Below are 57,671 nucleotides of genomic sequence, written 5' to 3'. Positions count from 1 at the left end.
CTCGACACGATCCGCGACCGTCTTCGCGAGCGTCCATACCGCGAATGGCTCAAGCGCCTGGAGGCCTGGTGCGCAAGCCCGCTGCCGGATGAGAGCCAGCTCACACACACCGAGCGTGCCCATCGGGCGAAAGCCCTGGCCTTCCTGTTCACCCTCACACGCGAGCGGCGCTATGCGGAGAATGCCGAAGCACTCCTGGCCAAGGTCCGGCCGCCTTCCCGCGGGGGCAAGTGGCGCGGGCTCGATGAGATCGTGGAGGCTACCGCGTCATACGCCGTCGCGTATGATCTCATGGCCAACTACTTGCGCGGGAATCAGATGCTGGAGACCAAGACCCGGCTCCTGCTGTACGACCTGGGCCGCGAGCTGTACACTTCACAGTACGTCTGGCCCAGCCCCGGCGGGGATACCCGCGCGATCCGCCAGTTCTCGGCGCTCGGGATCTGCGCCCTGGCCATCCGGGACTTCGATCCTCCGGGCAATGATCCCGGCCCAGCAGCCTGGTACCGCAGGGCGCGCAGCGAGATCCCCAAGGCCCTGCAGCGACAGGTCTGCCGCGACGGCTCCTATGCGGAGGGCCCCGGCCGACACTTCGAAGCGGCCAAGCTCTATCTCGCGTTCCTGATTGCTGACCGCATCGCCACGGGGGAGACCATCCTGGATGACCAGGGACTGCTTGCGTGCGAGTGGAGCGTGCGGATCCGCATGCCCAACGGCCTGAGGCCGAATCTGGACAGCTCCACCGTTACCCCCTCCATCAGTTACGCGATGACCGCGGCAACGGCGGATTCCGGCCTGTACCGCTGGGATGCGCAGGGCCCCGGGTTCGCCCGTGCGGTGCCCAATGACCAACTCCCCGAGGCTCTGTCGTGGTATGACATCACCAGGCCGGCCGTGCCGCCGTCCTGGCACCCAAGCGGATTGCTGGAAGCCTGCGGGGATGTGTTCATCCGCAGCGGCTGGGACTCGTCAGCGGTTTACCTGAGTCTCAGGGGCGAGCGCTCCAAGGCCCGTCTTGCAGGGGGCGTTTTCGAGCAACCCGATGGCACAAGCCTCACGCTCTGCAAGGGAGACGAAACGCTGGTAATGGACACGGGTTACGGGGGATGGCAGCGAAGACACGTGACCCGCAAGGGCGAGAGCCACAATCTGGTGCTCGTGGACGGACAGGGGCCACCCATCAAGACCGCTCTCGGCGCCGTGCTGTCCATCGGCGTCGATGTCGAGACGAGAGACGCTCTGTTCGACCGCAACGTGAGCGCTGTAAGGGTCGCCTGTTCCCATCACGACACCCAGTTCGAGCGGGCCCTGACCTTCGTCGCAGGCGAGGATGCAGTGGTGTTCGACCGCGCGGTGGCTGCCGAAGGCGAGCATGACTTTTCCTGGCTTATGCACCTGAACGCCGGCGGAGATACCGGCGGACTTTTAGACCTGCAGGAAGACCGGGCAGTGGTACATCGCCCGGGGGCTTCGCTACAACTGGTGCTTGCATCCACGGGCTCGAGTGGCTCTCCCCTCACCGCGAAAACCGACACACATTTCACCCGCGAGGACCAAGAACCGCTGAGCCACACCGTGGTCACGAAGACGGTCCACGACAGTCAGCGGGCCTGCTTCCTCTCGATCCTGTCGCCCAGGGACAGTGGCGACCGTTTCCCGGTGGTGGAGACGCGCTGCGGCCGGGGATGGCTGGGCGCGATCATCGACGGCCGCACGCGCGTCCTGTTCCGAACCAGCGGGTCAGCCCGGCTGGGAAGCGGCCCCGTCGCGACAGATGGTGTCGGGCTTCAGTGGGCTTCCGACTCTTCCGGCAGACCAAAGTATGTCCTCGCGCTGGGCGCGAAACACATCTGGGTCGGCGATCGCCCGGTCTGGTCCAGCGACACGCCGCAGGCCGTGGTCTGGCGCGCGCCGGACCACAAGACCGGCAGGGTCGCCGCCGGCCCCAACGCCTGACACTCTCGCTCAGAGCATCTCCCACTCACGCAGATCGTCCGAGAATGCCAGCCCGAATGTCGCCAGACCGTCAGGTCTGTCCAGACCGTGGAAGATCATGGCCCACTTGCCGCAGATCTCCCGCCAGTCGTCCACGAACAGTGCCGACTGGTTGTACGAGCACCACTGAGCCGGCGGCAGGCGAAGTTCATCCTCGGGCGTCACCGCGGGCCACAGGAAGGGCTCAGGGGCAACCACGCGGGCGAGCTTCTGTGGCGCCATGCCGACGCTCACGAAGAAGTGCCACTGATGCCCGTCATTGACCACCGCGCAATTCTCGATGCCCCCGTTGTGGTTGTACGCGCTGCCGTCGATGAAAGGTTTTTCGGGTGTGAGATTCTCCCACCGCTCCAGATCGCACGATGCATGAGCCCCGAAAGCGCGGTGGTCGGTCCCCTTCAGGAAGTTCACCCACGGGCAGTACCACAGGCCGTCGTGAAAGAACAGCCAGCCGTCGATCGGTCCGTGCTCCGCTCCCCAGCCTGGCCCCGTATCCGCGGGAATGATGTGCCTCGGCGCGCTCCAGTTCAGCAGGTCTCTGGATTCCATCAGCGCGATCTCGCTGGGCCACGGGTACGACTGCACCACTAGAACCCAGCGGTCCTGGAACCGGATCACATTGCCCGGCGAGGCATACCCCTTCGGTGTGATGATCCGCTCTGCGCTGAACTCCCGGAAGTCCGTGGTGGTGACCAGCCCAATGTCCCACGACGCATTGCCGCCCCAGTCGCCGATGTGCCGGGTGTAATACAGATAGCAGACGCCCTCATGCCAAATTGCCGCGGGGTCGCGGACACTCACGCCGGGCACTGCAAACACCGGGTTTTTCAGACCGTCGAACCCAAAGGGCATGTCCATACTCCCCACTTCGTGCGAAATCTCGCGACTGCCCGGGGTTTCCGTCCCCCGCACCGCCGAACCTCCTTGCAGGGAAGCGCCCGGGGCAGCGCGAAGTGAGTTGAAGCTTTCCGGGCCTTGCGCCCGGCGCATTCTGGAGGTGCCACTATGGACCAGGTCGGTATCGGCATCATCGGCTCCGGGTTTGTCGCGGAGATCCACGTGGAATCGATCAAGAAGATGCACAATGCCCGGGCGGTCGCGGTCGCTTCACCCACACCGGAACATGTCGAGGCCTTTGCCGCGAAGCACGCCATCGGCAAGCACTTCACCGACTACCGCGCCGTGCTCGATCTGCCCGAGGTCGACGTGGTGCTCATGTGCCTGCCCAATGACCTGCACTGCCGGGTCTGCTGCGACGCCGCACTCGCGAAGAAGCACGTCATCTGCGAGAAGCCTCTCTGTCCCACTCTCGCCGAAGCCGACCGGATGATCGACACCTGCCGCGAGCAGGGCGTCAAGCTCATGTACGCCGAGGAGCTCTGTTTCACCCCCAAGTACGTCCGCGCAAAGCAGCTCTGCGACTCCGGCGCCCTGGGGAAACTTTTCCGTATCAAGCAGTGCGAAAAGCACGACGGCCCGCACATGCCGTGGTTCTGGGATGTGGAGCGCTCCGGCGGCGGCGTCACTCTCGACATGGGCTGCCACGCCTTCGAGTACTTCCGCTGGATGTTGGGCAAGCCGCAAGTGAAGAGCGTCTGGGCGGACATGGGCACTTTCGTCCATGGCGACAGGACGAAGGGCGACGATGACTCGCTGATCGTGGTGGAGTTCGAGGGCGGCGCGCGCGGGGTCGCCGAGGAGTCCTGGGCGAAACCCGGGGGCATGGACGACCGCATCGAACTGTACGGTTCCGAGGGCGTGATTATATGCGACCTGCTCCACGGCAGCGCCTTCCAGACCTACAGCAAGCGGGGCTATGACTACGCTGTGGAGAAAGCGGGGAGCACGATGGGCTGGAGCTTCACCATGTACGAGGAAGCATGGAATTACGGCTTCCCGCAGGAGCTTGCGCATTTCGTGGACTGCGTGCTGAACGACACGGAGCCACTGGAGACGGGCGAGGACGGCCGGGCAGTGCTGGAGATCATCCTGGCGGCGTACGAAAGCGCCGGCACGGGTCGGAAGGTGACGTGGCCGTACAACGCGCCGCGTGACAAGACCCCGCATGAGGTGTGGGGGAGGTAAGGGTGACCAGCCCGATAGGGAGGCGATAGCCATGGACGACCGCCAGCAGGTGAAGGCGGATCTCAAGGTCGCATTGCGCAAGGCCGTCGAGGCCCTCACGGCGCATAGTTTCTTTGAGACCATATCCACCTGCATCCAGTGCGAGACCGACGGACCTGTGCTTGACCCTGACGGGCGGTGGACTCCGGGTAGGGTACCTGTACGGATCCCCTTCGCCAGGCGCAGCGCCAGCGGGGAACTCAACGTCCCCCAGGAGCTCTACACCACGATCTGCGCGGTCTGCGCAGAGCACGGAATCGGAGACATTCTGGGCCGATGGGAAGAGCAGGTCTGGGAGGAAAAGGACCTCAGACATTCCCGCGAGCACGAGTCGACGGCCCCGCAAGAGCACGTCGACTACTGGCGTTTTACCCGGTGGGGGGTGGACTCGTTCATCCACGAGTACGCAAGGAGCCTGGATGAGTGGCACTTCGACGAGGACGTCTTCGAGAACCTCTACCAAGAGTACGAGGCATTCCTTGGTGACGGGGGGTACCTGCGGCGAATCGTGGTCCCTCTGCGTTGTCTCGAGTGCGAGGTTGACGAGACAGCGCTCGATGAACGGACCTCGCTTGGTCGGCTGACCTCCGATGAAGTGGCCTCGTGGGAACCATCCCTTTGGAACGACCTGAACGCCTTCTGCAATGATCTGAACTACTACTTCGGGTCCGGCTGCGTGCTACGAATCCAGACGCCCTACGATTGGGACGGCGGATTGCACGGACAGGTTGTTCTCAGCAACATCGAGCGGTTCATCACCGCCTGTAGACTGCTGAGGCAGCCTGGCGTCCCGAAGTGGCTCCACTGGCTCGAAGTGCGTTCGCGATTTGAGAACGTCCGGACCTGCCTAGACCAGAACTCGTGGACGCGTCCTGTGTCACTGAATGCCCTTGGAAAGCCGAGGTTCAACAAGGAGGATTCAGGCAAAGAGACGACATTCCGCCTCACTAAAGACCTGTTGCCCGATCTGCTGGGCCTGTGGCAGCAACTCAAGGCCAACGAGGACGGGAAGCTGGCCATTGCTCTGCGGAGGTACAATGGGCTGGACGACAGGCGCTACTTGGAGGACAAGCTCATTGACATGGCCATCCTGCTTGAGAGCGCGCTGATCGATGGTAAGGGTGAGCTGAGTTTCCGCCTCGGCCTCCGAGCCGCGCGCCTGCTCAGCAGAGCTAGTGTTTTCGAGACACTCCGGAAGCTCTACGACTACCGGAGCGATGTGGTGCACGGCACCCAACCGGATCTCGCCACCGCCATCAACAAAAGGGACAAGTCGCAGGGACAGAGGGACGGCGAGGCTCTCGTCACCGAGGTCCAGGGCATCTGCACTGACGTGCTCGTCAAGCTGCTGGCGCGCACGCAGGAGAAGTCACTCAAGGAGGTACTCAAGAACCTCGACGACGAGGCCATCGAGGGCGTCCCGTTGACCTGAGCGCCATCCGCCGTGGGGCCCGGCGTTACTTCGCTCTCTCGCAGGATTTGCGGGGGAGGCAGGAACGCCGCTGGAGTCAGTGGCTCCCTTTGAACACCACAACGTCCTCCTCCAGCGTCTTGCCCAGGCGGTCTTTCGCGATCTCCAGGTCGTAATGCGCCTGCAGGTTGAGCCAGAAGGGTTCACTCGTGCCGAAGTACCGCGACAGGCGCAGGGCTGTGTCCGCGGTGATCGCCCGCTTGCCGTGGACGATTTCGTTGATGCGGCGCGGCGGGACCCCCGTGTCCTTCGCCAGGCGGTATTGGCTGATGCCAAGGGGCAGCAGGAACTCCTCCAGGAGGACCTCGCCCGGATGTACAGGCGGCGGCTTGGCCGGCGCTCCCCTCTGCGTCTCAATGGTAGTCCGTGATCTCGACATCGTATGCGTCACCGTCCCTCCAGGCGAAACAGATCCGCCACTGTTCATTGATGCGTATGCTCCACTGTCCGTCGCGGTCACCGATGAGCCGCTCCAGCCTGTTGCCGGGGGGCACCCGCAGGTCTGCCAGATCCGTCGCCGCGTGCAGGATCGCGAGCTTGCGCAGCGCGGGTCGATGGATCGCTGCCGGAATGCGACGCGGCCGTTCGCGCTTGAAGAGCCGCTCGGTCTCCCGGTCCCGAAAGCTGCGGATCATGTGTATGGATGATAACGCGATGCGTTAATAACGTCAAGCGTTATCATCCGCATCGCCGATCCGGCTTTCCCCCTCCCCTTACCACCCCGCCGCCTTCGCGCTATACTGAGGAGTGTTCACCAGGCTGAAGCTGGATCAGGAGACGACAATGAAGCAGCAGTGGTACCAGACGCTATTTGCGAATTACGCCCGACAGTATGATGAAGAGTGCTACACCCAGGGCACCCTGGGCGAGGTAGACTTCATCGAACAGGAACTGGAGCACGACCGCGCGAAGACCATCCTCGACATCGGCTGCGGTACAGGACGCCATGCCATTGAACTGGCGAAACGCGGCTATCAGGTGACTGGAGTGGACCTTTCCGAAGGGCAACTGGCGCGCGCCCGCGAGAAAGCTTCCCAGGCAGGGGTGTCCGTGGACTTCCGCCAGTGCGACGCGCGGGAACTCGACTTCATGGCCGCCTTCGATCTGGCGATCATGATCTGCGAGGGCGGCTTCTCGCTCATGGAAACCGACGCCATGAACTTCCGGATCCTGCAAGGCGCCTGCCGAGCGCTGAGGCCCGGCGGGAAGCTGGTGATGACCGCCCTGAATGCACTGTATGCGCTGGCGCGGACGATCCGGCAGACGGATGGACAGACCGTGGAAGGGCCCGGCCCCACCTCGCTGGACCTGGAAACCTTCCGCGCCTGCTCCGATTTCGAGTTCGCCGACGATGACGGGGTCACCCATGCTATCCACTGCAATGAGCGCTACTACGCTCCGTCCGAAATCCGGTGGCTGCTGGAAACGCTGGGGATGACCGAAATCGGCATCTACGCCTGCGAGCTGGGGCGTTTCAGCCGCGAGCGTGCGCCGGGCTTCGATGACATGGAGCTGCTGGTGATCGCCCGGTGAGTTGCGGACATCCGTCGGGCCCACAGGCAATTGTGGCCGTAGTGGTCTAGCCGGCTATGCCCGATGCGCAGGCGGTCGGGGACGCTCCCCCGTGGGTGGAGGTGGTGCGCATGCGCCGGACCTACTGCATCGCGAACCACTCCAGGAAACGCCGGGCGCAGTGGTCGAGGTTCGCCATCTCGCCACCACCGCGCAAGGGCGAACACATCTCGTAGGCCACCGTTCCGTCGAAGCCGCCGTCCCGCAAGCCCCGCAGGAAGTCGGCGTTGGCGAGGTCACCGTCGCCCATGGGCACGGCGCGCACAAGGTCCGGGCCCGCCGACTGGTAGTTGATGAGCGCCGGGTCATACTGGAACCGGGGCAGCCGCACATAATCGGCGAAGGTCGTGTGAACCGTGTGCGGGGCCAAGACCCGCGCGGTCTCGTACGCGGGCTCGCCCCGCAGGCACGGCGACCACGCGTCGAACATGAGCCGACAGTTGGCCCGATCAACGTCGCGCAGCAGTTCCACCAGCGCCTTGCTGTGCACCGCGATGTCATGGTGGTTCTGGATGCCGATGGTCACGCCATAGTCTGCGACAACATCGCAGCACTCGCGGATCGCGGCCACCGTGCGCACCCAGTTCGCCGCCACGGGCAGGTCGTCGCGCTCGTATGAGGTGAACACCCGCACCAGGCCGCAGTCCAGCGCCCGGGCCAATTGCGCCAGGTCCCGCACGTAGTTCACCTGCATTTCCACGAAGGGCACCTCGGAACTCTCCGCCCCACCGGCGAAGTTGGTGTACCCCGCGATACAGGCCACCTCCACCCCCGCCTGCCGGCAATGATCCGCGAGTGCTCCGGCGGATTCGGCATCATAGTCCAGCACGCTCAGGTGCGGGCGCTTGCCCATCAGCTCCACCGCCGGGTAGCCCAGTTCGGCGGCGTGGGTCACGAAATCCGCCAGCCCGAGAGACGCCTGACCCCAAAGCCCGGCGTAACTGACGGAAAAGAGCACGGGTTTCATGTTCGGGTATCCTCCTGCACTTTGGCGACGTCTACCGTATGACGGCCTTTGGCCGGGAGAGGTCACCGTCGCCGGTATGCGGAAAAGGTCACCGGTCGCGGCCGGTCTGTGTCCGCCAGTATTCCATGCGCGGGCCTGGCATACCTGCGGCAGCACCAGTTGGGGTGCGTCTCGGCACACAACGCCCGCATCCCGGGCCGGGTGACTGCGATGTACTTCCGCCTGACCAGCCTGTCCAGCCTCATTTTGCTCTCTGCGCTTGCCCCTTTCGCGGCGCTTGCGGATGACTTCGCACTGGTGCGAGAGGGCGAGCCTCAGGCTACTCTTGTCATCGACTCGCGGCGCTACCCGCTGAAGCAGGACATCACCAACCGGTGGGCCACCGAGGAGCGTACCATCGCCAATATCGTCGCGACGGTGGTGGAGTACGTCCGCAAGAGCACGGGCGCGGAACTGCCGGTAGTGGACCTCGCCGCCGGTGAGATCCCCGACGGCACCCTGGTGTTCATCGGCCGCGGGGAATACGTGGACCGGCAGATCGGGGCCGACCTGGACCGTCTCGATCCCTCAGGCTACATCATCCGAGCGGTGGACGGTCGGCATCTCGTCATCGCGGGCCCCACATCCGAAGGCACGGAGTTCGGCACCTACGAGTTCCTGGAGCGTTTCGTCGGGGTGCGCTGGCTTTTCCCCACCGAGATCGGCGAACACGTCCCGCGGACAGAGACTCTCGTGGTGCCCGCCAATGTGTATCTGCGCGACGAACCGGCTTTCATGCAGGTGCCCCTGCTTGCCTCAATGCCCACCCACCAGACCTGGGCGCGGCGCATGCGGTTCTGGACGCGACTCAACTTCCACCACAGTCTCGTGGACATGTTTCCACCCGCGAAATACGCGAAGACCCACCCGGAGTTCTTCCCGATCCCCAAGGCCGGGGCGACGCAGCGCTACCTGCCGAGCGACAATGACTACTCCTGGCAACCATGTTTCACCGCGCCGGGCCTGGTGGACGAAGCAGCGAGAATTATCACTGAGGCGCTGGACAGGAATCCTCGCATCCGTAGCTACTCCTTCGGAGTGAACGACAGCAACCTGTATTGCCAGTGCGAGAACTGCCGCGAGGAGTACATTCAGGGCGAGGAATTCCTCGGCATGGCGTGCTACTCCGACGTCTATTTCAAGTGGGTCAATGCAGTGGTGGATAAGGTCCTCGAGAAGCACCCTGACGCCTGGTTCGGGTGTCTCGCCTACAGCCACGTGGGCAAGCCGCCGGTGAAGGTGGATGTGCACCCGCGGGTGATCCCCTTTCTCACATACGACTCCATGCAACTTCTCGACCCTGAGCGCCGCCGGGATCATGAAGCTCTCGTGCAGGCCTGGGCCGCGAAATGCACCTTCCTGGGCCGCTATGACTACACCTACGGCGACCATCACGTGCCGCCGCGCATCTACCTCCACCACTGGGCCGATTGCGTCCGCTGGGCCCGGGATCACCAGGTCCGGGCGTGGTACGCCGAGACCTACCCGTTCTTCGGCGAGGCCCCGAAGTACTACGTGATGGCCAAGATCTGGTGGGACCCGGACCGCGACGTGGACGCGCTTCTCGAGGAGTGGTACCGCCTGGCATTCGGCAGGGCCGCTGCGCCGATGAAGGCCTACTTCGACCATTGGGAAGACTACTGGATCCGCCGCGTGCCCGAGAGCGACTACTTCCGGCGCTGCAGGAACGAGCAGTACCTCATGGGCAATCCGGGCTGGCTGGAGCGCCTGGACCTCAGCGACATCGAGAAGGCCGACGCCTGGATCGCCGACGCACAGCGCCTCGCGGACACCCCCGAGACCAGGGCACGCGTGGAGGTGATGGCGCGGTCCTGGCAATATTACCGCGGGGTCATCGCGACATACGTGGCCCGGGGGAAGTCGGAGGGCCGCCTGTCGGTTGAGCAGGCGCTGGCATTGCTCTCGGGCGGGGCCGCGAACCTCGCCCAGCCCCTGTGGTCGCTGTACCAGGAACTCATGAGGGACCCGGTGCTGGTATTCACCTGGAACAGCTCATATCCCTACGGCACCGCCGAACGCGCACCGTATCTGGACGCTGCCGAGACCTATCTCGACACCCTCGACGACACTCTTGCCGCGAAGTTTCGGGACCTGAGACAGACGCCGGGCACCGAGATGGCGCCGCTTGCAGCCACCCTCCTTGCGATCGGCGACGGCACTGCCCGAAACCTCGTGCCGAACCCGGGCTTCGAGGCCGAGAAGCCGCTGGATGGCTGGTGGGCCGGGATGCACTTCGGCACCGGCAAGTGCGGTGTCACCACTGAACAGCCTTACGAGGGCGCAAATGCGGTGGAGGTTACCGGAACTGCGGACGGCTACGGCGGCGTATTCCGGACGGACGTGCCGGCGAAGCCCGGGAAGCGCTACCTGTTCGTGTTGCGCGCCCGGTGGGAAGGCGAGCCCGGTGTGTCCACGGTCTGCCAGATGCTCACCCAGTTCCGCGATGCCGGGGGCCGCACACTGGCCGACACCCTTCGCAGCAACCGGTTCAAGTGCACCAGCGACTGGCGCGCGTTCACCCTCGAGACCCTCGAGGCGCCCGAGGGAACGTCCACCCTGCTGGTGCGCGTGGATGCCCTCTATCAGCCGAAGGAGGGCCACCGGGTGTTCTTTGACGCGCTGCAGGCGTACGAGATTGAGGCCGTCGAATAGGCGGCTCTGCCGCTGGAGGAGCGATTCGCCATGCGCAACACAGCCGTCGAGTTCGTCGCCCGTGGCGAGATGGGTTTTGCCGACATCGGCCCGGCACCCCAGCCCGGCCCAACACAGGTACTGCTGGAGACGTTGTTTTCGGGGATCACCAATGGCACCGAACGCCACGCACTCATGTGCGACTACGGCTACGGAGGCGGACAGTACCCGAGCCGTCACGGCTATCAGCATGTGTGCCGGGTCGCCGGCGCCGGTGAGGACGTCGAAACGCTGGCGGAGGGCGATCTCGTCTTCCTCGGCGACTATGTGGGCCACGTAGGCTGGCATATACGGGACGCCGTGGTCATGCCGCCCCTGCTGGTGAAGCTGCCGGGGGATGTCGACCCTGGCGATTGCGCCCTGCTCGGGGTCGCCGGGGTGGCCATGCGCGCCATCCGCCGCACCCGCGTCAGCGCCGGGCAGAAGGTGCTGGTGATCGGTCTCGGGCCCATCGGGATCTTCGCCGCCCAGTGCGCGAGGGCGGTGGGCGCGCATGTGACTGCGGCGGACATCGTGGACCGGCGTCTGGACGCGGCCAGAGTCACCGGAGCCCACCGCGTCGTGGATATGCGCGCGGCTGACGCCTGGGAGCAGGTTGAGTCTGGCCGCCACTATGACGTGATCTTCGACGGCGCGGGATATGAGCGCTTCTTCTTCGATGTCCACGAACATGGCCTGCTCGGCCACGGCGGCGCGATCGCGTCCATTTCCGTGCGGGGGGAGACTCTCTTCCCGTGGTCGATGCTGCACACCACTGAGGCCTCTATCGAAGTCTCCTGCCATTTCAGCGCGTCGGAGATTGACTGCCTGCTGCATCTGGTCCGCACCGGCGCGGTGCAAGTCCCACCGGTCGTCTCCCACCGAGTCAGCATCGACCAGGCCCCGGAGATATATGCCACCATGCGCGACGAGCCGAGGGCCCTGTACGGCGTCATCTTTGACTGGCGCTAAGAGACGCTGAGCTATTGCACGGAGGAACCACGATGACCGCACGCGCCTGCCGCTCTACCGTCCTGACGTTGCTCGCACTGCTCGCGGTCCAGTCGGCCTTCGCCTGGGGGCCGCACCCGGACATCGCGCGAGCGGCCCTGAATGTACTGCCGGAAGCCGAACAGTGCCGGGAGCGTTTCGGCAGCGAGTTCGACTCATTGACCAACTACTCATGGATGCCCGACCAGCAGGGGCAGGAACTGGGCCCATTCTATGCCGACGACTACCTGCTGATTCCGGCGTTCCCGAAGTACGCCTTCCACGCCATGCCGGGCGTCGCCGACACTTACGAGCCCTTCCTGCGCCGGGCGTTGCAGGCATTCCGCACCGAGACCCCCGCAAACGCCTGCCGCCAACTGGGGCCGCTGGTGCATTTCGTTGAAGACACCGGTGCGCCGCCCCATGCCTTGTATATCAGCGGACCCCTGCACGGCCCCATGGAAAACTGGGTCAACGCGAAGGCCATCAACATCGAGGGCTACCAGCCGGTTCTACTGGGCAATGATGACGAGGCGCTTCTCGCCGGCCTGCGTGCGCGCATGGACCAGCTGGTTGCCTATGTCATTCCCCGCGCGGAGAAGGCGAAACCCCTTTGCGAGCAGGGTGAGGCGGAGCGCCCCAACGTGGAACCAATTCTCCTTGAATGCGCCAATGAGTGCGCGCGGGCGCTGGCGGACGTGCTGCACTCCATCTTCACGCTGGTGCTGAACGAGAACCTGGAAGGTGCAGGGCTGGAAGGGAACGTGATCGCCGGAGAGTTCCATCTGGACAACCCGAAGCGGAACAACAAGGGCGCGCGAGTCGTGCTTCTGGATGCCGCCAAGTATGACCAGATCGCCGACCCGACCCAGGGACTGAGCGCCGCATTGACCGCGTACTCAACGGTCGCTTACTCGGTTGCGTCTATCCCGGAGGGCCTCGGGTGGCTGGGCGAGTACCGATTCCGAAACTTGCCAGAAGGGGTGTACCGCGTGCTTGCCTACCGCCCCGGGTCCACCTGGATCGTTTCAGATCCGTTCGTCCTGGCCAAAGGTCAAGTCGCCCGCGTGGACCTGGCGCTTGCCCCCACTGACCCGCCCGGTAACATTCTGCAGAACCCCACCGGGACCCTGTCGTACCTGGCGCCGGGCCCGGATCGCTGGCAACAGAGCGGCGGTCGCTGGTCAAGCCGTGGAGCCAGCCTTGACGAGGGCGTCACGTATCGCTGTGGCGCGGTCCTCAAGGACCCCGCGGCGAAGGTGAGCTTCCGCTTCGCGACCCCGGCGGGTGGGGAATCCGTGGCCCTGGCCGAGGGCACTGCACGGCCCGCCGAAGTGACCTACACTTGCGCATCCAGGGGCATGACGGTCAGTGCTGTGGTCGAGACCGCACGTCCGCTCACCGACGTGCTGGAGCGAGTGTGGGTTGTTCCTTTGGTGGCGCAGTGAGGTGCCGTCATCCCGGCAGGGCTCGCAGGTCGCTCACGCCAACATCACTACACCGCGGAGACAGCCATGCAACCTACTGACGGCGAACTGCGGGCCGCAGAGCAGTGGGCGAACCGGGTTATTGGGGTGGACCTCGCAGGCCTGATCTTCTCTTTGGTCAGCGAAGGCACCTCACTGGAACCGGCGTCCCGTGAGCAGGCCGCGGTGTCAGAGGGCGACCCTGTGCGCAGCGAGACCATCCGCTACCACGACCCGTCTTCCGGTCTGGGAGTAGAGGTGGAGGCCCGCATCCACTCGGTTGCCTCATCGAGGGGCTCGCCGCCGATCGGGATCAAGATGGGTCTGGAGATGGTTATTCCCGAACTCGGGCCGTTTTGGTTATAACCCGGATACAAGCGAAAACCCCAGAATCAGGGGATTCTGGGGCTCTCAGAGCGATTCCCTATAACCAAATGCGAAATGGTTGGGGAATGGATGTACTTGGTAGCGCGGGCAGGATTCGAACCTGCGACCTCAAGGTTATGAGCCTTGCGAGCTACCTGACTGCTCCACCGCGCGTCAACGAACGATATTTTACCCGTTCGGGTCATTTCTGTCAACCTTTCCGCCGAGTCCACGGGTTCCGTTCCGCTTCGCTCCACTCCACCCGTGGCTGTAGGTTGCCGCCCGCTTCGCGGGCTGTGAGGCAAAAGGCCCACCAGCGAGATTCCAGTACCCTCGGGCCGGCTGAACTCATACGGAACAGAGAGCGCCTGAGCTCGGTAAGTCCAGGCACCCTCGGGCTGGCAATAAATGACGCGCAGACTGCTGCAAGACAGAAACGCATCCGCAAGCCAAGCGGAACCATGAAGCTGCAGATCGAGGCCGGCAAGCCTCTGAGGCTCGGCTCCGACGGCGGCTACGGCGCCGGCGTATTGTCTGGGGGCACGGCCAAGGCGCGGGGCCTGTCGGGGCGCCAACATTACTGGGAAACCGACGGCATCTTCTGGCTGGCACTGTTACTTACAAGACGCCGCGACCTGCGGACGTCCAGATTCACCACCTGACCTTTCAAACCCCTCTCCACTTCTCACTGCCAAGACGGACAACGGTCAGGCCCACCGGGGGAGAAAGACGCGCCTGGGGCACGTGCCTAAGGCCAGGGGAAGAAAGGCGCCTGGGTGCGGAAGATGCAGGATATCAGGGTCCAGAACGCGGCCATGGTGAACTCGCCGAAAATCAAGCCCAGGAAGATGGGGCGGGCCTTGCGGTAGCCTGTGATGCCGCCGTAACGGGTAATCACCGACTTGATCATCCAGGCCAGGAGCATAGGGAACCAGAAGACCGTGGTGGTCCAGGCGGCGCTCAATGCATAGCCAAGGGGGTTCAGGGGCCACCAGACGAAGTTCCGGCGCAGGATGTTCAGGGCGATGGATACCGCAATGCCCACGGCGGTCCAGATGCCCGCGGACCAGGTGAAGCTCTCCTGGCCGGTCATGAACGGGGCGTGCTCTCGCCAGAACTGGGTGGGGATGGAGCGGTACGTGTAAGAGTACATCGTGATCCCGCCGTAACGGTACGGGAGCCAGATGTGGAAGATGAAGCCCACCACAACGGCCGCCAGAATCGCGAACACGAACACGGGCAGAAGGGTGCGGCGGCGCACATGCAGGGCATCCCCCAGCTTCTGGCCGTCCAGGAAGCCGGTGAGGACCATGCCGCGCAGATCGCGAGTGAAGATGCAGTCGGTGAAAGCCAGGGCGGTGAGGTTCCGTGGGCCGAGGGTGCGCTTGTTGGCGAAGATGCCGATGACATCCAGCGGAGTGAAGGAGCCCTCGGTCATGGGCATGCCGGCCTCGGCGGTGCTGCGGGCCATGATGATTGACTGGACGAAGAGGTAGATGCCGAACTCCACCACGGCCACCCAGACAGACATGCCGGCAGCGCCGCAGTAGGCGATGATCCCGGCGAAAGCCACTGCCAGGACGGCGAGAGCGGTGGAGTATGGCATCAACTCGTGGCTGTCATCCCCCGAACCCGCTCCGGTTGCGGACAGGAGCATGGTCTTGATGCGCGGCCACGAGGTGTACAGCATGTAGGCGACAATGCCGAAGTAGGCCCCCACGGTCTGGTAACCCACGAACAGCTTCACCCCGGCATGGGGCATGCCCGACATGGTGGCGCCCAGGGAGGAAGCGATCAGTTCCTGCACCCGCGCAAGAAGGAAGAAGGACCACAGGCTCAGGAGAATCTCGCTGGGCAGCAGGTAGAAGAAGCCCACGGCGGCCATGGAAAAAAACATGGTGAAGTAGCCGAGATCGCTCCACGGCTTGCCCTTGAGATACTGGTTGATGCCCACCTGCAATGTGATGGAGGGGACCGCGGGGTAGATGCGGTTCAGGCCATTGAGCCCGAAGATCACCAGCGGGACGGCGAAACCGAGCCACATGAGCTTATTGCGCAGGAAATCGCGGCTGCCCTCCTGGCTGATCATCTCCAGGGGCAACTGGACAAGTGGAAAAGAAAGAAGCTCGTTGTCGGCCCAGAGGCGCTGCAGGAAGGCTGCGAGCGCAAGATACGCAGCGTAGACCAGGCCCACGAGGCCGAGCCAGGCGAGAGTTGGAAGGATCCAGGGCCTCCAGGGGATCGCCGCGCCGGGGCGCAGGCCTTCGAAGAACCCCACGGATACCTCCTGCAGAGGGCCCTGCTCCACGTCCCAGGGGACCATCCACTGCTTGACGTGGGGGAAGAACAGTTCCTCCCACTTGCTGGCGGGGTCGGCGTAGTAGTTCAGGCCAACCTGGACGGGAATGAGGTCCTCCAGAAGCCCGCGGGAGGTGATCATTGAGGACATCAGGATCATGCAGTAGATGACCACAAGCTCGGGGCCGGTAAAGGGGAGGTTGGGCGAGATGCGGCCCAGGAGCTTGTTCAGGACGGTGAAGATGAACAGGATGGCGATGAGAACCGGCGGAAGCTGGAGGAAGCCGATCTGGATGGTCCCGGTGACGAGCTCGGCCCACGCGACAATGAAAGACGTGGCGATCAGTGCGATGATTCCCGCGACCACGGCGCGGGGAGTGACGGCCCGGCGGAAGAGCGGCGCGGCCGGGGATTCGGTTGTGAGCTGATGGGATTCTCGCATGGACAAAGCCCGCCGACGAAGAATGCCCGCTGCGGCAGAAACCGTCGCAGCGGGCGTGGACTGCAATATTAGCCGATTTGGGCGGCGAGGAGCAAGGGCGGGTCGTCAGGGGTTGAGCTCGCCGGAAGCAGGTATGAGCACAGGTCAAGGGTGTGCTCGCCGTCCAGAGCACGGGACCCGTGACACTCGCCGCGCACACCCCACGGCTGGTGAAAGAGCGTTGCGGCAACTCCCGCAGCACACTCCCATTGGGCACAGGCACCGGGTCGGGCGCGATTCGAACCCGGATGCCAGTCCCCAAATGGAACGGCGGTCAGGTGCGGCGCAGGAGATAGATGGACGGCTGCATGCCGCCGATGTTGATGAGGGTGCGGGAGAGGAGCTCCAGTTCGGGCAAGGCATCCAGGCAGTCGAACATCAGGCGGCGCTCCAGGGAGAGGACGACCAGCAAACCGCCGGACTTCAGGACCCGGACGGCTTCAGCCAGAAAGCGCGGATACAGGCGGCGGTCCTGGCGGTGGGAACCCACGCGCCGGCCCCACGGTGGGTTGGTGATGATGCGGTCAATGCTGGCATCAGCCAGGGGCAGATACTGGGCATCGGCGAGCAGCAGACACGCACCCGCACCGGACAGAGTCTGGCCCGCGGATGCGAGAGCCGGCGGCCACCGGTCGGAGCCAATGAGGGTGGCCTGGGGCAGGCCGGGAGCGCGTTCGGCAAGGATCGTTCCCGTGCCGCACATGGGGTCGAGGACAACCTGTCCAGGCTGGGGATCGCTGAGAAGACACATCGCCCGGGCGACGGTGGGGCGCAAGGAGGCCACGCCCGACACCGCGGAACGGTTGGCCATGGCGTCCGTGGAAAGGCGCAAACCGAAGCACGCGTGGTTATCCGCGAGTTGCACGCCGATCTCAACGTCCGGGTGCTTCAGATTGGCCTTCCAGCCATACCTCGCCACAACCCCCGCGCCGGCCTCCCCCGCAAGCTGCAGCGAGTTGAAAGAGTGGCTGCCCGAACGGGTGGCGGTTATGCGAAATGTGGGCGGAGCTGACGGCTGGTGGATACGGGCATGGTGATCCAGGGCCTCGGAGAGATCGAGAGAAGCCAGGTAGTCGTGGATCGTGATGAGGGCAGACTCGTCGGTGGCAAGACCCGACAGCTCTCCCAGATGGACGAACAGGTCTTCGGCTAATCGCAGCGAGAGAAGTCGTTCCGGGTCTCGGGGCAGGTCGAAGACGACCCGGTCCGGGAAGATGGCGGTGATCCGGGCGTCCGGCGCCAGGCCCAAAAGCTCTTCCCGGGCGATGTCTGACAGTCCGGGGATCGTGGTGATGTAGAAGGGGGTCATAGCGGCTCCAGGACCGGACAGATAGGGCGGGTAGCGGTCAGTCTGTCTCACCCTCGCCTGCATCTTCGCCGGCGGCGTCCCGGCGGGTCCAGGAGAGAACCGTGGCATTCAGTTCGGCGAGTGTGCCGTCCTGGATGGCCTGGCGAATGCGGGCCATCAGGCGCTTGTAGAAGCGGATGTTATGCAGGCTGAGCAGGCGCCAGGCGGTGGCTTCCTGGATGCGGAACAGGTGATGGAGCCATGCGCGGGAGTAACGGGTGCAGGCGGGGCAGTCGCAGTCCTCTTCCAGGGGTCGCGGGTCTTCGCGGAAGCGCGCGTTCTTGATCTTCAGGGTGCCTGATGAGGTAAGAAGGCTGCCGTGCCGGGCCATGCGGGTGGGCAGAACGCAGTCGAACATGTCTACCCCGCGCATGACGCAACTGACGATGTCCGCAGGAGTGCCCACGCCCATGACGTAGCGCGGAGAGTGCTCGGGCAGAAGGGGCTCGCAGACCTCGACGGCCTGCAGCATCTGCTGCTTGCTCTCCCCAACCGACAGGCCGCCCAGCGCGTAACCGTCGAAACCCATCTCCACGGTGCGCCGGGCGCTTTCCGCGCGCAGGTCCGGGTACAGGCCGCCCTGAACGATACCGAAGAGGGCCTGGTTCGGATTGGCGTGGGCGTCTTTGGTGCGCTGGGCCCAGCGGAGGGTGCGTTCCATGGAGCGCTCAATATAACCACGATCCGCCGGGTATGGCGCGCACTCGTCGAAGGCCATAGCGATGTCGCTGCCCAGGTTGTTCTGTATCGCGATGGACTGCTCTGCAGTGAGCATGAGCTTCGAGCCATCAAGATGCGACCGGAACCGGACTCCCTCCTCGATGATGTCTTTGGGCTGGGCGAGGGAGAAGACCTGGAAGCCGCCGCTGTCAGTCAGAATCCCGCCGGGCCATTGCATGAAGTCATGCAGCCCGCCGAGATTGTAGACGATCTCATCGCCCGGGCGCTGCCACAGGTGGTAGGCATTGCAGCAGAGCATCTGGACGCCAAGCTGCTCGATGTCTGCGGTGTCGCAGGCGCGGACCACGGCGAGACTGGCGCAGGGCATGAACAAAGGGGTGCGCACGGTGGCATGGGCCAGCCGAAGTTCGCCCAGGCGGGCGCGAGATGCATTGTCTTTTGCGAGAAGGGTGAAATGCATCGGGCACTCCGTGGCGGAAATCAGAGGATAAGCATACAGTCGCCGTAGCTGTAGAAGCGGTAGCCGCTCTGGACCGCGTGACTGTATGCGGATAGAATGCGCTCTCGCCCCGCAAATGCCGAGACCAACATCAGCAAGCTGGAGCGCGGGAGGTGGAAATTGGTGAGCAGGGCGTCGATGATCTGAAACTGATAGCCCGGGTAGATGAACAGGTTGGTGAGGCCTTTTCCGGGTGAAACACGGCCGGACGATGCCCAGCTCTCCAGGGCGCGAACCACCGTGGTGCCGACCGCGATGACCCGGCCGCCTTGGGCGCGAGTGGCATTGACCGCTTCTGCAGTCTGGTCGGGGATCGAGCACCACTCACTGTGGATCTCGTGCTCTTCCACAGTATCGACGCTGACCGGTTGAAAGGTACCCAGGCCAACGTGCAGGGTGACATGGGCGATGGCTGCGCCGGCCGATTCTACTGCGGCGAGGGTGGGGGCGTCGAAATGCAGTCCCGCGGTGGGTGCTGCAACGGCTCCCGGTTGGGCCGCATAGACCGTCTGGTATCGGGCACGATCCTCCGGGCGTGGCTCCGCGCGCTTGATGTACGGCGGCAGCGGAGTCTGGCCGACTTGGTCGAGAATGTCTTCGAGAGGCTCGTCGCAGGACAGCCGCAGGACCCGCAGGCCGCCCGGCAGCGCCTCCACGACACGGGCGTTCAGGCGGCCATCGCCGAACTCTGCGGTCTGTCCGGGTCTCATGCGGGCAGCCGGCCGGACCAGGGCTTCCCACAGGTCGGGTTCCAGGGGCCGCAGAAGCAGGGCCTCCACCCGGCCCCCGCTTGAGCGACGGCCGATAAGCCGGGCAGGAATGACCCGGGTGTCATTCAGAACCAGCAGATCGCCGGGGCGCAGGAACTCCGGCAGGTCGCGGAACGCCCTGTCGCTGGGCGGCTCGGAGCCGGTGCGTGCCAGAACGAGCATGCGCGATGCCGAGCGCTCAGGCAGGGGCTCCTGGGCGATGCTTTCGGGTGGAAGGTGGTAGTCGAAAAGACTGACGTCCATGGCCGATGTCGAATACCCGGGTAGGATGGATGCCATCCAGTGTAGCCCATCCGCGCGCTTGCGTACAGGAGGATATGGCCGCTGGGGTGCGTTTCCTTCCTCCCGCTTGCGGGAACAGATATCGCGTGGAGAAGCGTTTGTATTCAGGCCGGGGTAGACTCGCCCTCCGGCGACCGTAGGCGTTCCTAGAAGAGGAAAGGTCACGAGACATGAAGCGATCATTGCTCTCGTTGTACTGGGCCCTGCCCTTGCTCATTGTACTGCTCTGCTTGCCCTCCGGCTGCGGGAAGAAGCAGCCTGACCCCGAGACGGCACAGACTGAGCAGCCGGCGCCTGACGCCAAGTCGGATGCAGAAGAGACGCCGGAAGAGGATCCGATGGCGGAACAGAAAGAGGATCTTGCCAAGGCTCAGGCGGAGGCGGTCAAGAACGCGGGGAAGACTGCCGCAAGTGAGGATATCGACGAAGCGCTGGGCTCCATCGAGCAGCTCAAAGGCCTGCTGGCCACCGATGACCCCGATATGGCGGCGGATGTTGCCAAGATCCTTGTGGGCGTTGTGGCGGGGCAGAGCGGCGAAGATCCGCGAGTGCGCGCGGCGGCGGTGGAGGCTCTGTCGACCCAGGCCGACGCCTTTGCCGATGTGCTCATCGCAGCCTCCGGGGACGCGAACCCCATTGTCCGCGATGCGGCGATTCTGGCTCTGGGGCGAAGCGCCAAGGGCTCCCAGGGCGAGCGGCGCCTCAAGGAACTTCTGGCCAGCGCTGACCCAGACGTGCGTGATCTGGCGAAGCGGGCACTTTCCGCGGTTGGACGGGGCGGGGACGTTGGGGAAGTCGCGACACTCGTGGCGCAACTGGGCAAGCGTGAGAATGACCAGTCGGCGCAGGCGGCGATCAAGCTCAAGCTCATGGGCGAGGCCGCGCTGCCTGAACTCGAGCGAGCCGTCCGGTCAGGGCGAGATGGCCGGCAACGACACGCAGCGACCATGTGCGTCGCCCTGATCTGCGCGGGTACGAACCCTTCCCAGGAGAAATTTGCCAAGTCCGTGAAGTCGGTCAAGAAGGGTGAGCAGCGGGGCAATCCGTCGAATCTCAAGGGACTGCCGATACTAATCGATGCCCTCAAGGACCCGGAACCGATGGTGCGAGAGATCGCGGCACAGGGCCTTGGCTACCTGGGTTCCGAGAAAGCGGCTCGCCCGCTGGCGGAAGCGCTGAAAGATGAAGACGTCCACGTACGAAGGCGCGCCGCATCGGCCCTGATCACTACTCCCGCATCGTCCGTGGTGAAGGATGTTATCCAGACCGGACTATATGACAAAGACGAGACCGTCCGGCGTTTCGCTGTGGAGGCGTTGGGCTGCATCGGTGGCCCGGAGGTCGTGAAGGCGTTGATCGTGGCATCCAGGGACGAGTCCCCCGAAGTGCGCCGGCACGCCGCCGTACAACTGGGACGGACCAGTGGGCCGGAAGCCCTGGACGCACTTATCGCACTGTATGAGGATGCCAAGAAGCGCGAACTGGCTGCCGAGACATTGGAGGAGAAATCGCAGGAGCAGGATGTGCGCTGGGCAGCGGTGCAGGCCGTGGCCGACATGCGAGATCGGCGGAGCACGAAGATGCTCGTGGCAGCGCTGGATGACCCGGTGCCGCAGGTAGCGAACGCGGCTGAGACCGGCCTGCAGAAGCTGGGCATCGCCAAGCGCCGACTGCCCGGAGCGGACTAACGCGGCGAAGTCTTATGGGCTTGCGACGGGGACGGGCCTGAGAACAGGCCCGTCCCCGTTTTCTTTTTCCTCCCCAAAGGCGGACGGCTTTTTTCCCCACGCCCTCTTCTCCACCCTCGCGTTGCGGGACCGGAACCAGGGGAGAAGGGGCTACGGCACCGGGACGCACACCAGTTCCCCAGTCTTCGTGGCCAGGACTGATAAGGCCTCGGGGTCGCCGGGAACTGCGGCCAGATCCAGGACGGGCATCTCTCTCGGCAGTACGGCGAGCAGGGCGCCATCCGTGGGCTCCAGCGCCACCAGCTTCCCGTCGCGAGTGGCGGCCAGGAGCCGGTTGTTCGCCCCGGCCTTCGCAAGAGCGAGACCATCCACTTCAGAACCGAGGTCCCGGCGCCACAGAATGTTGCCAGACTGGTCGAGAGCGTAGACGTTGAAGCTCATCGAGGCGACCAGGAGCTCGTCCAGACCGTCGCCGTTGATATCACAGGCCTCGACTGCAGTGACCTCATCGCCGGTGTTGAACAGCCAGCGCAATTTCCCGTCCGGGTTGAGCACGTGGACGTTCCCGTCTGCTCCTCCGAAAATGGAGCACAGGCCGCCCGCGGCGTCGAGTTTCGCGGCAGCGGCGACGTTGGCATGGGGGCCACCCTTGGTCGAGTAGGAGAAGAGCCGCTTGCCGTCGGGCCTGACCACATGCCACCAGTAATACTCCGTGGCGCAGATCACCTCGTCCTTGCCGTCCCCATCAACATCCGCGGCTGCGCCGGCAGTGGAGCCGTGAACGCTCTCATAGCGCCAGATCTCCCTGCCGTCCCGGTCGATGGCATGGAAATGCCAGTTGTCGGACCCGGCAATGGCCACCTGCTCGCCATTGCCCGCGAGGTCGGCCGGAAAGACGCAGCGGATATGGCCGACGCGCTTGTAGTAGGGGGCCTGGAAGCGCCAGAGCTCCACTCCGTCCGGGGAGATGGCGGTGACCGCGCCGCCCATGCTGCCGGCGATAACGGTGGGGTTGCTGGGGCCCTCGAACTCCACGGTGGTGACGTCATTGACCTGGCCGCCGGTGTCCACCGACCAGAGCTTCGCACCCGATGCGTCGAAAGCGTAGACCGAGCCATCGGAGGAGCCGGCGATGATTTCGCTCGTTCCGTCACCGTTGAGATCCGCCAGTTTCAGCGCCCGGAAGGAGTGCACAGGAGCGGCGCGCTTGCGGAGGGTCTCATAGTCGATCTCCAGGCCGGGGCGGTTGCCGTAGACTTCGAGTTCGGCGAGGTAAATCGCGGTTCCCGGGCGCGGGGTGAGAGTGATGCGCAGGCGCTTCGCGGAGGCTGTCAGGCCTGGGAAGTCGTAGGTCTGTGGCCCGTAACCGGGAGCTCCCCAGTTGCCATGGTCATCGGTGTCCTGGACCTGGAGGACCGGCTGCAGGTCGGCTTCCTCGTCGGTTGCGGCGGCGAAGACATCGACCGCGCCGATCTGAAAGAGCTTCTTCCTGCTGGAAGAGGTGGCAAACCAGGCCTTGAGATTGACACGACTGATGTCATACACGTTGTCGAAGGTCATGTCGAGAGTGACAGGCTGGTCATCGCCCCACATGGTGCCGCCGGACGCGGTCAGCAGTTGGCCGTCGAAAAGGTTCGAGGGGCGATTCTCGCCCTGAACCCCGCTGAAGACATTGGCGGACAGAGGCTCGGGCGAGACTGTGAACTGCATCCCTGCATCTACGGCGGCGAAGGAGCCGGCGTTGTTGGTAATTATGTAGGAATCCAGGCGGTCGCGGTGGGACCACGCGACACGAAGTTCACCGGGCGCTCTCAGTTCGGAGGTCTCGGCCGCAGCAGCGGCTGGCGCCCGGGCGATGCGCGAGTTGATATATGCGGTGAGCGGCTGGTCCATCCCGTTGCCCACTCTGCGCTCCGTGGGCTGGCCGAGGATCCCCGCAGTCTTCACGCAGGGGTCGATCATGAGCGACATGCCGGTCATGAGATTGACCTCAGCGTCGATGCCTTCCGGGCGATCGAGGGTCATATCGTCGGACTGGACATGAGTGGCGCCCACGGTGAACAGACGTGAGGGGGTGAGCATGGCGATATCGGCCTGGATGTCCACACCGTCGATGATAGGGTAGTCTTCCCCGCCGCCGACGTGGACGATGGCAGGGTCGGATAGGCCGGTAACGGCGACAGTATTGTCACCCAGCCTCACGAGCCGGGCCGGGGATGGCTCTTCACCGGAAGCATGGAGCAGAGAGAAGAGGGTGATCTGTTGGCCCTCCCGGAGGGTGCAGTCTCGCACGCCCCGCAGGACACGGACCACCGGCTCCTTGATGAAGGGGTAGCCGGACCAGTTCTTCCCGTAATCGGGGTCATCATGTAGCAGAAGGTGGCAATCGGGCGTCATGGCGATGCGGGCATGCTGGCCATCCTGCTCTATGTCCAGACCATTTTCGGCGATTTCCACGGTTCCGATGGTATTCCAGACCACGCGGAAGCTGTAGTTGCCCGCCTGCCGGGCGACCATGCGATCCGCGACCAGGAAGTACCCGCCCTTGAGCCAGATGATGTTGCGGTGCCAGTCCACTCCAGAGTAGTCGAGGTAAGTAGTGGTCGTCGCGCCGAACTGGGGTAGCTCGGTGGAATGTTGCAGATGCACGAAATCCGGTATGGGCGCGGTTTGGCCGTCGCGGAGGATCAGGACGCCGTTGTGATACTTGGGCAGGGAGAGGATGTAGTCGGCGTCGGCGAGCCAGATGCGGCCGTTTTCGGTCCAGCGGGAGATGGAGTTGCCGTCAAGATGTTTGTGTCCGCCGTTGCTGAGGCCGTCGAGAAGAAGATACTGATCGTCGGGGTCGAACCCGTTACGGAAGACCACCTTGTCTGCGGCACTCTCCCGGGGCAGACGCGCGGGACCGCCCCAGCTCTCAAAATAGAAGGGATCAACGGGCCAAACGCGGGTGCCCACGAGGTCATTCGGCTGCTTCCCTTCAAGGGAGACGGCGAATTGGCCCAGGGCATAGCGGCCGCTAAGGGCGGTCTTCTTGTCCAGAACCCACGCCCAGCGGGGATCGCGGTAGTACCAGATGGCGCCGGCCAGGAAGGGCATCTCGCTCCACCAGCCGGTGAAGGCCCCGGTGTCGCCGTAGGTAACAGAGTAGCCGAGGTTATCCATGGACAGCACGGCATAGTCGGCGCAGCGGCGCGCGTTACCGTTTTCGAAGAACGTGAAGTCGGGCTTCGAAAGGGCGTAGCGCATCAGGTGATACAGGGTCAGCCACTGATAGCCGTTGCAGTCCTCGTGGGGCTTGAATGCCTCTGCCTGGAACTCGAAGGCGGCAGCGGCGATGTCCAGCCAGGCATTGGCTTCGGCGGCGTGGTAGTACTTGCGGAAGTACTCACCCGCGTACAGCAGGCCCAGGGCGGGGAAGGTCTGATGGTTATGGCGGACGTGGGTGCTGCCGACAACGCTGTTCGCAGAAGGGACACCCTCGTCGGAGACCCACTGGAAGAGAATGCGGGCGACATCGAGGCGGTCCTGATCGGTGAGTGCCGGGCTTTCCTCGACCTGGTCCCACATGGGCAGCACCGCGTGAATCTGGAAGTCCGAATCCATTCCCCACGGGCCGCCGAAAGTGGTGGGCTTCGTGTCCCAGTGGGATTTCGCGCGGCGCACGAGCCAGACGAAGGCGGTGGCGTAGGCGTCTTTGCGACTCTCGGCGTATAGCTGCCCGACGGAGGCAATCTGGCCGAAGAGACCGGTGTGGGCTCCCTCTTCGAGTGCCTTTTCGGCCCGCTGCTTCTGACTCTCCAGGTAGTTGTCGGCGGGACTCTCGGTGAGTCGCGACTGCAGGCGTTCGCGAGCCGCTCCGGCTAGCTTCACCTGGAAGACCGGTGGGACCACACCGCTGTCAGGGATGGCCGCGATCAGGGCCGCGATCCCTTGACGGGCCCCGGCGATAGTGCTCGCTCCGACCAGCAGAACGTTCTTGCCGGTCCCCCAGGGGTCATGAATGGACTGGGTCACAAAACCGTCCGGACCGGGGTAGTAGTCATCGGCGTATGTGTAACCATGGGAATACAGGTAGAGCAGGCGCGGGTTGTTGGAGACCGCGCCGAGCGCGATGACCTGGGAGGCTTCAAGGTCCTCGGGCTGAACAGCGGCGGCGGGCTTCAGGGGAAAGTCGACCCCGAGCTTGTCACGCAAAGAACCGCGCAGTTCGGCGGCCAGCGCGGCCCAGTCGTCGCCGTCCGGGTACAGGATGAATGCGTTGGGCTGGTTGTCTTTGAGGAGCGGCGTGTCGAGGTACAGCGGCTTGGGCTCTTTCACTTCCAGGAAGGCACGCATGTTGCTTTTCACCAGCCGGACGTTGTCGATGAAAATGTTGAAAGGAGCGTCCTTGGCGGAAGTGCCGATGATGAACTCCAGGCGGGTGATCTCGTCGCGATTGGGGCTCTCAGCGACAGCGTTCTCCCAGGAGAAGCCAGCCATGGAGATACCCGGCTGGAGTTGGATGGTGACCTTTTCATTGTCGCGAAGAGGTGCGTTCCAGTTACTCCAGCTAAGAGCGTTCTTGTTGGCGGTGTCATACCCCCGAGCATAGAGCGCACGGGTATTGGCGGCCTGGGTGGTCCAAACGTCGAACACCAGGGCATGCCCGGTGACATCAATGGGCTCGGGCAGCTTCACCGAGACGCCCGCGTAGGTATTGCCCCGGGGTTCGGGGACGGACTTGCTGGCCAGACTCAGGCTGGATTTTCCCTGTGAGATGAACTGAGGGTCCGTGTTGAGAGAAAGGGCGATGTCACGGCCTTTTTCGGCGAAGGTGATCGAGAGGCCTTCGTCGGTTTCGAAGCCGGTAACCAGGATCGACTCCTGGGCACCGGCCGAAATGCAGAGAAGAAGGGCCAAGGAAAGCATGGGGGTAGGCAGGGCGGCAGGGCGACGCATGGCGACGTACCTCGAAGGCAAGATGACCCGACAGAAGGGTATTCGCCGGGAGGGGAAGACCTTCCTTGGCAGAACATGGCGAGAGAGGACAGCCCGGCAGCGTGCCACACCAGGCCCCGCCTGGGATGCTCCATGGATAGAGCACTGATTCGAGGAAGCAGTGGCACCCGTCGCTGACCGGACAGGGACGCCGAGAGGTCGATAGGAAGATGCGCGGAATAACAGGCATGGGCGCGGAGAGGACGAATTATGGCTGGTGACTCCGGATGAATGTGATCGTGATAGTGTCGGACACGTGCCGAAAGGATCACCTTGGCTGCTATGGAAATGAGTGGATGCACACGGAGAACCTGGACGCCCTTGCGGCTGAATCGGTGATCTTCGAAAACTGCCTGCTGGGGTCGTTCCCGACCCTCCCTCACAGGGCAGACTGCTTCCTGGGGCGCTACGGGTTTCCGTTCTACGGCTGGGGACCGATGCCGAAGGACATCCCGTCGCTGGCGGAAGTGCTGACAAAGAACGGTTATGTGACCCAGATTATCCACGATACGCCGCATATCGCCAGCCGGGACCACTTCTACCATCGGGGCTTTCAGGGGCAGCACTGGAACCGGGGGCAGGAAGGGGACTGCTGCTTCACGCGGGCCAATGATGAGCCGGGCCTGCAGATGGAGTGGTCCGCGGACAAAGACCGATACGACGAGCGGGAGTTCCGCAACCACACGTTGCAGCGACTGGATCATCCGGGGGAAATGGGGCATCATTCCGCGCGCACGGCCCTGGATGTGTGCCGGTGGCTGGAGACCAATTACAGGGCGGATCGGTTCTTCCTGTGGGTGGATATGTTCGACCCCCACGAGCCGTGGGATGCTCCCGACTGGTTCACCCAACTATACTTCCCCGGCGAGCCCAATGGCGAGAAGGTCCGACACCCCCGGTACGACACTACGGAGTACCTCAACGAGGATGAACTGAACTGGCTGCACGCGGCATACTGTGGCGAGTTGACGCTAGTGGACAAGTGGATCGGGGCAATCGTGACGAAGGTGCGGGAACTGGGCCTGCTGGAGGACACGGCAATCATCTTCACGTCCGACCACGGCTTCTACCTCGGGGAGCATGGGCGTACCGGGAAGAGCGCCACGGGTGGGCCACCGTGGCCAATGTACCGGGAGATCGTGGATGAGCCACTGCTGATTAGACTGCCTGACGGACCGCGCGGGGTGAGAGTGGACCCGCTTGTGCAGGCGGTGGATCTGCGGCCGACAATCCTGGATCTGTGCGGGGTAGAAGACGAGGCGCGCGGGCACGGGAAAAGCCTGGGGCCGATCCTCGACGGGCAGAAGGTGCGACTGCGGGAGATCGCCATATCCGCGGCGCGGACCCACGACCGGCAGAGGCCAGGAGCGCGGGCGACGATCACCCATGAGGACGGCTGGGCGCTGATCCTGGGCACTCCGGAACAGGAACCCGAACTATACAACCTGAACCAGGACCCGCGGCAGGAGAAGAACGTCTGTGAGGACAACCGCGTGATGGCGCTGGAGATTGCGGCGATGTTCCGGGCAGCGATGAGTTTCATCGGCGCGGGTGAAGAGATCACGCGGCAGTGGGTGCTTTGAGGGGATAGACAAGGGCGAACGCCCAGACAGAGAACTGCGCAAAGGCCGCGCCCAGCATGGCCCGGAGCCCCAAGCTCATGGACCAGGCCGTGATCGCCGCGAAAACCGAGACCGAGAAGGAGCGCGTGCGGCTATCTTGGGTGGGCATATTGGATCGCATGGCGGACACCCGCCGCAAGTGTCACGAGCTGCGTGCGAAGCCCAGGACAGCTCCCATGACCGAAAGAGCGCGCAGGATCGCGGCCAGGTGGACGGTCCGCGCGTCTTTGGCGAAAGTCGGCACGAGTGTCGAGACACACCCGGCGAGGGCCGGCATCAGGCGGCTGGGCATGCGGGACAAATCTTGATGGTAAGCGCGAATTGCCCCGCGCAAGCGGACCTACTCGCGATCCCCTGCCCCTGACGCGGCCACCCCTGCCACCTGGGCAGTGTGCCTGCACAGCCACCGGCCCGGGCAGTGGTCACAGGCGACCTCACGGCGGGAGAAGTCGCCCTGCCAGATGCCTCGGACCGCAACCCTCGCCGAATCCAGAGCGCTATCCATCAGGTCCGTCACCGGCCCCAGGTCCGGCGTCTGGATACCGTCTCGGGACAGATAGACCAGCCGCGCGCTCTCCGGGACCACACCCCTCGCTTGCAGGACCGCGTGGCAATAAAGACCAAGCTGAACCCGGTACTGCCTGTCCTTTGCCATGTCTTCGCGACCGGTCTTGTAATCCAGCAGGTGGAGTTTCCCGTCCTCGGTCTCCACCAGCGCGTCGATTTTCCCTTCCACCACCACCTGTAGACCGTCGACATCGATCAGGGTAGTCAGGCCCACTTCGGACCGCAGGCGGCTGCTGGAAGTGAACAGCGCCTTGTACAGGTCGTGATCCAGGAACTGCTGAACCTGCCGGCGGATAACCTGGCGCTCTTCGGCTGCGCGCTTATCGAGAAGTGTGTCCATGTAGAGCATGTCGGCATCGGGGGGCACGAGGCGGTCCAGCTCCGGGAGCCCCTCGGTGCCCACGAGCTGCAGGACCCGGTGCACCACGGTGCCCAGCTCCACGGAGTTCAGGCGCGAGGAATCAGATCCGCTGCCGAAGGCCGGCGCACCGGCAGGCAGCCCCAGTCTCGTCTGCAACTCGTACAGCCGCGGGCAGTGGCAGTACTGGGACAGTTCCGTCGCTGTGAAGTGCGCCTGGCCTGTGGCTGCCGGAGAGATGGCGGCGATGCGCCGCGCGAGGGTCCTCGTATCGGGAACCTTCGCGGTTGGCTGCGCAGACGGGGAGGCCTCGTACGTTGCCTCGCCGGCCGCGAGGCCCTCGACCTTTATGAGTGACCCATTGTCCCAGCGGCGGAGGGTCTCCTGTGGCGGGTTCCCCGCGTCCATCCAAAGGCAGCCCGGCAGCGCCTCATTGATCCAACCGAGAGGGCCTTTCTCGGCGTCCTTGGACATGCCGCCATCCTTATTCACGAACGCCACCCCCGACAGGATCAGCAGGTCCTGGGCGCGGGTTGCGGCCACATAGAAAAGCCGGCGGTTTTCGGCGTCTTCTTCGGCCTTATTGCGGTTGTCGATCTGCCTTCCAAGCGCCGGCCAGTAGCTGTCGCCGTTTTCCTGCTTTCTCAGGCGAGTGGTCTTCACCACAAGGCCGAAGTCCCGGTGGTGGCGGTACGGCAGTGAAAAGCCGCCGCCCGGCTTGCGGCACAGATCCGGCACAACCACCACCGGCCACTGGAGCCCTTTGGCGGAGTGGTAGGTGATGAGCTTGATGCAGTCGCCCGCCTCCTCTTCGATAGGCGCCTGTCCCTCACGCACCTCGTCGGTGGTCATCCGCCGGATGTGCTCCACGAAGTCCCTCAGGCTCCCCCGACCCTGGGTCTTCTGTCCGGCCTCGAACTCCCCGGCAAGCTCCACCAGCTTGCGCACATTGGAGACCATCTGGCGGCCGCCGAACTGTCCCGCGAGCACCGCCGTGAACCCCGTGCGGTCCACAATGCGCTGCACCAGAGCCGAGAGCGGCAGACGGTTCTTGTGGTCATGGAAGTCCTGGAGAATCTTGAACGCACGGATGACAAGTTCTTTCTGGTCCGGGTCGACCAACTGCTCCGGTCCGGGTTCCCCGCTCTCTCTCGAACCGATCGCCGCCGTGCGAAGGCGGTTCATCCATGATCCGACGCGTATCTGCCCCAGCCGATACAGGGTCTCGTCGGACAAACCGAACATGGGCGAGCGCAGGGCGCCCACCAGGGCGATGTCATCCAGCTCATTCTCGATGGCCCGCAGGACATTGGCAACATCCTGAACTTCCTGGGCGGCGAAGAACCCGCGCCCCACCACGAGATAATAGGGCAAGCCCGCATCCCGCAATGCTTGCTCGTACAAGGCCACGTCCTTCATGGCTCGGAACAGAATCGCGATGTCCCCCGGCCTGATCGGCTCCCACGGCGCATCTTCGCCCTTCTCGTGTTGCACCCGGAAGTCGCCGGACTGCAGCAGTTCCACCAGCCTGCCCGCAATCCACCTGGCTTCCCGGGTACGGAGGGATGTGGTGTCGATCTCCTCCCCCTCGTCACTGTCGTTCCCCGCTGATTCCCCGCGGGAGCCTTTTTGCTCGGTGAGCAGGTGAATCTCCAGCGGCGTCTGGTCCGCAGGATTGCCCCGGACCGCCTGCATCTTCGCATAGGTGGCCTCCCAGAGATTTTCGGCCTCCTCACCCATTACGGCCGGGTGCGCGAACAGCTCATTGAAGACACCGATGAGTCCCTGGGTCGAGCGGAAGTTGCGGGTCAGCTCATCCACCCGCGATGCTCCACTGAGCATCTCCCGGCGGGTCGCGTTGAAGACCGTGACGTCGGCATTACGAAAGCGATAGATGGACTGTTTCGCATCGCCCACCACGAACAGGCGCACGCCCTTTTCGGGCAATGCGACGGGGTTCGCGGGGTCATAGGGCTCCCCGGTGACGAGGGGCCAGAGCACCTGTTTCTGGAGGGTGTTCGTGTCCTGGAACTCGTCGATCATCACATGCCGAAGGCCCCGGCGAGTGCGTTCGAGCGCCTCTGGGTGCTCCTGCCAGAGCCACCGCGTGCGCTCCATGAGGTCCTCGAAATCCAGCGCGGAGGCTTCGTCCTTTGCCTGCGCATACGCTCCGATGGCCGCCTTCACCTCGGCCACCAGGGCGCAAGTTAGCCTGGCGCAGGCGCGGTCGTCCTCTGTCTGTGACTGGAGTGTTTCGATCTCCGCGGCGGTCGTCTGCAGAAGGCCTTCCTTGTTCAGAAACAGTCGCAGCGCCGCTCTCATCTCCGCCAGTGCCGTGCCCCAGACTCCCGCCGCTCCCGCATTGCCAACGGCCCCGACTGCCCGGGTGCTTTCGGCCAGAGCAACGACCGCTTGCGCGATGGCCTCGGGACCTGCCTCCAGGGTCCAGTTGAGAAGACCGCTCTTGTCGATGCACTGTGCCACTGCGATGCGTTTGCGTTCCAGTGCATCGGTCGCCGGCTTTTGGGGCTCCTGCTTCGCGGTCACGATCGCCATCGCGTCGACCCACTCATCGCTTTCGAGCATCCCGTGGAGCCGCTCTGCGAGGTACTGGCGCCCGAGCTCCTGCCAATGTCCTAGCAACGCTTCCTCCGTGTCGTAGCGCGTGTCGGCCAGCACGGCCTCCACCTGTACCCGGTCCTGTACCAGTTTCGTGATATGGCTGACCGCCTCGTCATACCCCAGCGCCACCACGAGACTGTCTGCTGTTGGCTCCTTGCCCAGGCGAGAAAGCAGCGTCCGCCGAACCACGTCATCCAACAGGATGCGTGAATCAATCTCGTCCAGCACGGCAAAGTCCGGGTCGAGGCCCGCCGCCAGAGAGTTCTCCCGCAACAGCCGGGCGCACAGCGCGTGGATGGTGCTGATGGGTGCGGTCTCAATCTCGTGTAAGAGCCCCTCCCAGTCATCTGCCGAAAGGTCTCGGGCATCGCGCGCTTCGACCGCCTTTTCCCGACACTTCTCCCGCAGCCTGGCTTTCATCTCGGCCGCGGCCTTATCGGTGAACGTGACCGCCACCAGTTGGGAGGGCCGCAGTCCCGCCCGGAGCAGCTCGAAGTAATGCCCCACAAGCACCGTGGTCTTCCCCGCGCCCGCGCCTGCTCCGAGGAACTGGTGCCTGTCGGTGTTCGCCATGATCTCCTGCCGCAGGGCGTTGGTGTCCATTTCCGGCGTCACTTGCGGAGTGCGCTCGATCATCACTGCTCCCTCCCCGGTGTGGATGAAGTGCCTATCAACGAACCCGCTCGACATATGCTGCGGAAGTCGCAGTAGCGGCAGGGCCGCAGGGACTCGTTGGGGACAGGCGCGAATCTGCCCGCGCGGATGTCCGCGACGTACTGCGCAATCTTCCTCTTCGCCTCTTCCACGATCTCGTCCAGCATACGCGCCGTTTCCTCACCGGCTTTGCCCATCACCACGCTGGTCCAACCCACGGGACGCGTGACCCGGTAGTACCCCCACAGGTGGCAGTCATCCGTCTCATTCGGATACAGCTGTCTCACGGCCAGCGCGTAGACGGGAAGCTGCAGGTCGGCCCCTGCGCGTACGAGGTTCGCCGATACACCTGTGCCGGTCTTGTAGTCCCAGATCACCCAGTAGCGCCTGCCCTCGTACTCAGTCAGGTCCACCCGGTCGATGCGGCCTCGCAGCTTCACCGGTTCGCAGTCCGGGGGCGTAACCACAAACTCCCCGTTCTTGCCGAAAACCGCCTCCACTGCCCTCACTTGCCGTGGTGGCGACCACGTCCGCCTCCTGCCCTGTTCCCCGGCATTGCGTTCGGCCTCGAACTCCAGCAGGGCGAGAAGGTCCTCCTCCAGCCGTTCCATCGCCCGCGCCCAGACCTGGGCCGCGCCGCGTGCCAGGGAATCCAGTTCGCTGCCCACAGCCGCGACGCATTGGGACAGCGCGGCTTTCGCTGTGCACAGGTTCTCCGCCGTGATCGGCTTGCAGTCATCATTCCCGATGGTCCGCGGGCCGAAAAACCTGGCCAGGATGCGGTGCGCGACAAGCCCCAGATCGCGCCGGTCGATGGCCTCCATCGGTTCCGTGGGGGCCTCCAGGCCCAGCACTCTCTCCAGGAAGAAGCGCATTGGGCACCCTGCATAGGTGTTGAGCTGGCTCACCGAATACGTGTGTTCGGGGCCGTAGCGTTCGTCCAGCTCGGTAAGAATCGCCTGATCTTTGAGGACCCCGCAGAAAGGCCCGTCACCCTGGGAACGCAAGGCCTCGACCAGCGCGAGCCTCCGGACCTGCGCAAGGGCCGGTAGTTCGTCGGGCGGCACGATGTTTTCGGCGAAGTTGATCAGGCCCTGGAGACTGGCTCCTGCGTGCGGCCGCTGGATCGCTTCCAGGAGCTCAGGGTAGTTGGCGACTTCGTCCGGCCCGGCGATGACTTCGGACTGCCGCCGGGTGGTGATTATCCTTGCCGCCAACTCCGAATCACCGGCAAGTTTCCAGTGTCGGAGGACCTCGTCTACGTACGACGACCGCAGCACCGGGGCACCATTGGCTTCGGAGAGCGGATAGGACAGCCAGACCTCTCCTTCGGCAGCCGCCAGCGCCGCGTAGAGCAGGTGCTCGTCATCATGCCGGTCTCCCAGGCGCGGGCGAAGGCCGGGCAGGTCCTGCTGCAGTCTCTCGCGTTCCGCATCCCCGTAGAACACATCCTGCCGGGGGCGCGCCGGGAACAACCCGTCGCGCAGGCCGGGAACGAACACGGTGTCGAAACGCTCGAGCGCCGCCTGGGAGGCCTCAAGCACCTGCACCCCGCAGCGCCGGTGGCGATTGCCGGGCAAGCGTGCAGACCCGCAGGCGTCGCGGATGCACGCGGCGAACTGGGCCACACCCACCTCGCCTGTGATCCGGAGCACTTCCGGGGCTTCCGTGATCTCCCTCAGGATCGTCGACAAGCCATCGAGCCCCTGCAAATCCAAAGCCACGCGACTTGCATCGCCTTTTTCGGCTGAATCAATGATGCCCAGGGCCTTGATGATCTCCCCGAAGGCCAGCGACGCGCCAGACAGAGATTTGGCAGTGGCCAGCGGCCGCAGCAGATCGTCCAGGGCATCCACCAGATTCACCGCTCTCTCGACCTGCTCGAGTGCCGCGTCGAGGGCTCCAAGGGTGCGCAACCGGTCGCCGTCTTCATCCTCCAGCACCCGCAGCTGATCTTCGCTTTCCGGGACGATGCCCAGGGCATCTTCGAGTGCGCGCCGGCGTCTCCGTTCCTCCCCCAACCGGTGACCAAGGCGGTTGAGCGCCGCCTTCCACTGCCTGGCCGGGGTGTCGTCATCCCCACCGCCGACAATCCCGGCCTCCATGGCCAGACGCTCCAATCGCTGCGCCCGCACCTTCCCGTACTTGCTGTCTTTCGGACTGACATAGCCGTTGTTCAGGAGCTTGATCACGTCCTGGCGCCGCCACCTGCCAACTACCACATCCAGGATGTCCAGCGCCGCCTGTACCGCCGGGACTGAAGACAGCCGCGGTCCCCGCGCGAAATCCGCGGGGACGCCGTACCACTCGAGAGCCTGGTGAAGGGCCGTATCGTAGCCCGTATCCCAGGAGCGCAGCACAATCGCGATGCGATTGGGTGGCAGGTCTGGATTTTCGGCCAGTTGCAGCTTGATGCGGCGCGCGATCTCTCGACACTCGCCCACCGTCCCGCCGGCGACTTCCAGCACCTTCACCGTTCCGTCAGCCTGGGCAAGCCCGGCAGGGTCGAGGGAGAAGACGCGCGCGCGCAGGTGGTCCAGGTCCGTTGCGGGTTCAGGCTCGGAGAGGGTGTCCGGGCGCATCTCAGCATGCATGGCATCGGCCAGCCAGTTGCGGGTTGCCGCCGCGCGCGGCGTCATCTGCTCCCGGCAAGGATCCAGCCACAGCCGCAATTCGATGCGCTCCAGCCAGTTCCCCAGTTCCTCCAGCATCCGGGTCTGGGTGGTGGTGAACTCCTGGAACCCGTCCAGCAGGAGCACCCGCAAATCCTCCAGCGGCCGCCGCTTGCCATTCTCCAGCAGGTCAAGTGCGTTCCAGAAGAGGCCCGGCTCGTCATACAGGGCCAGTTCCTGCAGGCGGTCCTGGTAACGCGCGAAAACCAGCGAGACGGCCTGGTTCGCGGGGTGGCCTGGAACGGCCTTCGACACCAGTTCGGGCAGATCATCGGAGGACACCCCGCCGCGCTTCAGCTCATCGAGGAGGTTGCAGATTGCGCCGATGGTGCCTTTGCACGTGTGAGTGGCCCGCAGGTATTCCAGCTCCGGCTCCTGCGCCAGTTCCGCCAGAACATCCGCCACAAGCAGTTCCCGCTGGGTCGCCGTGAGCTGCCGCGATGAGGTGTGGTTTGCCACTAGCAGCGCGTCCGCAAGTTGTGGGAAGGTCATGATGCGCGGGTCCAGGAGAGCCCCGGCATTGCTTCCGGATACCACAAGCCTCCGGGCGATCTCAGCGGCCGCCTGGGTCGGCGTGAGGAGAGCGACACCGTCGCTCCCGAGACGCGCGGCTTCGGCCCGGTATGTCTCAACCAGGCCCCCTTCGAGACCGCTGCGTGTTGTCAAATGGACGATCCACTGTGCGGGCATGTACTCCTCCCATTCCGGCAGGAATCGGTCCTGCAGGAGTATATAGTGCGAGCAAAGGCGGTGCGTGACAGGCCTGGCGATCTTTCTGTTCAGGGAAACACCGGCCGTGGTATCGCAAGCCGGCGCGAGCGGACCCGCTGGAGGCGCCCGGCAGGTTCCGCGGCGACTGCCTGCCCCCGGGCAAACCCTCGCCGGAACGCACGGTCACGTCGTTCGCCTTCCGTCCGCGCTCAACGTCAATGCCTGTCCTCTACGGCCACCGGGTACACCGGCGCGATCCAGTTGTGGGGGTCTCGTCGTGACCTTCCGCGCACTACACACGATACTGAACATTTCCCGCTCCACTTTCTGATTGCCTTCCGGGGAGGGAGGACAGCACCCAGGGCGAAGTGATCGGGGCTGTCTCAGGTCCAAGGCCGAAGGGATGAGTGTCCGTGCGACTTCAGCAGGTTGTCAGCAACAAAGCAGCGATTGGGGAACTCTGGGCGGGTATCCCGGGAGTGGAATTGACGCCCGGCGGCCGCCTGTTCGTGGTGTGGTTCTCGGGCGGCGACAAGGAGCCCCATCCCGACAACCGGCTGTATATGGTCACCAGCGACGACAGCGGGCGGACCTTCTCAGTGCCCGCGATCATTGCCTCTCCCCGGGACGGCTTCCGCGCCTTCGACCCGACCCTCTGGCTCGCTCCCAATGGTGTGCTCTGGCTCATCTTCAATCGGGGCAATAAGGATGCCGCCGAACACGGGGTCTTCGCTATGACCTGCGCGGCGCCCGATGCTGCTGACCCGGTCTGGAGTGAGGAGTTCCGGGTGGGCTACGAGGCGCCCTTCAGTTTCCGCATGAACAAGCCCACGGTCCTTTCAACGGGCGAGTGGCTCATGCCGGTGACCCATGCCTCACGCACCGTTTCCGACTGGTTCGCCGGGCCCGGACAGTTGCAGGGCGTGGGCATCTCCACCGACGAAGGCCGCACCTGGACACTGCATGGAGCGGTCGAAGCCCCAAACTGGGCGCTGGAGAACATGATCGTCGAGCGTTCCGACGGCGCATTGGTCATGTATATCCGCACAGGCGCGGGAGTGATCTGGCAGAGCCTGTCGGAAGATCGCGGCCGCACCTGGGGGGCCGGCGAGCCAACGGGCATTCCCAACCCCGGGTCGCGATTCTTTGTCCGCAGGCTGCCTGATGGAGACTGGCTGCTCATCAATAGCCCGGACCCGACGAAGCGCACGGGAATCGTCGCCTGCGTGTCTTCCGATGAGGGCGCGACCTGGCAGCAGATGATCGTGCTGGACCCGCGAGACAGTGTGAGCTATCCCGACGCGGCCTTCTCCAGCGACGGCACCATCTACGCGGTTCACGACCGGGACCGCGGCGGTGCGGGGGAAATCCTGCTCAGCGTCTTCACCCGCGAGGACCTGCATTGACCTGCGCGCGCGCAATCCGCGCGCTCTCGAGGGAGCGATTTGCGATGATCACGCGCCGCGAGAACCTGTTGCGGGTCCTGCGTCACGAGACCCCGCACTGGCTGCCGGTCACCGGGCATTGTGACCCGTACAACCGCCCGAGCAGCGAAGAGATGGACCCGGAGCTTGCCCGGGCGCTGGGGGATGTGCACTGGGGCGGCGAGGCGACCGTCATCTTCTCCCGCGCCCTCGGACTCGATATCTGCGACTGGTTCGGCATGCCGGTGCGTATCACCCGCCGTAAGGTGGAGGTGGAACAAGAGACCGACGGCGACATCACGCGGCGCATCTGGCACACTCCCGAGGGCGATCTGCGCGAGACCATCCGGGTCTGCCGCGACACCACCGGCGCGGTATCCAGCAACTGGACCGAGCATCCCGTCAAGGGGCCGGCGGACCTGCCGGCACTCGCCGCCATCTTCGACGATGAGCTGATCGAGCCTGACCCGGAGGGCATTGAGCGAACCCGGAAGCGGCGGGAACTCATCGCCGATGACGGCCTGCTTCTGGGCCCCATGGAGGGCACCCCGCTGGGGATGATGTTCCGCGTTTACTCGGGTGTGGCGACGCTGGCCTACCTGTGGGCCGATGCCCGCGAGGACCTGCTGGCTCTGTTCGCGTCGATGGAGCGCAACTACCTGAAGCGCCTGGCCGTGGGGGTGCGGTCCGACGTGGATGTTGTCGTCACCGTTGATGACACCTCGACCACCGCGATCTCTCCGGCGATGTTCGAGACCTGCAACATCGACCTCACCAACACCCGGGCGGAAGCCGCGCATGATGCGGGCAAGTTTTACTTCCACCACTCCTGCGGGCTGATCCGCGACCTGCTGCCCCTGTATCGGCAGACGCGCATGGACGCGGTGCATGCCTTCACCATCCCGCCTCTGGGAAATGTGACGGTGGGCGAAGGCCGCCGGGCGCTGGGCGACCGGATCACCATCATGGCGGGGGTCCAGCAGCTTGCAGAACCCATGGACGACCTCGAGGCAACGCGGGCCGGCATCCACGCGATGATCCGCGAGGCTGAGCCATGGGACCATTTCATCCTGAGCGTGGCGGGCTATCCGCACCGGACCATGAAACAGACGCGGTTCGTGGTGGACTGCTGTCGGGAACTGGGCGGAGACAGGCGATAGGGACGAAGACTATAGGACAAATTGAGTCAAAATTGAGTACGGATTCGACAGGACCTCGGTACAATAGTCAGTAGCCACCCGTCGTGCGGCACCACGAAGGGACTGGTTATCGCTTGGATTCGTCACTGGCGACGACCGTTTCGTGCTGACGACGGAAGGGGTGATCACCAAGGATGGGGGGAATCCGTGGGGGCTGGAGCGCCGTATCTCGAGACGGAAGGCGGTGATCACGATCATCACTAGATCTGCAACAAGCATTGCTGTAGTCGTGCTTGTCCTCTGCGCAGCGCCGGCGATGGCGTATTTTGCGCAGTACACGGGCTCCCTGACCAGTGCCGGCGGCGGTCTCGTTGGTGGTGGCGGGTGGGAAACGGGGAGCAGCTTCGGCTGGACGGTCACCCAGGAGAATCAGGGCGGCATCTGGCAGTATGATTACAGTCTGACGGTGCCCCGCAAGGACGCCAGCCATTTCATCGTCGAGCTTACCAGTGACCTCAAGCCAGACGAGATCGCCCTGCTGAACCTCAAGTACTGGGATGGAACCGTTTGGAAGAGCTGGACGCCGACGGAAATGGAAATCCGCACGTTCTACTCCAACGAATCGTGCAACCCTGGCATGCCCGAGTACCCAGACGGGTCCCTTTCCCATATATATGGCATCAAGCTCGATCTGCCGGATGTCCCCGCTACGAACCTGCAATGGTCCTTCCAGAGTCGGCGCAACCCCGTCTGGGGGGACTTCTACGCGAAGGATGGCAGGAGCGGGGAGCCGTTCGCCTATCTGTACAATGTAGGGTTCCTGGACCCCGATCCTAACCCGAGTAGTCCGGATGGGCTTCCGGTATCGGGCAATCAGGATCCGCCGGGTAAGGGCAAGATCCTTCGGCCCGACGGTGGGGGCAACGACGGAGAAGAGATAACGCCCGAACTGTCGCCCGGAGCACTGCTTCTTCTGGGGGCTGTGCCGGTGGGCATCGCATGGCGTCGCCGCAAGCGGTGCGACAACTGAGGCCCACAGCAGGACAGATCGAGGCAAGCGCAGTGAAGCGATACGCCGCCCAGTTTGGGCGGCGTATCGCTTTGTCTTCGAAGACGACCGGCTGAGGCACGACCCCTACGGAGCCGCGTGATTCATGTGAGACTGCACCAGGTACATCTCGGTGATGGTGATCAGCCCGTTGAGGTTCAGGTCATACCGGCAATTGTCGCTGGTGACTGTCTGGTTCAGCTTGCTCTGCATGACATACATGTCCGTGATGGTCACGCGTGAACTGCCATTGACGTCGCCGATGCACACCTTGAGGATACAGTCACGGTCGCCGGACAAGGCGAGGCCGGTGTCCCGGCCGGTGATGGTGTCGGAGAGGGTGATCGTGTAGGTGTCGTCATCCGGCAAGGCCGGGTTGAACTCGATCCACAGGATGTCGTTGTCGCCACTCAGCGTAACCCCCGCGACGTTTGCCGAAAGGTTCCCGCTATTGACGCCGACCACCGAGATGTTCGCCGGGGCAACCGCAGTCAGCGGGGCACTGAAGCTCAAGCGCAGCATAGCAAGACGGCAGGTGCGCGGTTCCACATAGCCGTCGGTGCAGGGGGTGATGACCTGGCCCACCCCATTACTGTGGGTTGCCACTACGGCCCATTGCGTGATGCTTGGTGGCTCCCCGAGCACCTCGAAGCCGTTGGCCAATTGCCCCGACTTGCCATCATCATTGGTGACCACCACGTTCCACAAGCCGAGTGCTGCACCTGTCAGATCGAAGGAGCAGGTGATCTGGGTGGCGCTGTCCACCACCACGCTTGTTCCGGCTATGTCCGCCTGCCCCGTTCTCGTGAGCTTCGTGGTTGCTCCTGTTCGGAAAGCCGTGCCGCCGATGGTCACATTCACCGGACCGGTGTTGGGGCCGTTGTCCGGCGAGGTCTCGATCACGGTTGGAGCGGGGTACTCCACGGTGAAACCGTCGGTCAGGGTCCCGGTCTGGTTGTCGTCATTGGTGACGACCACGCTCCAGGGACCAACGGCGGCTCCGGTGATGTCGAAGCTGCAGGTGATCTCGGTATCGCTGACCACCGTCACGTTGCTACCGTTGATGTCTGTCTGGCCGCTGCGGGTCAGCTTCGTGGTCGCTCCCGCGCGGAAGCCGGTTCCCGTGATGGTGACACTGACCGGCCCGGTGTTGGTCCCGGAATCCGGGGAGATTGCAGTCACCGTTGGCGGCGGCACGATGTCGACGAAAGCTTTGATGCAGAAGTTCGCGGTGCTGTTGTAGGTGGTGAGGTCCGTCCAGGTCGTGCCGTTGGTACTGCAGTAACTCTGTCCAGCGGAGGCGGACGCAGCACTTGTGGCGCCGACGATTCTCGACTCAAGAGGTATCGGGCGAGCATAGGACGGATTCGTGAACTGGATGCAAATGGAGAACTTGTCGCCTGTATGCAAGGACACTGGCGTGGACAGGACCGCATGGTGAAGGCCCGCGTACGTGCACGATCCGCTGGCGGTGGCTACCAGCGTTCCGCCCGTGTACGGTCCGCTGGTCGGGTTCTTGTAGACACGCGCCGAATAGCTTGCACCTCCCTGCGTGGTGTAGAAACCAATGCCTTTCAGGGTATGCTCACCGGATGCAGTGAAGAGATTGGCTGCCCAGCCGCTGTAGTTGCTCCCCCCCCAGCCGAAGTCACCGACCCACCCCAGCGGGTCGTAGGAGTATTGGTAGTCGTAGTTGGTAGCGGGTTCGGTCTCCGGGAACTGGGCGATGACGGTCTTGGCAAACCGTGCGTCCTCGTAAGATACCCAGAAGTAGCCCGAGAGACCCCAACTCGTGCCCCAACTGTTCCGCACCAGCCACGCGCCGTCCGACTTCGGCTGTGTCCCTGCCTTGAAGTTTGACTTGGAGTAGGCATCATCCCAGCCAACGATGCACACTGCGTGGTCTGTTGAGGTTGCCGTGGGGTGGTAATAAGCAGCTGTGGCCGGGTTATAGTAGGCGTCGTCATGCAGGTAGTTGGCGTAGACGCCGCCGTGGGCCATGACTTCATTCTTGATAATGGCCGGGTCGGCGGGAAGCCACCAGACCTCATGTACATGGGCCCGGGGTTCCAATCCGGGTGGTGAAGTGCCACCGGAACTGCCGTAGGGGTCGTCGGACTCCCACACCGGCCCTCCCCAGCGGCCCAGGTACGCCGCGGACATCCAGGGGTGTCCGCCCTCACAAGGGCCGTAATCCCAGCCGTGGGTATTCTTTAGATGGTCCTCGGAGAAGTCAGACGTGTCAGTGGGGCGGATACAACTCTCGAGGGAACCGTACGTGGCGAAGGCCCAGCAGGACCCGCAGCTTCCCTGGTTCCGGACCGGCGGCACTTTCTCGCTGATGGCCCGCAGGTCATAACTGGCAGGTGCGCCGTCAAGGGCCCTGAGTACGGAAGGGCCCGCGATGTATTCGCGGTTCACCGGTGGCGGGATATCGCCCTTGCCGTGCCCGCTGCCGCTGCCCACGGGCCTCAGGCCACCGGCCTTCTTCGCAGCGATGAATGCCTTGAACTCGGGGCTCAAGGGGGCGGAAGATGGCTTGGCAAGCGCAGTGCTACAGATCGACAGGAGCGCGAAAGCGACGAGGGCGACAAGGGCAATCCAAGGTCGCTGGGTCTGGCGGTCCAACGCGGAAACCTCCTCAGTCCAGGCGTGTCCCCCCGCGTTGCCGGAAACGCCCCCCTGGCTCCCAGCCCAGCCACGACGCTGTATCAAATATCCCCTCCCGCGACTATATTCTGCCTGTGCTGTGTCTCAAAGTCAACTGATGGAACGATATTGGGCGGAGATGATCTCATTCGTGGCGTCAGTGATGCCCGGGACTCGGTCACTCCAGAAAGATCTCCCCCGCATGAGCAACCAGCCAGTTCTGGGCGCCCGTGCCCACCCAGGTTATCCAGGGGGTCGGGCCGCCGGTCTTGCGCACACCGATATTGAACCGGATGGTCTGCTTCGTGCCGGGCCTGATGCCGAGGGCATCCAGCGACACGCACCATTCGCCGGACCACCAGCCTTCGCCCACCTGAGCCGCGAATTGCGTGGCTCTGCCCAGACGCTCGGCTTCGGCTGTGGGTATTCCCGCGTGGTCAGTGCTCTGAAAGAGCCCGGAGGCGAAGCCCTGCAGGACGAAGGTCAGGCCAGGCTTCTCGTCGCGGAGAACCTCGATGCACACTTCCGCGCCATCGTCTCCACCCCAGCGGCTTCCCAGCGAGAGAGGCGCCTGCGGGTTCACCTCATTGAGCAGTCCGACATACAGACTGGTCCCGTCGTGGACCAACCAGGCGCGGCTCACGGGCCTCTTGCCGGTGTCGCCGGATGGGTCTTCTTGCAGGAGCATGGCTTTCGCCGGGTCCAAGCCCAGCCACTCGCCGGGCTCCAGTTTTCCGTCCACCTGAATCGGTTCTTTGACGCGCGCGACCGGGTACCGGGGGACTTTGCGCTCCACGCGGACCGGCTGGTGGGGGTGCTCGCGAGCCCCGGGTGCTTCCACGATTGGCCACGTCGCCCGCAGGTGGCTCTCGTACGGGCCGATCTTGTCCTGCGGTATCTGCTCGAAGCCCATCTTCAGTGCCGGTGACTCTGGGCGAAGGGTGAAGTCGCCGTTCTCCGGGTCAACGAACAGCGGATCGGCGACTACGGAGTTGAGATCGAGGCCGTGATCGCGCATTCTATCCAGACTGCTGTCGGGCTTGCCGGACCAGTGCCAGAGCACGTTGTTGTCATGAGTTGTGGTGTCCCAGTCCAGACCGCTGACGGCGTACAGCCGTGAGCCCGGGCGGCCGTAGCTGATGATGTTGCGCTGGAAGGTGTTGTAGGACTGGGTGGAGTCGGCCACCGCATCCCGGTGTCGAGCGAGGGCCGGGTAAAGGTGAGAAAACGGCCAGTCAAGCACCTTCTGAAGCATGTCCGGGAGCATCCTGTGGGACGTGGGCCATTCCTGGTAGCGCATCTGCTCTTGGGCGCAGTCGTAGATGATGTTGTTCTCGATCAGGTTGTCTCGGCCGCTGTGGACGTCAATCCCTGCAAGGAAGGACCGGGCCACGATGTTCCCGTACACGTGCTGGCCGCTGCTCCAGTCGTCCAGGTAGATTCCGAAGGTGAAGAACGGCGAATGCCACTGTGTGCCCCCGTGCCTTCCATAACCCAGAGTGTCGTGGATATAGTTGTAGCGGACCACGTGGCCCCGGTTAGTCCAGTCGCGTCCCAGGCAGTAAGTGGCGCCGCTGTCCTGGGTCTCCAGGTTCATGTGGCGCAGGTGGTTGTACTCGATCACGTGGTCGTTCCCGTTATAGGAGATGGCGATGCGCGGGGTGTCGTGGATGAGGTTGTGGCGGACCCAGTTGCGCACGCCGCTGACGGACACCGCACTGGAAGTCTTCGAGAAGCAGCCAATATGGTGGATGTAGTTGTTGTCCACCACGTTGTTGTCCGGGGCGGTGGGATTGCGGTTGCCTGAGTGTATCGCCACCCCGGAGCTTCCCACTTCGTAGATGTCATTGCCGGCAACCAGACATTCCTTTGTAGCGGAAAGGGTAACCCCCCCGCCGCCTGCGTTGCGGATGGTGGAAGCGGTGATGCTGCAGCGGCGAGCGTTGGTCATGGTTACCGCGGTGCCATCGCAGCCTTCGAAGGTGAACCCGCGCAGCTCAATGTCCTGCACCCAGTCCGCCTGGTCCGGGGTTTTTGCGATGCTCACGATGGTGCTCAAAACCGGCGCCGAGACGCGCTTGGACAGATCCCCCGGTGGCCAGAAATAGAGGATCGAGCGCTCGGCATCGAGATACCACTCTCCGGGGGCGTCCAGCTCCTCCTTCAGGCCCTGCACGAAGTATCGATCACCTTTGTTGACGGCGTAGGAGGTCTCCCCGGCCAGGGTAATGACACCCGCCTCATGGTCTACGCTCTTGATGCCCACGATGTTATTCCAATAGTTCACACCCGGGAATATCCAGACTTGTCCGTCTGTGGGACGCTCCCAGTGTTTGAAGGTGCCAGGCTCGAACCGGAACTGGGTCTTGCTGCCCTCGCCGACCCGGTCGGCCGCGTACAGGAACCCGCCGGCATAGGGATTGTCTGGATCATAGTTGGGGTATCGCGCGAGGTGCTGCCGCTTGCCGTTGTAGAAGAGTTGCCCGAACTTGAGGCCCTTGCGCCCGATGGATGCAAGGTCCAGGGACATGACCTCGCCCTGGGACCTGACGAAGCCCGTGAGTGACGCCCCTCCGATGAGGATCGGCGTCTCGCCCTCGGCGGCCACATAGCGCACAGGAGCACCCTCGACGCCGGAATCCCGAGCATCGAGAGTGAAGGTCTGCTCCAGGAAGTACTCGCCGCCGCGCACATAGACAGTCGCCCCGGCCGAGCTCTGCCCCCGGGCTCTCATGGCGCGCAGTTCATCCCGGGCGCGCTCGAGTGTCGCAAATGGTCCATCCTGCCCGCCGGCTGCGGGATCAGCCAAGGTGCCGGACCACCCGTCATTCCCCTGAGTTGAGACATACAGCACCGGCGCGTCGGCCCACGCGATGCAACCTGCAAGTGCTGCCGCGAGCAGTGTGCACAAAGGTGTCAGCACTGTTCCTGTCATCTCCAGTCCCTCCATGGACAGGCGCACTCAGCGCGCCAGTCTTGCGGTGATCGTGATCTTGCCGCAGTCTCCAGGCAGCGTGACCCACTCTCCCTCGATCGCAACCCACGTCGGGCCGGTAGTGTCCACGAGGTCCAGCGAGCGTCCCGCTGGAGTACGCAGGCGCACCTTGATCAGCTCCGGCGGATTGCGTCGCGGGGCATCCAGGTGGACGGTGATGGCGTCCTGCCCGCCTTCAAAGACCACGCTCATTTCGCCGAAATGAGTCATCGCGCGTTCCACACCACAGCGCCGCCCCGGCTCGAGCCAGCTCTTCGGGACAGCCTGCCCCACGATGAGGGCGTCGCCCTCTTCGCGCACGAACAGGTACCGCAGCCAGCCGCAGGCATTGGCCTCGTCGGGACTCTTGTAGTGGTCGCCGCGCCAGTCGCCCAGTTCGGGCAGCGCGTGCTCTGCGGCCATGCGTGTGTCGGGGTAGTAGTTGGCGGCCAGGGCGTTGAAGGCGCTGCGCAGTGCGTGCTTCACATCATCGCGGTACAGGTACGGCTCGACCTGAAACAGCAGGCAGGCCTGCATGGAGAAACCGCCCCAGTCGAACCAGTGCCGGGCGTAGTCTTCGATGCAGTACCCATACTGCCGGCTCAGGTACAGATTGTCCTCGTAGTCGTTGATGATCCACCGGGCCTCGCGGCTGCAGGGGTCGAGGATGCCGGTGATCAGCAGGTGAATAGCGCCTTCCAGCGTCTCACAGATCCAGCCGAAACTGCGTCCCCGGCGGTAAACGTGAGAGGGAAAATGCGGCACGTAAGTTCCATTGCGCAGACGCACCACCGGTGAGCGTTCCGCGGCCCGGGTGAAGCAGGTAATGATCGCCTGCCGGTACTCATCGGCCTTCGCCTGGAGCCGCCCGGCTTCCGGGTGGTTGATCTGCGCCAGCCCCCAAGCTGCGGCGTTCAGCCCGCGCCACGTGTAGCAGTTCGTGCTGAGCCAGGGCCACCAGTCGGTGATGTCCTCGAGGTTTCCCGGCGGCAGCAGACCGGCCTCCGGGCTGTCGGCAGGAAGTTCACGCTCGCGCTCATTGATGATCCAGTCCGCCGCCGCCAACACTTTCGCGGCAATGGATCGCAGCCATTCCCGGTCGCGGGTGAAGCGGAAATGCTCGATCAGGCACCACAGAATCCAGCCGTGGTGCTGGTTGTAGCCGATGTGTTCGTACCCCGCTGCCCCCCAGAGCACACCCTCCTGCGACCGGAAATCGCCGGGAAGCGGGACCGTGCCCTGGTAGTGCAGGAAGCCCTCGAGACACTCCCGCGCCTCCTCATGGATGCCGCGTCGGTCGAGGTCCGTGATCATCATGCAGGACTCGTTCGCGAAGGCCAGGTAGTTGAAGGAGCCCGCCCGGGCGAAACGCCGGCGCGAGTTGGGCTCCAGTTCGGAGTTGATGAGCGAGTGCATCGCAACAGATGTGAAGAACTCGTTCAGGTCTTCCTCGGGCGTGACCAGCTTCATCTGCTCGCTGAGGACCCGCCGCCAGTAGTCGCCCACCGCCTTGTGCTCGCGATCGAAATCCAACGCCTGCAACTGCTCCATCTCATCGGGCGTCGGCCGGACATACGGCACGGTGAGGATGACTTTGTGGTTCTCGCTGTCGGTCAGGGTGACTGAATACTCGATCCCCTCATTGCCCTCTACCAGTTCGCCCCGGCCCCGGATGTCGATCAGAGCGCGGACCTTGTCACCCGTGCGGATCAGGCCCTGGTCATCAATCGACAACTTCTCCGGCGCCCCGCATGATTCAAAGCGCAGAGGAAGCCGGAACGTGCCCGATCCCGCGAAGGTGAACCCCAGCATGCACACGCCTCCTGCATCCGCAGCGGGGGCGGGGCCTTCCGGGTCAGCGCCCGCGAGAATCGTGGCGAAGCCCACCTGCTCGATGGTCCCCCCCGGCGTCTCCCAGGTCGTAATCCCGATGGGCAGGATCCCGTCTTCGATGGTACGCGACGTGCTCTCGGGAGGCAGGCCGAAGCTAAGGTGCAGATCTGCGCAATCCGCTTCCAGTCGCTCGCTGTCTGCTCCGCGGCACTTGAGGAGCACCTCGTTGTTCGTCCGGTATCTCAGCGAACCGTCGGGGTTCAGTGCGAACTTGTGCCGGCTGCCGTCGGGCGCAAGAGGCAGGGGGAGCCTGCTGCGCTTGGGCACCATGTTTTCCCACGCGCGCCGCCATGACTGTTCCGGCAGGTGCTCCACCATCTCGTAGATCCCCGGACGGGCATCGAGCGCGGCCTCAGAACACACGCCCGCGTAGTCGCGTTCGTCCTCACCCGCGACCACGCAGAGACCGTAGTCGGCGATCCAGACCGGCCCCGCAGCCACATCATCCAGGGCCACGGTGACCACTTGCGGGCCAAGGATCGTGAGCAGCGTCTTGTCGAAGGAGTGCGGGTCGCGGTTCGCAGCGCACCACAGGCTGACCACGTGCTTGTCCGGAGCAATCTGGTCGGTGCTCTCGATGTGGCCGTTGAAGGCCTCCAACTTCAGACTGTCACAGGGCACGGCGCTGAGAACGGTAATGACGCGGCGCTCCCAACGCGAATCCGTCAGTGCGCTCAGGCTGACCGGCGCTTCATCGCAGGCGAGCCGCAGCTTCATGGTTGTGCGGAAGGTGGCGTCGAAGCCGGCCACATCCGGGAACTCGGTGGCACAGACCGGTCGGAAGGTGAAGGTCGCGGCGTTCCCCTCCACGGTCATCTCTGCATCCGCGGTGCGCCATTCGCCATTGAACCAGTCACCCAGTTGCCACCAACCCGCCGCCCCGCGCCCTTCCACGTGGTCCTTGGGCAGGCGCACCTGAGGCCACTTACAGCGCCAGTACTGGACTTCGAGACCTTCCGGTACCGCTCCGTCGAAAACGGCGATCACGCGGTGAATCTCCCGCGGGTCATCCCAGATAAGGCCCATGCCACCGGACAAGGGTCGGGCGAAAGGGGCTGCGTCGAAAGCCTGGCCGGCGACCGGCCGCGTGGTCTCGTTCATAGGGTCTCCTTGACGCTCCAGGTTACGGCCCAGCGCAGTTCATCCCGCGGGGCCACCATCATTGCATTGCCATTGGCCGCAGCATCTTGGAGCGAGCATTCCGGCGTGAGCATCCACTCCAGGCCGAACTCCTCTCGCTCCAGGCCGGGCTCAGGCGGATACGCGCCCGGGTTGTACCACAGGCCGAGAGATGGCCGTTCGACGCCCTCGATGGCCAGAGTCCACCGCGCGCCATCCAGCCCGACCGTCACCACCGGGGCCGCGCAATGGTCCAGCACGAGCATTACCGCCTGCCCCTCAAGCTCCCGCAGGAAGGGCCAGACATCCGCCGACTGTACGCCCGTATCCCCGGTAGCGCGCTCTTGCGGCCACTCCCAGCGAATGTGCCGACACGTGGGCAAATCGAGGTAGCGCACATTCCCCGGCGGCGCCAGCGCGTGCCCGGCCCAGCTCATTGCCAGCGGCCGGCTTCCCGTATTCGCCACGGTGAAGTCGAAGCGCAACGCACCTGCATCGCAGGACAAGACGCGCGCGAAGGACCACTCACCGCCCGAGTCTGCCACAGTTCCCCGCAGCGCATCCTGGCCCGCGTCAATCTCCCACGGCAGCCAGCACACTTCGCCGTGGTCGCGCACGGTGCGGTCCCGTCCCGGCCAGAGCGAGACCTCCAGCGATGGCCAGCAGTCGTCATAGCCGAACACCGGCCGCGTCTCGTACTCGCCCCATTTCGGGTCCGGCGGGGTGAATGTGCCGCCCGGCATGTGAGGCCCGGTCAGCAGACTGTGCCCGCGCCAGCAGACACGAGTGAGACGCCCGCCGTCCAGGTCGCACTCGACTTCCCAATCGCCTTGGCGCCAGAGAGTGAGCATCTCAGCTGCCGAACTCCGCGATAATTCGCGCCAGGTGGGTCTTGCGCCCGGCGTCCAGCTCGGGGAACGGCCTTGCCGCGAGCTCGCGCGCTTTCTCGCGGGCCAATGCAACTGCATCCGGCGCACCCGCGGCCTGCCAGCTTGCGAAGGGTCCGCGCACCGCCACGTTCGGGACGTGGTACTCGTCGGAACGCAGGTGCGCGAGGGTGTGTTCGGTGGTCAGGTAGGTGGGTCCCTGGGGGCCGATCTGCTCGATGAGGTCCCGCGCGATGGTCTCCTCACTGACCTCAACTCCCCGTGCAAGCCGTCGCGAGAGCGCCGAGATCTCCTCGTCCATCACCAGTTGCTCGTGGCTGCAGGTCATGCCGGTTGCGAACATTCCGCAATTCACGATGAGGTCATTGCCCGCGGCCACCGAACAGAAAGTGCTCAGCGTTTTCTCCCACGCATTTTGCTCGTCGTGGGCATGATTGTCGGAATTGGGCGCTGTGGTGTGGCAGGGCAGTCCGTAGAAACGGGCAAGCTGCGCGCCGGCGATGCGGCAGATCGAGGTCTCCACCGAACCCACCAGCGCCGCGCCGGTTCTCATGTCGGTGGTCGTCCACGAGTTGGCGTAGAGCACCTTGTGGCCGGGCTTCAGCATCTGGACCATGGCAAGCCCGGACAGGCATTCGGCGTTGTTCACCGTGAGCAGCCCGGCGAGAGTGAAGGGCGCCGAGACCCCGGCGTTGGGCTCGGGGAGGATCGCCAGGGGGACTCCGGTGGTGACCGTATCCATGATGGCCTCGAGCACCCCCGGCTCCCAGACCAGGGGGCTGGTGGGCGAGAGCTGGCTGATGCCGTAGACCTGACTATGGAAGTCGCCTTCGAAAGCCGCGCGCAGCAGTTCGATGCATGCGCGGTTCACGTCGGCGCGGTCGGTGGAGAAGAACACGGGCTTGGCGCTGTTTTCGATGACCGCGCGCACACCATACAGCAAGGTCGCGCGCTGGCTGGGGACATCCTGGGGCATGACCGGGATGCCGATCATGTCGATGTGCTTCAGGTGCTGGCAGATTCGGGAGAAGATCGCCACGTCTTCGCATGTGGACTTGCGGGTGACGCCGGAATCCGAGTCCACCCAGAAGACTGCATTGTGACCTGCGGCGATCCTCGGGGTGCCGTCGCCGAGGACGAATACCGGCCGACCGTCGCGGCCACAGACTTCGAACTGCGCCGGGACCTTCGCGATTTCATCCTCGATGGCTGCTCGCGGGAAACGCACCACCTGTGTCTCCGCATCTACCGGCAGGCCGCGGTCACGCAGAAACTCGAGCATGCGCGGGCTGCCGATCTTCACACCCGCGTGTTCGAGGATATGCACGCTCGCCTCATGAATATCATGGAGCTCGGAATCAGACAGTACTCGCATGAGCTCAAGTTTCATGCTCCATGCGCCTCCCGGTAGCCGCGTAAGGATCGCCCGGCGATGTTCCGGAATGTTTTCGCCGGACGCGCCTGTTCGCCTGCATGGATGATGCGCTACGGCAGGAGTCGATCCGTCCGGGAAGGAGACCGATGGCAACTGCAGTGCACGCCTGAAGGCCCGGCTCCTGCCCCAACAAGATCGCGTGCCGACAGCCCTCGCGCTGGCAGGCCGGGCTCTTGCGCGCGTACCGGCAGCCGGCAAAGTCCAAGCCGAATGAAGGTCGGTCCAGCTGCTGGAAAGCGCCGTCCGGGCGTGTCCACACCCTGGCGCGGTTCCCCAGAAGAGCCGTATATCCAAGGGCTGTCGGCCGGCAGTTCACGGGTCCGGAACCTTCACCGGTTTTCGGCGGTGTACTTGCCCGTTACGAGGAGCTGCTCTTCATGGTCCACGTCACTGCGGGTCGGGAAGGCTGCCGAACCAGCGCCTCAGTCGGTCCCGGCCTGGTTTTGCAGACTCACTTTCCCGACCACCAGCACGCCGGTCTCGCCGGGTCGGAAGCGGCGCTCCAGGTTATCGATCTGCAGCCGGTTCTCGCCGTCGCGCCACAGGTCGCCGATGCGGAAACGGAACACCGGGCTGTAATCCAGCGTGTCGTACTTCCGACCGGAAGGCTCATTGATATGGAAGTCGTTGTCGTACTTCACTCGCCACGCCTGGGGCTTGGGCTCAAAGGAGGCCAGGCGCGAGTATCCCCCGTGATGAGGGGTCTGGATGAACTCCGGGCGGTCCAGGGCGCGATCGGGCTCGAGCACCGTGTCATTGAAGGTCAGGCGCATCACGGGCAGGATGCCGTTCTCCATGTCCATGTGAACCCGCACCAGCAGCTCCAGCACATCCGCTTCCTGCCGGGGGAGGACGAGCACGGTGCTGGTGTCCTGGGGCACCCGAAAGCCGTCGCGCATGGCGGCCGAGAGCTCTTCGGCCGAGGTGATGACCCGGTCCTGCGCCTCGATCTCCGCCAGTCTGTCCGCGAGGAAGATCGCGAAGGCATCCCAGACAGCGCGAGCCTTCTCGGTGCTGGAGGCGTCTCGCGCTGCGCGTGCTGCCGTGAGTGAGGATGCCAGCGACCGCCTGTCAGCTCCTTCGCTCTCGTACTTGAGCGCGATGCCAAGGAATGCCCGCGCATCCTCTTGTGACCCGAACCACTCTGCGAGCGACTCCGCGGCGTAGTCGTCCAGGGATGCATGCGGGTGGTCCAGGAAGTAGCTCCAGGCGTCGTAGAACAGCCGCATGCTGAAGATGCTCGCCGGGTCCTCGCCATACGTGGCCAGGCCCAGGAACCCCGCATCCGCCGCGCGCGCACAGATGTCCTGAATCTGCCGCAGGAAGAACCGATCCACCGAGTGGGTGCTCTTGTTGCCCCAGTGCAGGTACCCGGTGTTCCGCGCTGTGGGTGGGCGCATACCCGGCGGCCACTTCTCATCACTGCCCATTCCCGTAAGCGTCCACTGGCAGATAATGTCCTCGGGGATCAGCGCTACCCAGGAGGGTGCTTTCGCCGCCATCTCGGGGGTGAAAGCGGTGTACGTCGCATAACTCACCCAGGCATCCGGGGCGATTTCGTGGGCCAGTTTCGCCACCGGCGCCGTGGAAATGGCCATGTCTTTGAAGTGGTCCGGCGCATCGCCGGGGATCTGGGCCCGAGCACGCTTGCAGTCGGGGCAGTGGCAGACGAAGAAGTCGCCGATTTCGAAGTTGATGCCGCCGATCCTGAAGTTCTCGAAGAGCCAGCGGCAGCCGTCCTTCAGCCACTGGACGTTCTCCGGTTTCGTGGGGCACAGGGCGTTGTGCGGCCGGCCGTCGGCATTTACCGCGCGCAGTTCAGGATGCGCGCGTAACCAGGTGGTGATGTTGTACTTGTGGTTGCCCTCGAAGTAGTAGCCCTCGTAGCCGCTGGTGCCTACGCCAGGGACGATGCGGATGCCCCTCGCGGCGGCGTACTCGCAGAGCTCCTTCGCTGCCTGCTCGCCGCCGTGACCGTCGCGCAGGAAGCCCCAGATGATGATGGCATTGAATCTGGTGTGATCAGCGGCGTAGTCCACCAGCGCCTTGTAGTCTTCGAGGTACTCCCCCGCGGGTTTCGGGTACTTCCCCCCGCCGCCCATGAGAATACCGCCGGGCGTCCTGCCGGACCAGTCCATCCGCCAGTCCCAGGTCCACAGATAACGCTGCTCGAAGCCCTGTGAGGTGTCGGCAAATGCAGTTGTAGATAGCACAACACAAAGGACCATCATAGCCATGGCAACGGCCGGTGTATCAGGGCCGACAACGTCCAGGCGCATCGGTGTCACTCCTTCAACCAGCTACGCTTGGGTGCTTCCCTCCCGATTTCCCCATTGCGCGGCAGTATGCCTTCGACAGGGCATCGGCAACGAGCCGCTGTGTCTGGCGCGGGAAGTCGTGCAGGCCGAAAGCATGGAAGATCAGTTCGGGCTTCCGGCGCGGGGAGGCGTACTCATACGCCGTCCACCAGAGCGTTCCGGCCACCGGAGGCTGCTCCTCCAGGGCGGCGAAGGTCTCGCTGAACACCCACCGCTGCCATTCCCCCGCGAGGTCCAGCGCGGGCTGCATGAACCGCGCGAATCCATACAGGGGCAATCCGGACGTGGTGACGGCCTGTCCATCCAGCTTCACCGTGGGCACGAACTCAGCGGCGATGCTGTGCGATGCGCAGAGCAGGACCGCGAAGGCGATTGCAGCAGCGGAGGCCACTGGCATGACGTCACGCTCCTTCGGTCACACTCGCGCAGCTACAATGCTCCCGCCAGCGCCAGGAACATTAGCAGCATGTCGGCATCGGTTGCATCAAGGTCCCCGTCCTGATCCTGGTCGGCGGCGCGGTCCCAGTTTGGATCAGCACTGTAGTGGAGACGCCACGCGCGAATGAAGGCCGCAAGATCCCCGGCATCCACGACGTGATCCCGATTCACATCACCAGGAACCGGCGCGCGGATCTCGAAGGCTGCAGCCAGCGTAGCGGACAGGTCGTCGCGGTTGGTGACGACCACGTCCCACAGTCCAAGCGCGCTACCCCTCAGGTCAATCTTGCACAGGATGCGAGTGGGTTCGGCCACTCTCGCGTCCATGGCAACGATGTCCGGCTGACCGGCAAGACGGAGCACGACGGTAGCATCAGCCTGGAAGCCCTGGCCGACTACCTCCACGTCATAGTCAGCATCCGTGGTGAGGCCATGGCTCGGAGCGATTCCGGTGACCTGCGGCGGTGGGAAGGTGACCCGGAATCCGCCCGGGAGCGTGCCGGTCGTGTCGTTGGGGTTGCTTACCATCACGTCCCAGGGGCCAATGAGCACGCCGGTCAGGTCGAAGGTGCAGGTGATCTCCTGCGGGCTGACCACCACGACATCGGTGCCCGGGATGCCCGGCTGTCCTGACTTGCCCAGGGATACTCCCGCGCCTGGCATGAAATCGGTACCCTTCAGGCTGGTGATTGCCACAGGCGCGACGTTGATGCCGGAAGAGGGAGTGATGCCGGTGATCGTCGGGTCTGGGAGCAAGGTCATCGAGGCCTGAATCGTGTTGCCGTACGCCCCCATGTTGACACGGTTCCCATTGGGGAGAGGCTCGTCGGCGTAGGAAGCGCTGGGGTCGCCGCTGTCGATGCAAGGGCTGTGCACCGAGTCGTACACCCATCCTCCCTGTGTCCAGCGCCCTCCTCTGGACTTCAGGTGGTAGTCCCCGTGGGAGGGATCGGCGAAGAGTGGGTCCTGGCCGATGGTGTCCACTCCACGGAAGACCAGGCCGGAGTAGTCGCCACCGGAGTTCCCGTACACGTCGCAGTGGGACAGATAGGCGGCCGCCGAGGGATCCGCGACGATGCCGCCGCCGATGGATGAGAAGGCCACGATGCTGTTGGTGATATGCGGCAGCGCGATATTGGGGCCTGCCGTAACCCTGCAGACGATCGCGCCTCCGCCGGCAACAGCCCCGTTACCGGAGAAGGTGCAGTTGATGATGTCGGGCGATGTGCCGTTACACAGGATTCCGCCACCTCGACCCCCGGCACGGTTGACAATTATCAGGCTGTTACGGATCTTCACGCCGAGGCCCAAGATGCCCGCATTGCAGAAGATCCCCGCTCCGTCGGCGCTGGTGGCGTTCCCGCTGATGGTATTGCCCACCAGGATGGTGTCCTCAGCCCTGACCAGTGCCGGGTTGGCAATGTACATACCCCCACCGTTGACGGCCATGTTTGCAGTGATCCTGTTGTCGGAGATGACAGACTCCTGGTCTGTCCAGACCCCACCCCCGTTGCCCGTGGCCGTGTTGAGGTTGATGAGATTCTGGCTGATGACGGGGTCTCCCCCCTGGCAATGGATCCCGGCGCCGTCTGTCGCGCTGTTGCTGTCGATCGTGTTCTCGCCGATCCATGCCGCGCCGTTGGTGCAGAAGACGCCGCCCCCAAGTTGGGCGGCGTTGCCCATGACCTCGTTGTCTCGAACGATCGGGCTGCCGGTCACGTACAGGCCGCCGCCCTGGCCGAGGGAGGAGTTCAGCTCGATCCGGTTCCCCACAATGCTCCCGCCAATCCCAGACCAGTAGACGCCGCCTCCCAAGCTGGCCCCGTGGTTGTCTGTTATCCGGTTCTCCTCGAGCGTGACATCACCCGCGCAGAAGACCCCGGCCCCCAGCGTGTTGGCCTGATTGTGGTGGATGTGGTTGTGGCGAATGGTGGGGCTAGCGAGCGGGCCGCAATAGATGCCGCCGCCGGCGCGAGCGCCGATGCCACCGGGATAGAAGATCGGGGTGCCCTCACCGCCCGTGATTGTGAAACCCTCAAGCACGGCGTCGGAGCCCTCTGCGCCATTGAAGGTGACCACCGAAGTGACCCCGGCGCCGCTGATGACAGTCTTCGCCACTACCTCGGGGTCTTCGGGATCAGTACTCTGCACCGTGATGGTCTTGCCCTTGAAGTTGATGCTCTCGTTGTAGGTTCCGGTTGCCACCAAGACGCGGTCGCCGTCGGAAGCTGCGTCAATGCCCTCCTGAATGGTGTTGATGCTGCGTGAGGGCACGCGGATCGTCGCAGCGTGCGCCTGGGAGACTACCAGTCCGAGCGCGAGCGCGAGAAACCAGGGCCTGCACGGGTGGAGCATGGCCGCACCTCCTGCAAGGAACCTGCAACGGTTGGCGCCGCGAAATGCGCGATGTTATGATTCGCCGCGTCGGCAGGACGCTCCCTCTTCCGGGAGAAGCCATTTCGTCGGGGGCTGTCCGGGCGCCCACCCGTGGATGGACGCAGGGCTCCCCGCAGGCTGCGCGGAATTACCCCCCATGACTACCCCACTGCTTGCTTGCCTGCTGTGTCCGCTAGCGCTGGCTGATACCCCACAGCCGATGGAAAACAAGGAACTGGTGGTCCTGATTGACTCCTTTGATGATGGCGCCGGCCGCTGGCGCCCTCAGGGCGAAGGGCTGAAGGTGGACGTCATCGAGGTCGATGGCAACCGGATGGTGCGGCTGGACAACTCCGCCGGGACAACCCAGGCCTTTCTCGGCACAACCGCGGGCGACCGGGGAGAACTGCTGCGCTTCTCGCTTGATGCGAAGACCGCTGACGGCGAGCCGGGACAAGTGGGCCTGCACCGGTTCGCCGGGGGTATCCACTGGGTCACAATCGGCGGCGAGTGGCAGAGCGTCGGCCATGAGATGCGCGGCCACGAAACCGGCGCCGGCTGGTATGTGGTGGTGCCGGCCGGGAAGGTGATCCTGATCGATAACGTGCGTCTGGAACGGGTGGTCCTGACCGATGCAATGAGGCGCGAGAGACTGGCGCAGATCCGGCGCGAGTCTGAGGCCACCGCGCTCGCCGAGTACCGCGAACTGGGCTGCAATATGCCCGGACCGGCGACTTCGCTGACTGTGAATGGAGACCTGCCCGTGGGCCTTTATACGGTCCGGCCCACGTCGGGGCGCGAGATGACGCTGGATCAGATACTGGCGGAACTCGCGGCCGCCGGCTTCAATTTCGTCCACAATTCGGACTTCGAAGACTGGCCCGAACATGCCGCGAACTACGCGCAGATCAATAGCGACGAGACCGCCCGCAGGTACCTGGACACCGCGCAGGCCAACGGGCTGAAGGTGCTCATGGGCTTCGATCGCATGATGGTGGTGAAGAGCAACCTTGAGGGGCTGCGCAGCCGCGCGCGTGCGCTGTCCGGCCACCCGGCACTGTGGGGATGGTACCTGATCGATGAGCCCAACCTGCACGGCGCCACGCCGGAGGCGGTCCGCTCGGCCTATGTCACCTTGCGGGAAGCTGCGCCGGCGGTTCCCGTCACCGCCTGCCTGTGCACACCGCAGAGTTTTGCCGACTACGCGCCGGGCGTGGATGTGATCATCACCGACGTGTACCCGGTATCAACCCACAGTCTGTTCGCTCTGGCGCCCCACCTTGAGCGCGCTCTGAAAGTCACGGGGGGGCGCAAGCCGGTCTGGGCGGCGATCCAGGTGCACAACAACGACCTGCACCAGGTGCGTTGGGGCGGTCTGGGCGGCATCCTGACCGAACCCCGGCGACCCACTCCCGATGAGGTACGTTGTATGACCTACCTGGCCATTGCCCACGGAGCTTCGGGCATCTTTTTCTATGCCTATGATGCCTGGGTATACGGTCAACTGCACGAGGATGAGACGCTCTATCGCGGGGTGCAAAGTATTGCCCGCGAACTGCGTGACCGCAGTCCCTCTCTGGTGGCGGATACGTTGGCGAAGGGCACTATCCCAACCGGAACCGGCCGCCTCGTCAGCTACATCGTGCGCGGCAAGGCAGGCGGGCCGGCGCTCCTGGTTGCGGTGAATGCCTTCGACGAACCCTCGGGCACTGTGCTGTTGCCCGGTGGGACAGGAGCCGCGATTGCGGCCGACCTCGCGCCTCACGAGGTCCTCCTGCGCGAAATCACATGGCCGGAGGACTGAGCATCGTCGCCTCCCGGGCCGGGTCGGCACTGCGGTACGGCTGGACAGGTCTGTACTCGCTCTGGTGGGACGTTCCTCCACGACCTCCCCACAGTTCCTGGAGCCGTGGACGGAACGGTGTTGAACTGTCAACGCAAAGTAGAAATGTCCGGTTTTGTGCAAAGTAGAAATGTCCTACTGCCGTTGGGGTCGGGAGTCTCCTTTGTAGGGTTTCTTCCACGGGTGGTCTGCCTTCGGGGTGACGGCTGTGCCT

Annotated in this window: 36 protein-coding genes and 1 tRNA gene (1 of these 37 running past the window's edge); 15 read left to right on the top strand and 22 right to left on the bottom strand. The window is 64.2% G+C overall.

Annotated elements, in window-relative coordinates; translation table 11 throughout:
• On the top strand, positions 1 to 1,956 hold the 3' portion of the coding sequence (locus HPY44_20400) for a heparinase II/III family protein (protein NSW58376.1). The gene continues 186 nt to the left of window position 1, outside the view; the window shows 1,956 of its 2,142 coding nt (coding positions 187–2,142); its start codon lies beyond the left edge, outside the window; the stop codon is at positions 1,954 to 1,956.
• 9 nt (positions 1,957 to 1,965) lie between these two features.
• Here HPY44_20400 and HPY44_20395 read toward each other — a convergent pair whose 3' ends face one another.
• Positions 1,966 to 2,907, bottom strand: coding sequence for a hypothetical protein (locus tag HPY44_20395; GenBank protein NSW58375.1), 942 nt, complete (start codon positions 2,905 to 2,907; stop codon positions 1,966 to 1,968).
• Between the two features lie 93 nt (positions 2,908 to 3,000).
• On the opposite strand from HPY44_20395, the gene HPY44_20390 reads away from it, so the two are divergent.
• A complete protein-coding gene (locus tag HPY44_20390) occupies positions 3,001 to 4,080 on the top strand; it encodes a Gfo/Idh/MocA family oxidoreductase (GenBank protein ID NSW58374.1) in 1,080 nt (359 codons plus the stop codon).
• A gap of 31 nt (positions 4,081 to 4,111) precedes the next feature.
• On the top strand, positions 4,112 to 5,551 hold the full coding sequence (locus HPY44_20385) for a hypothetical protein (GenBank protein ID NSW58373.1): 1,440 nt from the start codon (positions 4,112 to 4,114) through the stop codon (positions 5,549 to 5,551).
• Positions 5,552 to 5,627: 76 nt separating this feature from the next.
• Here the strand turns inward: HPY44_20385 and HPY44_20380 are convergent, their stop codons facing one another.
• A complete protein-coding gene (locus tag HPY44_20380; GenBank protein NSW58372.1) occupies positions 5,628 to 6,017 on the bottom strand; it encodes a HigA family addiction module antidote protein in 390 nt (129 codons plus the stop codon).
• Positions 5,944 to 6,225 carry a type II toxin-antitoxin system RelE/ParE family toxin gene (locus tag HPY44_20375; GenBank protein ID NSW58371.1) on the bottom strand — a complete coding sequence of 94 codons (282 nt, stop codon included), beginning with the start codon at positions 6,223 to 6,225 and terminating at the stop codon, positions 5,944 to 5,946. Before HPY44_20375 ends, HPY44_20380 begins: the two co-directional genes overlap by 74 nt.
• A gap of 148 nt (positions 6,226 to 6,373) precedes the next feature.
• On the opposite strand from HPY44_20375, the gene HPY44_20370 reads away from it, so the two are divergent.
• Complete coding sequence (locus tag HPY44_20370; GenBank protein NSW58370.1) at positions 6,374 to 7,123, top strand: class I SAM-dependent methyltransferase; 750 nt, start codon at positions 6,374 to 6,376, stop codon at positions 7,121 to 7,123.
• Between the two features lie 121 nt (positions 7,124 to 7,244).
• On the opposite strand, the gene HPY44_20365 is transcribed toward HPY44_20370, so the two are convergent.
• Positions 7,245 to 8,129, bottom strand: coding sequence for a sugar phosphate isomerase/epimerase (locus HPY44_20365; protein ID NSW58369.1), 885 nt, complete (start codon positions 8,127 to 8,129; stop codon positions 7,245 to 7,247).
• A 210-nt stretch (positions 8,130 to 8,339) separates the two neighbouring features.
• On the opposite strand from HPY44_20365, the gene HPY44_20360 reads away from it, so the two are divergent.
• The 4 genes from HPY44_20360 (at position 8,340) to HPY44_20345 (ending at position 13,681) form a co-directional block, all read left to right on the top strand.
• Entirely contained in the window at positions 8,340 to 10,841 is a 2,502-nt protein-coding gene (locus HPY44_20360; protein ID NSW58368.1) for a DUF4838 domain-containing protein, read from the top strand.
• A 30-nt stretch (positions 10,842 to 10,871) separates the two neighbouring features.
• Complete coding sequence (locus tag HPY44_20355) at positions 10,872 to 11,831, top strand: zinc-binding dehydrogenase (GenBank protein ID NSW58367.1); 960 nt, start codon at positions 10,872 to 10,874, stop codon at positions 11,829 to 11,831.
• Between the two features lie 32 nt (positions 11,832 to 11,863).
• The gene (locus HPY44_20350; protein ID NSW58366.1) at positions 11,864 to 13,297 is read left to right on the top strand and encodes a carboxypeptidase regulatory-like domain-containing protein; all 1,434 of its coding nucleotides are present in this window, start codon (positions 11,864 to 11,866) and stop codon (positions 13,295 to 13,297) included.
• A gap of 66 nt (positions 13,298 to 13,363) precedes the next feature.
• The gene (locus tag HPY44_20345; protein ID NSW58365.1) at positions 13,364 to 13,681 is read left to right on the top strand and encodes a hypothetical protein; all 318 of its coding nucleotides are present in this window, start codon (positions 13,364 to 13,366) and stop codon (positions 13,679 to 13,681) included.
• A gap of 97 nt (positions 13,682 to 13,778) precedes the next feature.
• Here the strand turns inward: HPY44_20345 and HPY44_20340 are convergent.
• A tRNA-Met gene (locus HPY44_20340) sits at positions 13,779 to 13,855 on the bottom strand.
• A 287-nt stretch (positions 13,856 to 14,142) separates the two neighbouring features.
• Here HPY44_20340 and HPY44_20335 point away from each other — a divergent pair.
• Positions 14,143 to 14,343, top strand: a complete 201-nt coding sequence (locus tag HPY44_20335; GenBank protein NSW58364.1) for a hypothetical protein — start codon at positions 14,143 to 14,145, stop codon at positions 14,341 to 14,343.
• A gap of 86 nt (positions 14,344 to 14,429) precedes the next feature.
• Here the strand turns inward: HPY44_20335 and HPY44_20330 are convergent, their stop codons facing one another.
• From HPY44_20330 to queA, 4 genes are all read right to left on the bottom strand, one after another.
• Positions 14,430 to 16,421 carry a hypothetical protein gene (locus tag HPY44_20330; protein NSW58363.1) on the bottom strand — a complete coding sequence of 664 codons (1,992 nt, stop codon included), beginning with the start codon at positions 16,419 to 16,421 and terminating at the stop codon, positions 14,430 to 14,432.
• A 313-nt stretch (positions 16,422 to 16,734) separates the two neighbouring features.
• Entirely contained in the window at positions 16,735 to 17,820 is a 1,086-nt protein-coding gene (locus HPY44_20325) for a methyltransferase (protein ID NSW58362.1), read from the bottom strand.
• On the bottom strand, positions 17,807 to 18,949 hold the full coding sequence (tgt, locus tag HPY44_20320; GenBank protein ID NSW58361.1) for a tRNA guanosine(34) transglycosylase Tgt: 1,143 nt from the start codon (positions 18,947 to 18,949) through the stop codon (positions 17,807 to 17,809). Before tgt ends, HPY44_20325 begins: the two co-directional genes overlap by 14 nt.
• Positions 18,950 to 18,969: 20 nt before the next feature.
• Positions 18,970 to 20,001 carry a tRNA preQ1(34) S-adenosylmethionine ribosyltransferase-isomerase QueA gene (gene queA / locus HPY44_20315; protein ID NSW58360.1) on the bottom strand — a complete coding sequence of 344 codons (1,032 nt, stop codon included), beginning with the start codon at positions 19,999 to 20,001 and terminating at the stop codon, positions 18,970 to 18,972.
• Between the two features lie 209 nt (positions 20,002 to 20,210).
• Between queA and HPY44_20310 the strand changes: the two genes are divergently transcribed.
• A complete protein-coding gene (locus HPY44_20310; GenBank protein ID NSW58359.1) occupies positions 20,211 to 21,728 on the top strand; it encodes a HEAT repeat domain-containing protein in 1,518 nt (505 codons plus the stop codon).
• 150 nt (positions 21,729 to 21,878) lie between these two features.
• Here the strand turns inward: HPY44_20310 and HPY44_20305 are convergent, their stop codons facing one another.
• A complete protein-coding gene (locus HPY44_20305) occupies positions 21,879 to 26,669 on the bottom strand; it encodes a PQQ-binding-like beta-propeller repeat protein (GenBank protein NSW58358.1) in 4,791 nt (1,596 codons plus the stop codon).
• A 266-nt stretch (positions 26,670 to 26,935) separates the two neighbouring features.
• On the opposite strand from HPY44_20305, the gene HPY44_20300 reads away from it, so the two are divergent.
• Positions 26,936 to 28,291, top strand: a complete 1,356-nt coding sequence (locus tag HPY44_20300) for a sulfatase (GenBank protein ID NSW58357.1) — start codon at positions 26,936 to 26,938, stop codon at positions 28,289 to 28,291.
• Here HPY44_20300 and HPY44_20295 read toward each other — a convergent pair.
• Genes HPY44_20295 through HPY44_20280 form a run of 4 tightly spaced genes read right to left on the bottom strand, consistent with a single transcriptional unit; the run spans position 28,269 to position 35,893 of the window.
• Positions 28,269 to 28,451 carry a hypothetical protein gene (locus tag HPY44_20295; GenBank protein NSW58356.1) on the bottom strand — a complete coding sequence of 61 codons (183 nt, stop codon included), beginning with the start codon at positions 28,449 to 28,451 and terminating at the stop codon, positions 28,269 to 28,271. The genes HPY44_20300 and HPY44_20295 overlap by 23 nt on opposite strands.
• Before the next feature lie 21 nt (positions 28,452 to 28,472).
• Positions 28,473 to 28,622: a hypothetical protein gene (locus tag HPY44_20290; protein ID NSW58355.1), complete on the bottom strand. Its 150-nt coding sequence runs from the start codon at positions 28,620 to 28,622 to the stop codon at positions 28,473 to 28,475.
• Positions 28,623 to 28,670: 48 nt separating this feature from the next.
• Positions 28,671 to 32,513 carry a UvrD-helicase domain-containing protein gene (locus HPY44_20285; protein ID NSW58354.1) on the bottom strand — a complete coding sequence of 1,281 codons (3,843 nt, stop codon included), beginning with the start codon at positions 32,511 to 32,513 and terminating at the stop codon, positions 28,671 to 28,673.
• Positions 32,513 to 35,893 carry a PD-(D/E)XK nuclease family protein gene (locus HPY44_20280; GenBank protein NSW58353.1) on the bottom strand — a complete coding sequence of 1,127 codons (3,381 nt, stop codon included), beginning with the start codon at positions 35,891 to 35,893 and terminating at the stop codon, positions 32,513 to 32,515. The genes HPY44_20285 and HPY44_20280 overlap by 1 nt, the downstream gene beginning before the upstream one ends.
• Positions 35,894 to 36,327: 434 nt before the next feature.
• Here HPY44_20280 and HPY44_20275 point away from each other — a divergent pair, with 434 nt between their 5' ends.
• From HPY44_20275 to HPY44_20265, 3 genes are all read left to right on the top strand, one after another.
• On the top strand, positions 36,328 to 37,320 hold the full coding sequence (locus tag HPY44_20275) for an exo-alpha-sialidase (protein ID NSW58352.1): 993 nt from the start codon (positions 36,328 to 36,330) through the stop codon (positions 37,318 to 37,320).
• Between the two features lie 44 nt (positions 37,321 to 37,364).
• Complete coding sequence (locus HPY44_20270; protein ID NSW58351.1) at positions 37,365 to 38,498, top strand: hypothetical protein; 1,134 nt, start codon at positions 37,365 to 37,367, stop codon at positions 38,496 to 38,498.
• Positions 38,499 to 38,640: 142 nt separating this feature from the next.
• Entirely contained in the window at positions 38,641 to 39,507 is an 867-nt protein-coding gene (locus tag HPY44_20265) for a PEP-CTERM sorting domain-containing protein (protein NSW58350.1), read from the top strand.
• 105 nt (positions 39,508 to 39,612) lie between these two features.
• Here HPY44_20265 and HPY44_20260 read toward each other — a convergent pair whose 3' ends face one another.
• From HPY44_20260 to HPY44_20225, 8 genes are all read right to left on the bottom strand, one after another.
• Complete coding sequence (locus tag HPY44_20260) at positions 39,613 to 42,153, bottom strand: IPT/TIG domain-containing protein (protein ID NSW58349.1); 2,541 nt, start codon at positions 42,151 to 42,153, stop codon at positions 39,613 to 39,615.
• A gap of 199 nt (positions 42,154 to 42,352) precedes the next feature.
• Positions 42,353 to 45,109 carry a right-handed parallel beta-helix repeat-containing protein gene (locus HPY44_20255; GenBank protein NSW58348.1) on the bottom strand — a complete coding sequence of 919 codons (2,757 nt, stop codon included), beginning with the start codon at positions 45,107 to 45,109 and terminating at the stop codon, positions 42,353 to 42,355.
• A gap of 27 nt (positions 45,110 to 45,136) precedes the next feature.
• Positions 45,137 to 48,142, bottom strand: a complete 3,006-nt coding sequence (locus HPY44_20250) for a hypothetical protein (GenBank protein NSW58347.1) — start codon at positions 48,140 to 48,142, stop codon at positions 45,137 to 45,139.
• Positions 48,139 to 49,011: a hypothetical protein gene (locus tag HPY44_20245; protein NSW58346.1), complete on the bottom strand. Its 873-nt coding sequence runs from the start codon at positions 49,009 to 49,011 to the stop codon at positions 48,139 to 48,141. Before HPY44_20245 ends, HPY44_20250 begins: the two co-directional genes overlap by 4 nt.
• A 1-nt stretch (position 49,012) precedes the next feature.
• Positions 49,013 to 50,437: a trimethylamine methyltransferase family protein gene (locus HPY44_20240; protein ID NSW58345.1), complete on the bottom strand. Its 1,425-nt coding sequence runs from the start codon at positions 50,435 to 50,437 to the stop codon at positions 49,013 to 49,015.
• Between the two features lie 467 nt (positions 50,438 to 50,904).
• On the bottom strand, positions 50,905 to 52,761 hold the full coding sequence (locus tag HPY44_20235; protein ID NSW58344.1) for a hypothetical protein: 1,857 nt from the start codon (positions 52,759 to 52,761) through the stop codon (positions 50,905 to 50,907).
• 13 nt (positions 52,762 to 52,774) lie between these two features.
• A complete protein-coding gene (locus HPY44_20230) occupies positions 52,775 to 53,197 on the bottom strand; it encodes a hypothetical protein (GenBank protein NSW58343.1) in 423 nt (140 codons plus the stop codon).
• A 32-nt stretch (positions 53,198 to 53,229) separates the two neighbouring features.
• Positions 53,230 to 55,593 carry a hypothetical protein gene (locus HPY44_20225; protein ID NSW58342.1) on the bottom strand — a complete coding sequence of 788 codons (2,364 nt, stop codon included), beginning with the start codon at positions 55,591 to 55,593 and terminating at the stop codon, positions 53,230 to 53,232.
• A gap of 178 nt (positions 55,594 to 55,771) precedes the next feature.
• Between HPY44_20225 and HPY44_20220 the strand changes: the two genes are divergently transcribed.
• Positions 55,772 to 57,418 (top strand): beta-galactosidase, encoded by a 1,647-nt coding sequence (locus HPY44_20220; GenBank protein ID NSW58341.1) that lies wholly within the window; start codon positions 55,772 to 55,774, stop codon positions 57,416 to 57,418.
• The last annotated feature ends 253 nt before the right edge of the window (positions 57,419 to 57,671 follow it).

The organism is Armatimonadota bacterium (genome assembly GCA_013314775.1).
Taxonomy (GTDB): Bacteria; Armatimonadota; Zipacnadia; order Zipacnadales; family JABUFB01; genus JABUFB01.
The sequence above is the reverse complement of the archived record's forward strand: the minus strand, read 5'-3'. Positions and strand labels throughout refer to the sequence as shown.

Excerpts from the sequence above, each read along its gene's own strand:
- HPY44_20390 (NSW58374.1), top strand. The coding sequence starts at position 3,001 with ATGGACCAGGTCGGTATCGGCATCATCGGCTCCGGGTTTGTCGCGGAG.
- HPY44_20385 (NSW58373.1), top strand. The coding sequence starts at position 4,112 with ATGGACGACCGCCAGCAGGTGAAGGCGGATCTCAAGGTCGCATTGCGC.
- HPY44_20380 (NSW58372.1), bottom strand. The coding sequence starts at position 6,017 with ATGAACAGTGGCGGATCTGTTTCGCCTGGAGGGACGGTGACGCATACG.
- HPY44_20375 (NSW58371.1), bottom strand. The coding sequence starts at position 6,225 with ATGATCCGCAGCTTTCGGGACCGGGAGACCGAGCGGCTCTTCAAGCGC.
- HPY44_20370 (NSW58370.1), top strand. The coding sequence starts at position 6,374 with ATGAAGCAGCAGTGGTACCAGACGCTATTTGCGAATTACGCCCGACAG.
- HPY44_20365 (NSW58369.1), bottom strand. The coding sequence starts at position 8,129 with ATGAAACCCGTGCTCTTTTCCGTCAGTTACGCCGGGCTTTGGGGTCAG.
- HPY44_20360 (NSW58368.1), top strand. The coding sequence starts at position 8,340 with ATGTACTTCCGCCTGACCAGCCTGTCCAGCCTCATTTTGCTCTCTGCG.
- HPY44_20355 (NSW58367.1), top strand. The coding sequence starts at position 10,872 with ATGCGCAACACAGCCGTCGAGTTCGTCGCCCGTGGCGAGATGGGTTTT.
- HPY44_20350 (NSW58366.1), top strand. The coding sequence starts at position 11,864 with ATGACCGCACGCGCCTGCCGCTCTACCGTCCTGACGTTGCTCGCACTG.
- HPY44_20345 (NSW58365.1), top strand. The coding sequence starts at position 13,364 with ATGCAACCTACTGACGGCGAACTGCGGGCCGCAGAGCAGTGGGCGAAC.
- HPY44_20335 (NSW58364.1), top strand. The coding sequence starts at position 14,143 with ATGAAGCTGCAGATCGAGGCCGGCAAGCCTCTGAGGCTCGGCTCCGAC.
- HPY44_20330 (NSW58363.1), bottom strand. The coding sequence starts at position 16,421 with ATGCGAGAATCCCATCAGCTCACAACCGAATCCCCGGCCGCGCCGCTC.
- tgt (NSW58361.1), bottom strand. The coding sequence starts at position 18,949 with ATGCATTTCACCCTTCTCGCAAAAGACAATGCATCTCGCGCCCGCCTG.
- queA (NSW58360.1), bottom strand. The coding sequence starts at position 20,001 with ATGGACGTCAGTCTTTTCGACTACCACCTTCCACCCGAAAGCATCGCC.
- HPY44_20310 (NSW58359.1), top strand. The coding sequence starts at position 20,211 with ATGAAGCGATCATTGCTCTCGTTGTACTGGGCCCTGCCCTTGCTCATT.
- HPY44_20305 (NSW58358.1), bottom strand. The coding sequence starts at position 26,669 with ATGCGTCGCCCTGCCGCCCTGCCTACCCCCATGCTTTCCTTGGCCCTT.
- HPY44_20300 (NSW58357.1), top strand. The coding sequence starts at position 26,936 with ATGAATGTGATCGTGATAGTGTCGGACACGTGCCGAAAGGATCACCTT.
- HPY44_20295 (NSW58356.1), bottom strand. The coding sequence starts at position 28,451 with ATGCGATCCAATATGCCCACCCAAGATAGCCGCACGCGCTCCTTCTCG.
- HPY44_20290 (NSW58355.1), bottom strand. The coding sequence starts at position 28,622 with ATGCCCAGCCGCCTGATGCCGGCCCTCGCCGGGTGTGTCTCGACACTC.
- HPY44_20285 (NSW58354.1), bottom strand. The coding sequence starts at position 32,513 with ATGATCGAGCGCACTCCGCAAGTGACGCCGGAAATGGACACCAACGCC.
- HPY44_20280 (NSW58353.1), bottom strand. The coding sequence starts at position 35,893 with ATGCCCGCACAGTGGATCGTCCATTTGACAACACGCAGCGGTCTCGAA.
- HPY44_20270 (NSW58351.1), top strand. The coding sequence starts at position 37,365 with ATGATCACGCGCCGCGAGAACCTGTTGCGGGTCCTGCGTCACGAGACC.
- HPY44_20255 (NSW58348.1), bottom strand. The coding sequence starts at position 45,109 with ATGACAGGAACAGTGCTGACACCTTTGTGCACACTGCTCGCGGCAGCA.
- HPY44_20250 (NSW58347.1), bottom strand. The coding sequence starts at position 48,142 with ATGAACGAGACCACGCGGCCGGTCGCCGGCCAGGCTTTCGACGCAGCC.
- HPY44_20245 (NSW58346.1), bottom strand. The coding sequence starts at position 49,011 with ATGCTCACTCTCTGGCGCCAAGGCGATTGGGAAGTCGAGTGCGACCTG.
- HPY44_20240 (NSW58345.1), bottom strand. The coding sequence starts at position 50,437 with ATGAAACTTGAGCTCATGCGAGTACTGTCTGATTCCGAGCTCCATGAT.
- HPY44_20235 (NSW58344.1), bottom strand. The coding sequence starts at position 52,761 with ATGCGCCTGGACGTTGTCGGCCCTGATACACCGGCCGTTGCCATGGCT.
- HPY44_20230 (NSW58343.1), bottom strand. The coding sequence starts at position 53,197 with ATGCCAGTGGCCTCCGCTGCTGCAATCGCCTTCGCGGTCCTGCTCTGC.
- HPY44_20225 (NSW58342.1), bottom strand. The coding sequence starts at position 55,593 with ATGCTCCACCCGTGCAGGCCCTGGTTTCTCGCGCTCGCGCTCGGACTG.
- HPY44_20220 (NSW58341.1), top strand. The coding sequence starts at position 55,772 with ATGACTACCCCACTGCTTGCTTGCCTGCTGTGTCCGCTAGCGCTGGCT.